Raw genomic sequence first — 57,671 nt, 5'->3', positions numbered from 1 at the left:
AACCTGGCCTTCTGGAGTACGCCAGTAGCCATGGCTGTGGTGGTTAGGCGTCAAATGTAAAAAGCCGTTATAAATCAGTTCACGAGACATGTTCTCTCCGTTGGCAATCAGGCTAATTCAGCCGCACCCAGACGGGGCAGCGAGGCAAGTAATTTCTGGGTATAGGGGTGGCGCGGGCGATAGAAGACATCATCTGCATTGCCCTGCTCCACCGCGATGCCGTTTTGCATCACTAAAACGCGATCGCTCATGTGGTGGATGACGCCCAGGTCGTGGGAGATAAACAGGTAACTGACTCCCAACTGCGCTTGTAAATCGCTTAGCAGATCGAGGATCTGGGCCTGAATAGTGACATCCAGGGCAGAGACGGCTTCATCGAGAACAATCACCTGAGGATGCGTAGCAATGGCACGGGCAATCGCCACGCGCTGACGCTGTCCACCCGACATGCGCGCAGGCCATTGATGCAAATGATCTGCGGTGAGCCCGACGGATTGCAGCAGACTGATGGCCCGCTCTCGCGGTGTTTGCCTGGCGGGATACGGATCCAGCGCGATGGCATCCAGTAAGATGTCGGAAACGCGCCAGCGTGGGTCAAATGAGGATAGGGGATCCTGATAAACCACCGCGATTTGGCGTCGAATCGCCCGCTGTTGCGAGGCGGTGGCGTGGCTCCAGGGTTTACCGCCATACAGCACCTCTCCGCTATCAGGTGATTCTAGCGCCAGAGCAATTCGCGAGAGTGTGGTTTTACCCGAACCCGATTCACCAACAATACCGAGTGTTTCACCGCGTTTTAGCTGAAATGACACATCGGCCACCGCTGAGTGACCGCGAAAATGCTTGATGATATGCCGTGCTTCCAACAGCACTTCATCTGCAAATTTTCTGGCTGCGAGAGTCGATGGAATCTCTACCGCCGCGACACCGGATAAACGATGCCCTTTGGTATGCTCACTGGGGATCGCTTTAATCAGTCCCTGGGTATAGGCGTGCTGAGGATGCTGCAATACTTGTTGTGCAGAACCTGACTCTACAATGCTGCCACCCTGCATAACCAAAATGTGATCGGCAATTTTTGCCACGACTGCGAGATCATGGCTGATGAGGATCACACTCGTCCCGCGATCCAGCATCTGACGCAGCACATCCAACACCTGCGCCTGAACCGTGACATCCAGCGCCGTCGTCGGTTCATCCGCGATGAGCACCTCCGGATGCAACGCAATGGCCGATGCGATTAACGCTCGCTGACGCAAACCGCCAGAAAGTTCACCTGGCCGCTGAGAAGCGCGAAGCTCTGCCTGTGGGACGCCCACCTCTTCCAAAAGAGCATGTACTTTCTGCTGTCGGCTGGATGCGGTGCCCCAACCATGCAATGCCAGTGCTTCAGCGATCTCTTTGCCGACCGGGCGAAGCGGATCGAGCGATACCAGCGCGTCTTGCAGAATGAAGCCGACCTTAGTGCCGCGCACCTGTTGCCACCATGCGTCGCTGCGCCCTAACAACGATTCACCCTGCAATGTCAATCTCTCGGCTTGCACCGCAAGTCGATCACCGGCTAAGCCAACCAGTGCTCGTGCGGTGACACTCTTACCCGAGCCGGATTCGCCAACCAGAGCAAGGCACTGCCCTCTTTTCAGGCTAAAGTTCACATTCTTCACAATATGCTTAGGTGCAGTTCTTTCAGTGTTGACCCAGACATTTAGCCCTTGCACGTCAATTACGTCGTGACTCATGCGCGATGTTCCCCTTCTGCTCGCTGCTGGATGTAACGCCCTAGCTGTGTGAAAGCGAGTGCAACCAGCACAATCGCGATACCCGGTAAGACTTCGAGCCACCAGGCCACCGTGACATTGATTTTTCCAGCTTCGAGTAATGCACCCCATTCCGGTGAGGGTGGCACTACCCCTAAACCCAGAAAAGACAGGCCTGAGGCCCAAACCACAGACTGACCAATCCCAAGTGCAACCAGGGAAACCAATGGCCGAAACACGTTTGGTACGATGTGTTGCAGGAATAATCGATGCCAGGGGTGCCCCAGCGCACGGGCAGCTTCAACATAACCTGACTGTTGTACCTGCATCGCTTGCGCACGCACCAGGCGCGCATAGCCGGGTGCGGTGCCGATGCCCACCGAGATCAGCAGACTACTGGCTGAAGGGCCTAACAGCGCCACGAACAGCAATGCCAGTAGCAAAGTGGGGAATGCCAGCAAAATTTCCAGCAGACGATTGATCGGTTCTGCCAGCCAGCGTGGGCCCAGGGCGGCGCTGAAGCCAAACACCACGGCACCAAAAAGGGCGATAGCCATAGCGCCAACACCAATTAGCAAGGATTGCCGCGTACCCCAGATAATTCGGCTGTACAAATCGCGGCCAATATCATCAGTGCCGAGCCAGTTCGTCAGCGAGGGAGCCTGCAGCGCACGTATCAAATCGGTCGTGTAAGGGTCATGGGTTGCCAGCAATGCTGGCGCAATGGCGGCGATAACAAAGAAAACAGCAACAAGAGCGGCCAGCACAACAGACCATGGCAATACGTCGGATAAACCTCTCAGGTGGCGCCAGACTGAACGCCGGCCCTTCACCCCTGCATAATCGGAAAGATGAGTCGTCATGCTTGACCTCGCAGACGGGGATCGACGATCAGGTAAATCAGATCGACCACCAGATTGATGATGATGTACAGGGAGCTAATCAAGATGACAATGCCGGACACCAGGGCAAAGTCCTTGTTGCTTACGGCGTTAACCAGCACATTGCCCAGACCCGGCCGGGCAAAGACTGCTTCGACCAGCACAGCTCCTGACAACAGATTGCCAATCGCCCATCCACTTAAGGTAATGGCAGGGATCAGAGCATGACGCAGCACATGGCGCAGGCGCACGCCAGAGAGACTCATGCCACGCGCACGAGCGGATAACACAAAAGGTTGCTGCATACTGCGTTCAAATTCACTGCGGATGGCATGACCGATAAAACCGGCCAGTGGAATGGCTAACGTGATGGCAGGCAAGACTGTGCCCCACAGCGTTGCACCCCCGACAACGGGGAACCAGCGCAGGCCGATGGCGAACACGATAAGCAACAGAATACCAATCCAGTACTGGGGCAATCCCGCCAGAATGGTTTCAACAGCGGAACCCAGTGCACCAAGCTTTTTGCTGCGTCCTGCGGTCAGCAACGTCCAGGGAATGGCTATCACCCATGCCAGTAACAACGCCGAAATCGCCAGGGTAAAGGTCGGTAACAGCTGTTCAGCGATGATATGCGTTACGGGCCGTTGCAACTCAAAGGAATAACCCAACTTGCCCTGCAGTAATTGCCAGAAGTAATTGAGGTACTGTTCCGCTATCGGTTTATCAAAACCGTACTGGGCATTGATTGGCGCAAGTTCTTCAGAGGTGCGTTCAATCACCTGCCCGGAAGTAATGTTAAGCAGAATGGTGGCGCGATCGCCGGGCAATACCGAGAGCACAAGAAAAGTCACGGTAATGGTGCCCCACAGCACAAATAGCGCGCCGGCAAGACGGACCGCGACCCGTCGAGTTAAGGAACGCGACGGATTCGCCACCAGCCTGCGTTGCGATGAGATGACGTCACTCATGGCTTCTCCTGTACAAAATAGGCGTCGTTAAAATTGAGTAATCCGTTGCCTTGATCCTGCCAAAGCCCGCGGATGTTGTTGGCGACCGCCACGTTATAGGTAAAGTTGTAGCCGCCAATGGCAATCGCCTGGTCGTCAAACCACTTTTGCAAAACAGCAAACTTCTGCAGGCGTTGCTCTGGATCCGGATCCCGCTGGGCATCGAGAATCTGTGCTTCGACCTCAGGATTGTTAAAGAAGGTGGTGTTATTGCCGTTGAAAGCGCCATTGAGAGAATGTTTGTAAACAATGTCGAGGATGTTGGGTGATGGCCACACCCAATAACCAAAACTGATTTCCTTGTCATCCGGGCGTGAGCGCGCACCGGCAAAGCCTTCGGTCTGCGTGAGCGGGATGAGATCCAGCTTGATACCCACCCGTTTCACCTGATCCTGCACCGCCTGCAGCATCAGCGCGCCTTCCTGGTCGATGATCGCCTGGATAAAGGGCAGCCGCGCATCCAGCGTTTTACCCTGTTTCGTGCGATATCCCTCTGCATCGTGTCCGGTCCAGCCTGCGGCATCCAGCAGCTTGTTGGCTTTAGCGATATTTAGTGAATAGCGATCATTAACATTGAGATAGAGCGGCGTACTTTTACTCAGTGAACCATTGCCTTCATAGGGCACCGCACCCTTGAATACGGTTTTAACGATTTGCTTGCGATCCAGCGCGTAGGCAAACGCCTGACGCACCCGCACATCATTGAAGGGGGCACGCTGAACATTGAACGAGAACGCCTGAGGTCGCCCTGTGGCGACATAGGAAAGAGTTTGATATTCACGTTTTAATGCCTGCCACTGTGCTGATGGCGGCTGATAAATAACGTCGGCGCCTCCACTGACTAAGGCTCCCCAGCGGGTGGTCGCATCGGGGACAAACTTCCACTCCAAATGCTTGATATACGCAGGGCCGTTATGATGTGCATTGGGCGGTGCCCATTGATAATCATCATTACGCACAAAACTGATACCCTCCCCCCTCACCCAGTGCGCCACTTTCCACGGCCCGGTTCCCACTGGACGCAGGCATTTTTCTTCACTGCTGTTGTGAGCCAGCGAGTCGGGGGATTGAAAACCATAATGACCGTTTGCCAGCACATTATATATTTCCGGATTGGGTTCGGATAAATGTAGTGCCACGGTATACTCGTCTACCTTGGTGAATCCGGTCATATAAGTGAAGCCGTGCCAGCCAATTCCCTTTTGCCATGCAGGATAGTTTTCAATAACCGCGTCGGCATTAAACACGTCACCATCAGTAAATTTCACATCATGACGCAAATGAAATGTAATGGTTTTACGATCGGGGGATTCACTCCAGCTTGTGGCTAGCCAGGGTCGTATTTTCCCATCATCGTAACTCACTAAATAATCGAAGACCTGCCGGGCCAGATAAGCCTGCTGCACCCAACCGCCCCACAGGCAGGGCGGTTCCTGTTCGTGCAGATAAACCAGCGTGCCGTCACTGTATTCAGGCGTTGCAGCCTGTGCAACCGTTTGTGACATCACGCCAGTTAATACGCTGAACAGGGGAATCATCAGGCGACGAGTAGATATTCGCATCATTTTTTAAGATTTCCCTTAAAAGTCCAGATATACCTATAAATGTGGCGAGACATCCACACATTTATCGTTAACTGGAAAATGAATTAATCGCTTTATTGGAATCGTTTCTGAATAGAACATAGATATCCCCAACAGCAAATATCATTACCGGGAATTAATATGAAAGAATGAATTCCTGTTCCAGATAATGGAAGTAAATATATTAACCGGCAGATTAATATCCTTTGCAGAAATAAACATTAAAAGACGGTAGGAAGAAAATGCATAGTGCCTCGACATGAACGTATTTTTTGAGTGGAGGCTAATGCCATGTCGCAGATTGAATCAGGATGGGGAGCGCCCTCTTCAGCAAGATATGAACAGCTCGCAGAGACGTTTCGACCGCTGTTTACCCGCATTCGCGCCGGAGCCATTGCTCGTGAACTCGAACGTCAACCGCCATTAGAAGAGATTGAATGGCTTAAAAAGAGCGGTTTCACCGCATTAAGACTGCCCAAAAGCGCTGGCGGGCTGGAGGCCACTTTACCAGAATTGTTTAATCTGCTGATCGAACTTGGCGAAGCAGACTCAAACCTGGTGCAATCCTTGCGCGGTCACTTCGGCTTCGTCGAAAATGTGCTCAGTAGCAGTGATACAGCCTTCAGGCAGCAATGGTTCACCCGCATTGCACAGGGTGAAATTGTCGGTCCAGCCTGGAGTGAAACCGGTGAGGCGCGCCAGACGGTGTTCTCGACACAAATCAAGCGCAGCGGCAATCGCTGGCGATTAGATGGCAAAAAATTTTATACCACTGGCTCACTCTACTCAGATTGGATCAATATCGGTTTGACCGATGAGAACCTCAAAGGCGTATCAGTGACGGTGTCTCGCACCGCGCCGGGCGTCACCGTACTGGATGACTGGAACGGCTTTGGGCAAACACTCACCGCCAGCGGTACCGCGATATTTGAAAACGTTGAGATTCCGCACGCCGATATTCGCGAAGATGCGCACTTTGGTTATGCCCCGGCGTTTTATCAACTCATTCATCTGGCTACGCTTGCCGGCATTGGCCGCGCGCAAAGTGGTGAAGTCGCCTCATTAGTCGCCGCGCGCACGCGCACTTACAGCAACGGTAACGCTCCACGCGCAGCGGATGATGCGCAAATACTTCAGGTTGTTGGCCGCTTGCGAAGTGCAGCTTATACCAGTGGCGCCATCGTGCAACATGCCGCTCAGTCATTACAACGCGCTTATGAAGCACAGCAACAGAATGATGAACAGCAGAAAACGCATAGCGTTGCGATTGCAGAGCTGGAAGTTTCTCAGTCACTCAATGTGGTTACCGACTTATTGCTTAATGCCAGTTCAACACTCTTTGATGCATTAGGAGCTTCAGCCACATTGAAACCACTGGCACTGGACCGTTTCTGGCGCAATGCCCGTACACTCTCATCACATAATCCCCGTATCTATAAAGATCGCATCGTAGGTGATTTCGCCGTAAACGGTACGTTACCGCCAGAACAATGGCGAATTGGGATAGCAGATAATCCGCAAGAAAAATAACGACTCCGGTTGTGTTCGAGTCATATTGATCGCTTTGGTCTGGCAAGTCGAAGCGGCTTTTTGTGATTAATGAGATGTGAGAATGGGGCCTTCAACTATGCGCCATTCTCACTCTGTTGGGGGTGACTTCCCCCGTCACCCCATCACCAACCCGCCATCCACATACAGCGTTTGTCCGGTGACAAACTCGCTCCACTCTGAGGCTAAAAACATCACCGGACCGGCCACATCCACGGGTTCGGCAATGCGGCGCAGCGGCGTTTGTGCGGTGATAAACTCGCGCACATCTTCTCGCGTGGCACTGCTGGCATCGGTGGGATACACCAGACCCGGCGCGACGCAGTTCACGCGAATCCCCAGCGGCCCCAGTTCTGCCGCGAGTGAACGGCTAAAACCAATCAACGCAGATTTCGCCGTGACGTAATCGTGGTAAGGAACAGAGGGACGGGCCACTAAATCGCTGGAAAGATTGATGATGCTGCCGCGCGTGCGCGAACGCATCAGCGGCAACGCGGCCTGGCAGACGTTGTAGGCCGCGCCGACGGCACCTTCAAACTGGCTTTGGTAGCCTTGCCACGACGTTTCCCAAAAGCGTTGTCGGTTATCGGTATCGAAAACATAGGGCGCGAAAGCATTGTTCACCACCGCGTCCAGACGACCGGTGGTGTTGTCGATCTGCTCCATCATCGCCGCCACCTGCTCCGCTGAGGTGACATCGGCGCGAATAGCGAGGGCAGAACCGCCCAGAGCTTCACAGCGCTTTACCACTTCCATCGCTGCGGCTTCACTGCGCAGGTAGTTCACCACCACCAGCGCGCCCTCTGCGGCGAAGGCCTGCGCGATAGCCGCGCCAATTCCCCGGCTTGCGCCGGTCACCAGAATTGTTTGATCAGCAAATTTCATCGGTTACCTCCTGTAAAATACGTGGGTTCAATCCGCATAGGGCGCAAAGCGCTCGGCGGCAGTTTCGGCAGAAGCCTCTATTTCCGTGATAGTGACCAGATCCAGCAGGCTAAAGCGGCCATCGTGGTGCCATCCTGCTGCGGGTGAGGTCATGCTGCCAAAGGCGGTAATGCGGGTAATACCTGCTTGCCCCAGACGTCCGGCGAGATCAAATAACTCTCGCGGAGTGGCCGCCACCGCCGCCGATTGCAGATAAATTTTCTGCTGCGTCATCAATGCAATTGCGTCTTCAATCTCATCCACGGCCACCACTTTGAGGGTGCGTCCGAGTGCCGACGGCATCAGAGCTTCGGGGCCATCCACCATGACCACCGCCCAGCTGTCCGTTGGCTCGCCAAAAAGAATGCGATCGTCTTGCAACGCGCGAATCTCTTCACGGCTGCGCCAGGCCGCCACGCTATTAACTTCAGCCGAAGACAGCACGCGACGCGGATACTTGCGCGCCAGCGCACGCAGTTCATGGGCAATATACTCCGCGAATTCCTGCGGCGAGATGCGTCCGCCGCGTTCAACAAACAGCATTTGCGGTGAGTAACATCCCGCCTGGTCATAGCGCATGACGTCATAAGCCACGCGCTGCGCCAGATCGACTCCCTGCCTTGTATCCAGTGCCGAACGCGCCACCAGCCCCACGCTGATTTTATGGCCGTGCGGCAGAAAACGCGTGGAGACCGGCAGTTGCTGTTTGATAGCGTCCAGTGCGGCGTTGCCACCATAAGCCATCACCACATCAGGCTGTGTTAACCAGTGTTTTTCTGCTTCTGCTTCTGCTTCGCCGCCTTTCCACCACACCACTGCCAGGCATTCGCCAAGTTGAGGATCGATCTCGGCCAGCAGTTGCGCGAACCAGCCCGCCATCAGTGGTTCAGCGCCGGGCAGTTTGCCCACGCTGCCCGCTTTTACCAGCAGTCCGCAAATCAGGCTCCACAGTGGCAAACCCGGCACGTTCCCTGCCCAGATATGCAGCAGCAGATCAGGGCCAAACGCCCGCGCAAATCCGCCATTAGGTCTTGGTTGGAAGTCATCCAGCAGTTGCGGATCGTTAAAGTCTTCGGCTAAAAAGCGCTTGAGCTGCGGCTGTCGGAAGGTTTTGAGGTATCCGGTAAGCCCAAGGCGAATCATCCCGGCGTCATAACCGGTGACAATCGGCAGCAGCGTTTCGGCCTTGCGGCGCAGCGGATGGCTTCGATCCAGCAAACGCGCAATGGCCTCATCAATAATCATCACGATCTTCGCCACGCTCAGCGTCTTGAGATAAGCGCGAGCATGATCGCGCAGATGTGCGCTCAGGAGTGTAATTTGTGCCGGATTCAGCTCGGGGACGTCGACATCCAGGTGCTGTCCGTGATGGCTAAAACTCAGCGTGCGCCACTGCACCTCTTTAGGCGATAAACATCCCGGTAAATAACCCGCGACCTCTTTCACACTGCACCTTGCGCAGCAGCCAGGAACTCTTCCATCGCCAGCGAACAGCCCTTCGCATCCGCTCCGGTGACCCGGCCCAGCAGATGGAAGCCGCCCGCCACTGCCCGGCCAGCATCCTCGGTCAGTAAGGCAGATACTGAATTGAAGTGGGCCAGATCATGGTGCACCAGCACACCCATCTCACCTTCCGCCACCTCTTCGCCCGTCAGCGGATTGACCACGCGCGTGCGGATCCAGTGCGGGCCGGATTTCACCGAGGGACAGGCCACGTTGCCGTCGTCATAAAACTGGCTGCTCAGTTCGGTCATGCCGTACATGTTGATGCAGTGCATACGCGGCACGCCTAATGCCGCACTCAGTTCGACATAAAACTGCTCGGCTCCAATTTCGCGTGATTGCCCCTTAAATCCGCCGGTATCCAGAATGCGGCTGCCAGCTGGCAGCGCAAAGCGGCGTTTCTGGCGCTGCAACTCGTCCAGCAGATGCACATAGCTGTAGCTCGCGCCCAGCAGCGCATAAGGTTCGCCCTGCGCTTCCGCCTGCTCAAGCGCAGCGAAAAGGCGATCCATCGCGATACCGCTGTCATCCAGCAGCACTTCACTCTCGGCGGTGCCAAATTTTTCCACCGCTAACGTCAGGTAATGCGCCAGCGAAGAGTTGGGCAGTGCCCGATTATCAGGGAACAAAATGCCCATGCGAATCCGCTCTTCACCCGCCATAAAGCGCTGGCGGAAATTCTGCGCCATCGAGCATTTCCAGACATCAAGCGTCGGATGATAGCTGCGCCCCTTCACTGTGCCGGTGGTTCCGCTGGTCATAAACACCGCTTCGACGTCATCGGTGGCATGGCAACTCAGCGTCAGATCCTTAAACGCAGTGATCGGAATCGCCGGAATGGCGCGCCAGTTTTTCACCATAAAAGGTGTGCGGCCGCGCTGCATAGCGAAGCGTCGATAAGGGGTATTGTGTTCGAATTGATACGCGAATATGGCGAGCGCCAGGCGGTTAAAATCGTCGTCGGTTGTGTCCTGACGCTGAAGAAAGGTTAGCAAAGCGTCGATCAAAGCAGCTTCAGTCATATGCGGGTCCACCTGTTGCGATTGCGCGAAATCTCTCAGGCCGGGCCTGATGAGTCGAGTCTGTCCGCTACAAAGCACAAAGATGGGATCAGGACGCAGTGTCGCCCTGTGTTCCGCTCCCTACGCCGGTATTAGCCGGATCAGGTTCGTAGGGTCACTACGTTGTCAGCGTGTATAACACTGACGGGTAGAATCTCAGCCCGCTAACCGGGCCCCCCCTGGAACAAGTCGCAGTCAATCAAAAGGTCACTCAATAAAAGTCCACTCAGTACACTGATTTTATTGGGGTTACTTCAAATTCACTGCTGACAGTATTTCAAGGTTAAACCATTTGCCGTTTTAACACACTGATCTTTTGATCTAACCAGAGGCACTACCCGCGGTTCCAGCTTCACGGTGATTCATTGATCAATGTGAACAGCGCTGCTGAATTAGCAGGCTGTGAGTTTTTATCAACTGGTACCTACTGACCTCAACTTCAGCAACGAAAAATTGTCATGAGTCTGCAACATTTTAGTCATTAACAAATCCTTAACCAGTTTATTTGTTGTACTTTGGCTTTAATGCCCGGTTTATTTGTTCGAGTTACGCTTCAATAAATCTCACAGGATTTTATTGTGGTACGTAATATTCAGATTTTATCCCGTCCATTATCAGATAATGACCAGGCGATATCTGCAATACACATCAATTCATTTCATCAAACCAACCACAAATACTCTTGATTTTCCATTAGTTAGACCAGAGACTGTTGGTGAAACATTCAAGGGAATTTAAAATGAAAACATCTGCTAAGGTTGGGGCACTTTGTGCCCTGGGGATCATTTTGTCTGCGTCGGGTTATGAGGTATATTCGCAAAGCATAGAAAATCAAAATGATGAAATAGCCTGTCTGACCGTTCACAGTCGTGATGCGGTTATTGCCGTAGAAAAAGACCTGCTTGAAAAAGCCCATACCGAAATGTTTGGGAAAAACAGAATCACCCTGGGTTCTCTTCTGTTGCACAATGAAGACGTAGCAAAAAATGGCACACGTATAATCGTTCCGTTTACTTTGGCTAGCCGTGGTGGGCAATCTGAGTTCCAGGCCGTAGTGAGATGTTCAAATTTACAAGATATAGAGTATGACAAACTTTAATGAGTCCATTGACTCACACAGCAAACGGATAAATAAAAATGTACAAGGCAACGAAGTATTACGTATGCGATCACGCCCGCAGGGGCTTGCTTTTGCATACCGCAGGATGTGAACAGTTACCCGGTATCGATTCACGGGCTTTTATTGGCAGTATGTATAACCACGGTCAGGCATTCACCGTCGCTGCAGCGCAATATGCGAATGTTCATTACTGCCCGTGCTGCATCACTGTTAACAAAACCATCGAGTTAGCGAAGGATAACGCGACCATGCCAGCGTTGTGCAGGGCGACAAAACCGAAGAGAAAGAAACCGATGAAGGTTGTTGAGCCCGTGCGACATTTTCCTCTGTGACTTGATGACAGCGAATGTCCTGGGACGTTTAAATCCAATCTTTTAGCCCGAAATCAACATGCATCGTCTAAAACACCGCCCGCAGCGCTGTCACCAGCGCGACGGGCGGCAACAGACTCAAGCCGTTCTGAATCGGCGGGTGAGCGGTTTCTCAACCTCAACAATCAGGAACATCACGAATCCGATGATGAAGGTGATCACCCAATAGCGGAATGGCAGTCCAGTGGTGCCGAACAGCAACTGCATAAACGGCGCGTAGATGATTAATAATTGCAGCACCAGCAGTACCGCACTGACGATCCAGATACCTTTGTTCATCAGCAGCCCTTTGCTCAGCGAGAAGCCATCTGACACACGGCAGTTGAGCATATAGAACCATTGCGCGGTAACCAGCGTCTGCAACAGAACGGTGCGGATAAACTCCGGAGAATAGCCACGCGGCTGCAGCCAGGCTTCCAGCACAAACGCGCTTATCGCAATCATTGAACCAACAAACACCACGCGCCAGATAGCGAATCCATCCATCACATGCAGTTTGGGATCGCGCGGTGGCCGACGCATAATGTTTTTTTCACCCTCCTCAAACGCCAGGCCAAACGACAGCGTGGCCGACGTCGCCATGTTCATCCACAGAATCAATACAGGCGTCAGCGGAATGAGATTACCCGCCAGCAGCGCGATGATGATCAGCAACCCCTGCGCCAGGTTGGTGGGCATGATAAACAGGATGGTTTTTTTCAAGTTGTCATAAACCCGGCGCCCTTCCCGCACCGCGCTGGCAATGGTGGCGAAGTTGTCATCCGTAAGCACCATATCGGCAGCTTCTTTGGTGACTTCGGTGCCTTTAATGCCCATCGCAATGCCGACATCGGCGCGCTTCAGGGCGGGCGCATCGTTCACGCCGTCCCCGGTCATGCCGACCACTTCCTGCCTGCTCTGCAATGCCTGAACCAGGCGGAATTTATCCTCCGGGCTGGTACGAGCGAAGATGTCGTAGGCCTGCGCGGCATCGCTTAATTGGTGATCGTCCATCACTTCCAGTTCGCGCCCGGTAATGGCTGAACCCGCATTGCCAATCCCCAGCATTTGACCAATGCTCATCGCGGTTTGCGGGTGGTCACCGGTGATCATTTTGACGCGTATGCCAGCCTGCAGGCAGTCACGAATGGCGGTGATGGCTTCAGGGCGCGGCGGATCCATCATTCCGGCAATCCCGAGCAGAATCACGCCCTGTTGCAGATCCTGATGGGTGAGTTCAGTTTGTCCGGGTAACGCCGGTTTCCATGCTGCCGCCACCATGCGCAGCCCTTCGCGCGCATACTCTTCAATCTTGCCTTCCCACCAGCTGATATTGATGGGTTGCAGGCCGTGTTCGGTTTGCTGCTGCTGACAAAGTCGGAACAGCACATCCGGCGCGCCGGTAATCAGCACACGCTCTTCATCGCCAATGCGGTACAGCGTCGACATGTATTTGTATTGAGAATCGAACGGGATTTTACTGCGTAACTCGGTCGTGACCACCGGCAACTGCCCTTTGGCGGCCAGCACCTTGAGCGCGCCCTCAGTCGGCCCACCGGTGATTTTCCAGTAGCCGCTCTCATCCTTAATCAGCTGACTGTCATTACACAGATCGATGGTGCGCAGATACTGTTCGAGCAAGGACCCGCCAGTGACTGTAACGGGCACGGCGTCATCCGCCTTATGAATGGCGCCGACCGGTTCATAGCTGTCTCCGTCTACCCGGTAAATATGATCCGCCGTGATCACCGCTTTGACCGTCATCTCATTCATGGTCAGGGTGCCGGTTTTATCCGAGCAGATCACCGTCATCGCGCCCAGCGTTTCCACCGTCGGCAGCTTACGAATGATCGCCTGCTGCTTCGCCATGGTCTGCACGCCGAGGGAGAGGATGATGGAGATAATGGCGGGCAAGCCTTCGGGCACGGATGCCACTGCCAGACTGATCAACGACAACATCAGTTCGGAGACCGGCATGTCGCGGAACAGCAGGCTGAAGACAAACAGCGCGGCCATCATCGCCAGAATAATCAGGAAGATGGCTTTACCTAGCTTGTCCATTTGTACCAGCAGCGGCGTACGATGTTTTTCGATATCGGACATCATCTGATTGATGTGCCCCAGTTCGGTATCTCCACCGGTAGCCACCACCAACCCTGTACCACCACCGGAACTGACCGTCGTTCCCGAAAACAGCAAGTTGGTGCGATCGCCTAACGGAAGTTCTCCCGTCAGTGCATCGGTGGTTTTCTCCACCACCGTGGATTCCCCGGTGAGTATCGCCTCTTCCACGCGCAGATTGTGGGCTTCGATCACGCGCAGGTCAGCGGGGATACGATCCCCGGCGCGGATCACCACCACATCCCCCGGCACCAGCGCGGTGGTCGGCAGGGTTTCGTGCTTGCCCGCGCGGATCACCACCGTTTCGCTGGAGAGCATATTGCGTATGCTTTGCAGGGATTTTTCCGCATTGCTCTCCTGGATATGGCCAATCAACGCGTTGACCACCGCCACACCCAGAATCACCAGCGTATCAACCCAATGGCCCATCACCGCCGTCAGCAGCGCGGCAGCGAGTAACACGTAAATCAGCACATCGTTAAAATGGGCGAGGAAGCGCAGCCATGCGGGCTTACCCGGTTTTTGCGGCAGGGCATTTTCACCGTATTTTTGTAAGCGGGCCGTGGCTTCACTACCCGAGATACCTTCAACTGAACTCTCTGTCTGGCTCAAGGTTTCATCGACAGAAAGCTGATAGTACGACCTTTCCGATTTAGCAGTATTCATCGCTTTCTCCTCAAATCCTGTTTCGGAAATCAAGGCGGTGACATCGCGTTATTAACAGATCCTCTTTAAATACAAAGACGAACATCCACGTACTGCCTGAGGTGAGTCCCGTTTATAACTGAAAGACATGTCATTAATGGCTGCCCAACGAAATTGAGCAGGGAAATAATCTATACGCCGAACTTTTGACAAGAGAAATGAACGTTATAAACGTAGCACAGGCCATTCAACTCACTCTGTTTTTATGAGGAAATTCACCCGCAATCAAAAATTAGTTTTCAGAGGAATTTTAAACCAAAGATAAATAAGCTATTTTTAACGAAAATAAATTAACCCACCCCTATGTTAATGAAATAGCGGGAAAAGCCACACTTTGTTTTTATGTTGTTAAGCTGGTTTATAGTTCTGATTAAAACAAATAAATCAGATTTAAATTCCATGAGTTGCGCCAAAGATATGGCATTTATCAAACTTTACATTTTTGGATATCCACAGCTATGCTCATGCTTAACAAATAAACCTTAACCGTCACTCCTATCCGACCGCAGTGAGATGACTCTAATTCGCCCACTGTTAATGGAGGTAACGATGCCGGACTATAGTCTGCTGCGCCTGAGTCTTTATGTACTTATCGCTATTGTAACCTGTTCTGCCGTGGGGTTATTTACCTACGCCGTCGTTTCTATGCTCGGCGAATAAGAACCTCGCTAATAATAACGCCAATAATTAATTTAATATTGCTGATTGAGGACGAACTCGTGACGCGTTATTTTCTGCTGATCGCCATTGTTATATTGATAACAACAGGTTGCGATCAAAAAAAAACGGAAGTCGCTCCCCTGCCACGCATGGTGAAAGTGGTTGAGGTGGTGGCTTCCGGTGAGGCTCAGCAACGCATCTTTCCCGCACGCATTGAATCGGGTGATTCCACAGATCTCTCCTTTAAACGGGGTGGACAGATCGATGCCCTGGAGATTCGTCAGGGCAACAACGTGACACAGGGGCAAGTGATTGCCAGGCTGGTGGCACGTGAGGCGCAGCAGCGCGTTAACGAACGCCAGACCGCCGCCACGCTGGCCCAACGACAGTTTGCACGCTTCCAGACGCTGGCCGGTCGTCAGGCGATTTCTCAGGCTGAAATGGACGTCCAGCGCGCCAACCGCGATGCCGCGAATGCCACCCTGCAAATCGCTCGTGAAGAGTTAAGTCAGATGACCTTAACCGCCCCATTTAGCGGCACCGCGGCGACGGTTAACGTGCGTAATCATCAGGTGATTGCGGCGGGCCAAACCATCGCCACGCTGACGCGCACCGATCTGCTTGATGTGGTGTTTAACGTGCCGGAAAACCTGTTCACCGCGCTGGATATCCGCAACATGACGTATCGGCCGGTGGTGAGGATTAACACCCTGCCGGATCGCGAATTTCAGGCTGAATACAAAGAGCACACCGGCAGCAGTAGCAGCAACACGCTGACCTGGCAGGTGATCTTAACCATGCCGCGCCCTGCCGATTTCCCTGCCGTGGGTGGCGTCAGTGGCACCGTTACGGTCAATCTTGCCAACCTTCCCGCCAATGTGAATCATGCGGCCCTGGTTGTGCCGGTCGAAGCGGTGTTTAACCCCGACAGCCACCAGCGCAATGAACCTCATGTCTGGGTGGTGCAAGGTAGCGGCGACCAGCTCAAGCTGGAAGATCGTAAGGTCACCGTCGGCGAAGTCACAAACCAGGGGGTGGTGATCACCGATGGACTGAAAGCCGGTGAACGCGTGGTCGCAGCAGGTGTGAATGAACTGCATGCGCAACAGCCGGTACGCATCTGGACGCGAGAGCGAGGGTTGTAATGGACATCTCCAAACAGTTTATTGATAACCCGGTTCGCGTCTGGCTGGCGATTTTGTTGTTGGGACTCGGGGGTATTTTTGCCCTGCTCAATATTGGTCGCCTGGAAGATCCTGCCTTCACCATCAAAACGGCGGTGATCGTTACACAATATCCCGGAGCTTCTGCGCAGCAGGTGGAAGAAGAGGTGACGTTGCCGTTAGAGAATGCGCTGCAGCAATTACCCTCTCTGGACAACGTTAGTTCCATCTCCTCCAACGGCCTGTCACAAATCACGGTGAATATTGCTTCGCGCTATCACTCTAATGAACTGCCGCAAATCTGGGATGAACTACGGCGGCGCGTGGGTGATGCGTCACGCTTCTTCCCGCCCGGCGTGGCGACACCTTTCGTTAACGACGATTTTGGTGACGTGTTCGGCTTTTTCTTTGCCATTTCCGGTGACAACTTCAGCAATCCGGAGCTGGTGCAGTACGCCGAACAATTGCGGCGAGAACTGGTGCTGGTGCCCGGCGTCGGCAAGGTGGCGATTGGCGGTGCCATCCCGCAACAGGTTAATGTCGATGTCTCACTGACGAAAATGGCGGCGCGCGGCATTACCCCGGCCCAACTCTCCGCCGCACTCAGCCGCCTGAATGTGGTCTCCAGCGCGGGCGAGATTAAATCCGGCTCCGAATCGATTCGACTGCATCCTACCGGGGAATTTGAAAATATCGATGAGCTGAGCGACCTGCTTATCAGCCCCGTTGGCGACACCGCCACCACTCGCTTACGCGATATCGCCACGCTGTCTCGCGGGTTGAGTGAATCCCCTTCCAGCATCTATCACGCCAACGGCCGCCCGGCGGTCACCATGGGCGTCTCCTTTATCCCCGGCGTCAACGTGATAGATGTGGGCCGTGCACTGGAAGCCAAACTGCAGCAGATGTCGGCGGAAAAACCGGCTGGCATTCAAATCAATACGTTTTACGATCAGGCGGCGGAAGTGGCGCACTCCGTCAACGGCTTTATCACCAACTTCCTGATGGCGCTGGCGATTGTGGTGGGTGTGCTGCTGATTTTTATGGGCGTGCGCAGCGGCATCATTATCGCGCTCTCGCTGGCGCTGAATGTGCTGGGCACACTGCTAATCATGTATTTGTGGGGCATTGAGTTGCAGCGCATTTCGCTGGGTGCACTGATTATCGCCCTCAGCATGCTGGTGGATAACGCCATCGTGATCGTCGAAGGGGTGCTAATTGCGCGTCAGCAAGGTTCATCGCGCACCTCGGCGATCAACTTTGTTATCCGGCGTTCGGCCTTCCCGCTGTTGGGTGCCACAATTATTGCGATACTGGCGTTTGCACCGATTGGCTTGTCGCAGGATTCCACCGGTGAATACTGCAAATCGCTGTTCCAGGTGCTGTTGATATCACTGATGTTGAGCTGGTTCTCAGCGTTGACCATCACGCCGGTGTTGATCAAATGGTGGCTGTTTAAAAAGGGCAACACGGAAACGCCCGCCGCTGAAGCCTCGCCCTACGATGGCGGTTTTTATCGACTCTACCAACGCACGCTCAACGCACTGTTGCAACAGAAAACCATCACGCTTGCGGTGATGGCTGCCCTGCTGGCGCTGGCTATCTGGGGCTTTGGTGGCGTGCGGCAGAACTTCTTCCCCTCGTCCAATACGCCGATCTTCTTTGTCGATCTGTGGCTGCCGTACGGCACGGATATCAAAGCCACCGAACAAATGGCCAGCGATATTGAGAAGTCGATCACCGGGCAGCAAGGCGTGGTGTCTACGGTCACCACCGTCGGCCAGGGCAGCATGCGCTTTATCCTCACCTATAACGGACAGCGCCAATACAGCAACTATGCGCAAATCATGGTGCGCATGGACGATCAGCGCAATATCGCCGCACTGTCACGCCGCGTGGATGACTATATCGCTCGCCAGTATCCACAGGTGAACGCCAGTACTAAACGGGTGATGTTTGGCCCTTCTGGCGGCAGCGCCATTGAGGTGCGTATCAAAGGCCCCGATCCCGATCGCATGCGCCTGATTGCCAGCGAAGTGGGCGACATCCTCGCGCAAGATCCTGCCACTGACAGTGTGCGCAATGACTGGCAAAACCGCAGCAAGGTGATTCGTCCGCAGTTCAATCCGGCGCTAGGGCGCGAACTGGGCGTGGATAAGCAGGAGATCGATAACGCGCTGCAAATGAATTTCACCGGCAGCCGCGTCGGTTTATATCGTGAAGGCGCAGATTTACTGCCAGTGGTGGTGCGACCGCCCGCCAGCGAACGGCAGGATGCCAACCATCTCAACAACGTGCTGGTGTGGAGTCAAAGCCAGCAGCACTACATTCCGCTCAGCAATGTGGTGAGTGGCTTCAATCTTGAATGGGAAGACCCTTTAATTCTGCGGCGCGACCGCAGCCGCGTGCTGACGGTGATGACCGATCCCAGCCCACTCAGCAGCGATACTTCCGGCGATATTCTGACGCGGGTAAGACCGCAAATTGATCAGATCTCACTGCCGCACGGCTACAGCATTGAATGGGGCGGCGATGCCGAAAACTCCAGCGAGGCGCAGCAAGGAGTATTCACCACTTTACCGTTGGGCTATCTGGTGATGTTTGTGATCACCGTGCTGATGTTTAGCTCACTGAAAAACGCGGTGGCGATCTGGCTGACGGTGCCGTTAGCGCTGATTGGCGTGACGCCTGGCTTCTTACTCACCGGCATTCCGTTTGGCTTTATGGCGTTGATAGGCTTACTGAGCCTGAGCGGCATGCTGATCCGTAACGGCATCGTGTTGGTGGAAGAGATTGAGCAACAGAAACAGGACAAAGCGCAGCATGACGCGATTCTGTATGCCGCCACATCGCGCTTGCGCCCGATTCTGCTGACCGCTTTCACCACGGTGTTAGGCCTGGCACCGCTGCTGCGCGATGTGTTTTTCCAGAGCATGGCGGTGGTGATTATGTTTGGATTGGGCTTCGCGACGATACTGACGCTGCTGGTTCTGCCGGTGATTTACGCCTGCTTCCACCGTAATGAGAAAGCGACGTCAGCATGAACGCCACCGGGCTGAATGTCATTAAGACACTCGGCTGCATGGCGGCCGTGACCTTTTTTACGCTGTATAACACCTGGGATCGCTACGATTATGATTACCACTGGATTCTGGCGTTCCTGACGTTTATCTCCACCATCGCCACCCCGCTGTTTTTTGTGGTGGCGGGCATTATGGATAGCCAGGCCGAGCAGGATATTCGCTGGCAGCTCAGCAAGATCCGCAATGTGGTGATCGTATTTCTGTTCTGGATGACGATTTACTATCTCTGGGAGCCTTACCAGCGCGGCTATCTGATTCAGCCGTGGTTTGTGTTTTCGTTTATCGTGATCTACAGCTTCAATCCGCTGCTTTCCTGGCTCAGCCTGCATCGCCTCGCATTTTGCGCGCTGGTTGTTGCTCTGTTGGCGTTTTCTTATGGCTACGATTTGCTGTCGGTGCTGTATCCCGACGTGCGGGTTTTCAGTCTCGCGCCGCAATACCGCATCTGGACCTGGTTGCTGTTTTATCTTACTGGCCAGCTATTGTGTGAACCGGTGATTGCCGACTGGCTGAATAAGAGAAAAGTCGCCCTCGTCGCCACCTGCGCCCTGCCCTTTATCTATCTTTTTACCTGGTTGTACGAGCAGCACTTCTTCTTCGCGCTGTTTAAAGCCGATCGCAATGCCTTCCTCCTCACCGGTTCACAAATTTACCTGCTAGTGGTGGCACTGGTATTAGCCGCCAGCGGCGTGCGCTTTCGCCGTCATGTCGCCCTTAAAGAGACGCTGCTGGCCACCGTGAGTAAAACCATGACCGGGGTGTACATCATGCATTACTCGGTGTTTCACATCGTCACCGCGCTCATCCCAATCACCTCGCTGGCCACCAAACTCACGTTGATTGTGGTTACCTTTGTGATCTCGGTGTTGCTGGCCCGGCTGATTCTTGCCAACGGGCTGCTGAAAAAAGTCATCACTCTTTAAGGCACTGTTGCAGATCCGGCTGCTGACCACAGGCAATCCGTCCATTTATTTGCGCCATCATATAAGCGAAAAACGGATTCGAGGTATTGCGCATCAGCGTGTCGAGCCCCACGGTGAGACTGGCGGTTTCTCCGCGCAGTGAGATTGTGCCGAGGCTGATGCCATAACGATTTTTCTCGGTGGGTTCGCGGCCATACAGCGAATCGGTGAGCGGGAAAGGGACGGCGATATGTGACAAGGAATACATATCCTGCGGCCACGCCAGATGCAGCGGACGCGTTACTTCGTTGGTTTGATCGGCAGGCGTGATGCGGGCGATCACGTCATAAGTGGTGGGCGACGCGTTAGTGATCACCGTTGTGGCGTAATGACGCGGCGCGGCAGGCAGTAAGTCATTGACCGCTGAGTACAGTGCAGGCCGGAACAGCGCGCGTAAGTTGGCCGCCTGGTTGATATCGAAAATCATTAACTGGCTGCCGTTGTCCGGCAGATAACGATACAGCGCATCGACCACCGCGCGGGTACTGACGGTGGAATCGAGAATCGACTGGAACGTCAGCACCGGTGGTAAACCACGTATTTGGCCATCGCGGGCGAGTTGTACGATCTGTTCCTGCAACGCCTGGGTTAGCAGCCAGGACTGACGCGCCGCTCGCACCGGGAACGAATTGTATTTAAACGGATTATATTCCGGCATGATATTGAGCCACGCGGCTTTGGCAAACACCGGGAACACCGCCGGCCAACCGGCTAATCCAGCAAATCGAGCGTAAGCCGTCACGCCAATCATCGGTGACAACAGCAACACCTGCTGCGGTTTGCGAAGATTTTGATTCTGCTGAGAATCGAGCACATATTTCATCGCCAGCGCGCCGCCGTTGGAGTAGCCCACCAGATGCAACGGGACTTGCGTTCCCGCTAAGCGCGTGGCCTCACGCACGGCCAGACGCGTCACGGCCAGCCACATTTTCCAGTCCACTTTGGTCAGTGAACCCGGCACGGTGCCATGACCAGGAAGCCTTGGCACTACCGCAACATAGCCTTGTTGCTGATAAGCCTGTGCCAGATAACGCATGCTGTAAGGCGAATCCGTTAATCCGTGCAGCAGCACCACCGCACCTTTGATTTCACCCGTCGGTTTCAGCACAAACGAGCGATTCCAGTCAGTGGCAAATCCTGCCGGATAGACCGGGCTTTGCGCGTAATAGCGGTTTAGCAAGGTTTTCTCTTCGTCACTCAGTTGGTCCGAGACGTTGTGTTTCATCTGCTGGAAGATCACATTTTCCTGCGCCAGATAATCGGCGAAGGTGGCGTGATCTATTTGATCCACCGTCATTTCGTCAGCCGCCCAGGTGTGCCAGCGATGCAGCGGTGGCCCCTGCTCAGACTGATATCCGCGAATCAGTAAAAACATGATCAGCAAAGAAACCACGCCCAGGGCGATTCTCTTCAGCCACTTAAGCACGGGAGAACGCTGCACCCTGTCAGAAGCCATAGCGGAACCAGGCAAACAGCACGTTGCCGTTGTTGTAGCTACCCGGAATATAGGTGAACTGCACGTTAAGATTTTTATAACCTGCGGAGAACAGCGGCAGGACAATCGGCAGTGGCACGTAGTTGGCGAAGTCATCACGCGCGGTTATACCCGCCGTCAGCCCCAGCCCTAGACGCACATCGCGCGCCTCATCGAGATACCAGCCTTTCTCCCAGCCGTAACCGATAATCGGTTGCCACATATTGTGGGAGTCCTTAAACGCCATCGCATACAGCGCGCTCCAGTCACCGTCCTCGTTGTAGCGCGACACACCAAAACCCCCGCCCCACGGCGATTCGTTGTAGTTGTCGGTTTTGTCTTTGTCGTAGGCGAAACGTGCATGCCAGCTGATAAACGGTAGGTAGATATCATAATACTGAGGCTGTTCCCAGGTTTGCGAGACATCCTGCTTCAGCCATTCCCAGCCATCACTGAGTGTGCCCGCCGCCAGCACCGGCAATGTCCAGACACTCAACGAGACGCACAACGCCACCAGAAAAGTACGCATGGGTTATCCTTCTGCAAAAGCACCGATGATAGTGAGCAAGAGAAACAGCCAGCATGATCTGTGTGCCCATACCGGGCAGACCGTCAGGGAATATTATAGTTGTTGAGTGAAGGTTAAGGGTCTGCGCAAAGCATACTGTTGCGTGGCACATTCCATAAGAACGAGGTCGATTTGACTGGCGATGAAGACTTGCGCAAACTATGTTCTTTTGTATTAACAGTTAATACACGGTGAGTTCAATGAGAAAAATAACGTCGGTTAGCGTGGGTGAACAACTCGATAACTTCATCTCGCGCATGGTTGATTCAGGGCGCTATGGATCAGCCAGTGAAGTGATGCGTTCGGCTTTACGGTTGCTGGAACAACAGGAATCACATGATCAAGTTGTCCGAAATGCCGTAGTTGAAGGGTTGGAAAGCGGCGAAAGCCCGCGTTCACTGCGTGAAATTGCTGCTGAAAGGAAGAAGCTCAATCGTGTATAAACTGTCAGAACTTGCCGACAGTGACTTTGCCAATATCTATGACTACACCCTGCTCAAATTTGGTGAAGCGCAAGCCGATCGCTACACCGATGCACTGGATGAGTTCCTTATTACATTGTCAAAGATGCCTGAGATGGGACAGGATTACCCGCGCGTGAAAGATGTAAAACGAATTGTTTTTCAGTCGCATACCATTTTTTATACTGCCTATCCTGACGGGATATTTATTGCCCGAATTTTACATCAACAGATGGACACGGCTCGTCACCTACCCGACTTTTAATTCCACTTTAAGCACCCTACCGCGCCCCTAATCTTCCTCCACAACGCTTTTTTTACCTTTTCCACTCTTCCCATCTTGATAACGATAACGATTTTCATTCAAATACAGCCTGCCACTCTTTCATGCATGTACCACTGTGCGGTTGTTGGGAATCCATCTTGTCAGCGTTTGAGCGTTACTACACGGAACTGTTCCGCTTTTTGAGCGGTAAACTGCGGGATAAACACCTCGCGGAGGAACTGACCCAGGAAACATTCAGCCGTGCGCTGGCTGCACCGGAACAGATTTCCTCGCACCGCGGATTGCTTTACCATATCGCCAGAAATCTTTTGGTCGACCGCTATCGCCTGCAGAAACAGTATGATCCCTCGCAAGATACTGACACCGACGAGTTACTGGCACCCGGTTACGAGCAACCGGACAATCGCCTTGAGAACCAACAATATATCGACCACATTGTGGCTGCCATTGAGACCCTGCCGCCGCGCTGCCGGGAGGCTTTTATCCGTCATCGCATTGAGGGGCAGTCGCAAAGCGAAGTGGCCGCGAGCATGGGAATTTCAACCAACATGGTGGAAAAACACATCATTCGCGCCATGCTGGCCTGTCGTGCCAGCCGCGACAGCTGGCGTGACGAACAATCGACAGGGAAGGTACGATGACGCGACATGATGAGCAGACAATTGCCGAACAGGCTATCCACTGGCTACTCCGTGAGCAAGAGGGCATGACGCGAGAGGAGCAGCAGGCTTTCGAACGCTGGCTGCAAACGCCCGCCCATCGGGCAGAATACGAGGATTTAGGCGGGCTGTGGCAACAGACGTCAGCTATTCCTGCTGCTGCCGTTGCGCATCTGCGCCCCGCGCCAACGCGCCGCAATGTTTGGCGCCCGGTTGCCGCGACCTGTGCGCTGCTGTTACTGGCAGCCGTGCTCTACATCCCGCTGCGTAACACCTTCGCCCCGCCGATTTACAGCGCAAGCTGGCACACCGGACGTGGCGAGATGCGCACCGTGCGACTTCCCGACGGCACCACACTGTCGCTGGATGCCGGTACCCAGCTCAACGTGCGCTACTTTGCCAATCGCCGGGAAGTGGAGATGCCGCAGGGGCAAGTCTTCTTCCAGGTCACGCACAACCCGAGCCAGCCGTTTGAGGTGCTCAGCGGCCCAACACGTGTGACGGTGGTAGGCACCGAATTCCGGGTCCGTTACCTGCCGCATACCATGAGTGGCGAAGGCAGTGATGTCGCCGTGAGCTCAGGCGCTGTGCGCGTCGGTCCACGCGGCAACTGGGAGAACCGCTGGTGGCGCGCAATGCAGCATCTACACATTCCACAAGCACAGCGGCATATCAGTGTGCTGCACGCCTCGGAACGATCGCTGACCGATGCCCAGGGACGATTGATTTCACGCTCGACGCTGCCCGCAGACAGCATCGCCGCCTGGCGTGACGACCGCATCGTGCTGGATGACACGCGGCTGGATATGGCACTGGCAGAGTTCGCTCGTTACGGCGATGTTTCGCTCAAACTCAATTCCCCAGCTGTTGCCGCACTGCGCATCAGCGGCAGTTTTGATACCGATCGGGTGGATAGCTTTGCTAACGCATTGCCTCGCGTCCTGCCGGTAAAAATAAAAAACATTAAAAATCAATCCACTGTGGTCACCACCGGCATGACGTTAAAAAATAATTAAAATCGACGTCAGGGTTTTACCCCGCGCTTCGTCTTCAGAAGAGAATGATTATTATTCATCTTAACTCTGGGGATCCTGAATGGCTGGTTTTTATGTTTCACGTGCGTTTCGACCTTCGCACATTGCCGTCGCGCTGGCGGTGGCATTTCCCGCCTCCGGCGTTTTCGCCGCGGCTACGCTGCCACTGTCACTGCCCTCGCAGCCACTGGCGACCTCACTCAACCAGTTAGCCAGACAGGCTAACGTGCAGCTGATTGCCGCACCGGCATCCCTCGCCAATAAAACCGCACCGGCGGTGAAAGGCTCGATGACGCTGGATAGTGCGCTGGGTCAACTGTTGGCGGGAAGCGGACTGGAGTGGACGCAGAACGGTGACACCGTCTCCGTCACGCCCTCGGCAGCTGGCGAAGAGACGCTGACGGTAACGAAAACCCTGAGTGGCGCTTCCACCGTGCCGCAACAAACCATCAGCGCCACCAAAACCGATACGCCGCTACTGGAAGTGCCACAGTCGGTCTCGGTGATCACGCGTCAGCAATTGGACCGCCAGAATGTCCAAAGCGTCACCGAAGCGTTGCGCTATGTGCCGGGAGTGAAGACTGAAACCTATGGCGTCGATCCTAAAGGTTATGACTGGATTTACATCCGTGGCTTTAACGCCCTGACCACCAACGATTACCGCGATGGTCTGCGCCAACTCAACAACAGCTATAGCTATTTCCGCACCGAGCCTTACGCGCTGGAGCGTATTGATATTGTGCGCGGTCCTTCCTCTACGCTTTTTGGTCTTGGCGATGCAGGCGGCATTGTGAACCGCGTCAGCAAAATGCCTGACGCGCGCGGTGTGCATGAAGTGGAAGTCCAGTTGGGGAATTTCAACCGCCGTCAGGCGCAGTTTGATATGAGCGATAAACTCGATGATGAAGGTCAGTGGCTGTATCGGGTGGTCGGTCTGGCACGTGATAGCGATACCCAATTCCAGTATCGCGATGGCCCGCATGTTGAAGATAATCGCCTCTACCTCGCCCCCACCTTAACCTGGTTGCCCTCCGCCGATACCAGCCTGACGCTGCGTGCTGATTATCTGCGTGACACCTCCGGCGGCACCGTGGCCGTGTTGACCAATCCAGGCAACAAAACCACCGACACCCTGCTGGGCGATTACAGTTACAACCGCTTCCGCCAGGAGCAATACAGCGTTGGCTATGAGTTCAGCCAGCAGCTCTCAGAAGGCATCAAATTCCGTCAGAACCTGCGCTATGGCCAGACTGATACCATTTTGAACAACCTGCTGCCGGGCGATCCGGACTTCACCACTAACACCGTGTCACGCAACGCCATTCGTTTTGATGAGCATATGAAAGCCTTCAACATCGATAACCAGTTGCAGATGGATTTCAACACGGCATCTGTTGCACATACACTACTGGCCGGGGTGGATTATAGCTGGCTGGATGCCAACGCTAAGCGCTTCAGCGCCGTTGCGCCTTCACTCAGCATCACCAATCCGGCTTACGGTCTGGATATTGCCGATCCCACCAACGCAGTAAATAACAACGATCAAACCACCGCCCAGTTGGGTGTGTACATGCAGGATCAAATTCATCTGACCGATCAATGGCTGGTGACGCTCGGCGGTCGTCATGACGATATCAGCATGCGCACGCAGAACAACCTCAGTGGCAGCAGCTCATGGGTGGACAAAGATGCCTGGACGGGGCGCGCGGGATTAACTTATCTGGCCGGCAACGGACTGGCGCCGTACATCAGCTACGCCGAGTCATTCGTGCCCAACAGCGGCACAGACAGTCAGAACCGCACCTTCGACCCAAGCAAGGCGCACCAGTATGAGATTGGATTGAAATATCAGCCGGACAGCAATCTGCTCATGACACTGGCCGCGTTTGATATCACCAAATCCAACGTGCTCACCAATGAAATCGTCGATGGCCTCGCCACCGGTTATCAGGTGGCATCAGGTGAAGTGCGCTCACGCGGCATCGAGTGGCAAACTCAGGCCCAGCTCAACGCCAACCTCGATGTACTGGCTTCCTACACCTACACCGATGCCGAGATCAGCAAAAGCAACAATGGCGATCAGGGTAAGCAGCAGGCTAACGTGCCGAAAAACATGGCATCGGCATGGCTGAACTATGGCTTCCATCAGGGCATGTTCGATGGGCTGATGCTGAGCACTGGCGTGCGCTATATCGGCAGCATGTATGGCGACAACGCCAACACCATTCCGGTTAAGAACTTCACCCTGGTCGATGCGGGCGTGAAATATCAGGTGAACAAAAACATTCAGGTCGGATTCAACGTACAAAACCTGTTTGACCATCACTATGTCGGCACCTGTGATGGTGATACCAGCTGCTATCCTGGCCAGGAACGCACCTTTATAGGCTCGCTGAAGCTGAACTTCTGATGTTCAACATCAGTCGTCGTACCTGCCTGAAAATGCTCGTCGTGCTGCCCATCGCAGCACGTGCGGGCCAGGTCATTCCCGATCGCCACCGTATTGTGGCGATCAACTGGGCGGCAGCGGAAACGCTGCTGAGCCTGGGCGTCACGCCGCTGGCGATTTCCGATAGCCACTATTTTCGCCAACGCATTCCGCGCCCGCTGTTGCCTGACAGCGTGCAGGATATTGGGCCTTTCTGGGAGCCTAATCTGGAAATGCTCGCGGCCCTGCGCCCCGCATTGATTATCAGCGATGCACTCCCCGCCGCCGTCATGACCAAAATGGCGACCATCGCCCCGGTGGAAACCGTCACAGCGTTTGCGACGTCTGGTGATTTATGGCAAACCCTGCATGACTGGGCCCAGCAACTGGGCGCGCGTCTGAAAGTTACCTCCCGCGCGACACAGTGGCTGCAACAGGTCGATACGGCAATGAACACTTATCGCCAGCGCCTGATTAACCCTCAACACAAGCGCGTGCTGGTAATGGTGCTGGATCAGGATGGCAAGTACGCAACGCTTTACGGCACCGGCAGTCTTGCCGATGCCGTTTTACGCCAGCTCGGTTTGATAAACGCCTGGCAAAAATCAGTGAATGCTGCGCACGTCGCGCGAGTGCGCATTGAGGAACTGGCCGATCTGCCGTGCGACTGGCTTTTCTATACCGAGTTACCGACAGCGATGACACGTTTGATGCGCGCCAGACAGCCGAATGGTCTATGGCAACACTTGCCGATGGTGGCGCAAGGGCGTGTCACCCGTCTGGATCATTTCTTCCCGTTTGGTAGCCTAGCGACGGCGCTTGGGCTGGCGGACGATATCACTCGCGTGCTGGAAACCGCATCATGAAACCGATAAGCGCCATGGTGCTGCTGTGCGCCGCTTTGATTGCGGCATTGACGCTGGTCACCGTCAATTACACCACGCTGCTGGCACGCTACCCCGTCTCACTATCATCGCTGCTGGTTGATCAAAGCTTTCTGCCGCGCATCGCTGTCAGCCTGCTGTGCGGTGCGGGCCTGGCGTTAGCCGGTTTGTTGTTTCAGCAGGTGCTGCAAAATCCACTGGCCGAACCGGGAACGCTCGGCGTGGCTGCCGGTGCTAATTTGGCGATGTCCGCCGCGTTGCTTTTCGCGCCGGGCCTGTTGGTCATCGGCTTGCCACTGTTGGGGCTGATCGGATCGATGGTCGCCATTTTGATCCTGATGACGCTCACCGCGGGTCGCCGATTCGCGCCACTGAGCGTGATTCTGGTTGGCATGGTTCTCAGCCTGTACGGCAACGCGCTGAACACGCTATTGGTGCTGTTCAACCACGATTACCTCAGCGATCTGTTTAGCTGGCAAGCCGGGACACTGACGCAGAGTGGCTGGAGCAGCAGTCTGGTGCTGGCGGTGACGCTGGCTTGCGCATTGATCGCCAGCCTGTTGCTGGTCAGGCCGCTGACGGTGCTGGGATTATCCGAGCAAAATGCCCGTGCGTTGGGCCTGGCCACCGTTCAGGTGCGCTTTATGGCGCTGGGCGTAGCGGTATTTCTGAGTGCGATGATCACCAGCCAGGTGGGGATTATCAGTTTCATCGGGCTGGCTGCCCCGGCGATGGTTAAAGCTTGCGGCCTGCGCCGCTTCCCAAAACAGCTGATCGCCAGCATGCTCACCGGTGCAACCTTACTGCTAATGGTCGATCAGCTCGCACTGCGATTCTCCCCAGCGGCGGGCGACATTCCATCAGGCGCCGTGACGGCACTGTTAAGCGCCCCGTTGTTATTAATGCTGCTGATGCGGCAACGCGCCACGCATCTGCCGACCGGGCAAACGCGGGTCAGCGCCACACCGCGTTTCAACACTCATCAACTGGGCATCCTGTTGCTGCTTTTGCTGCTGGTTCTGCCTGCGTCACTCTGGATCAACCGTGCGCCGCCAGGCGCGATTACCTCGCAGTTGCTGGTCTGGCGCTGGCCGAGAATCAGCGGTGCACTCTGTGCAGGGATGATGCTGGCGTGTGCGGGCGTATTGATTCAACGCTTAACCGGCAACGTGATGGCAAGCCCGGAGCTGACCGGCATCAGCAGCGGCGCGGCCCTGGCGGTGCTATTAACCGTCTTGTTCACCTCCTTACCTCTGACTTTTATGTTGCCCGCTGCGGTGGTCGGCAGCCTGCTCGCCATGCTGTTGCTGTTTTTGTTTGGCGCACGCAGTGGGTTTAACCCGCAGAAAATGGTGCTGATTGGTTTGAGCCTCACCAGCCTCGCCAGCGCGCTGAATATGATATTGATGATGAGTGGCGACCCGCGTGCCCTGATGCTGCTGAACTGGAGTACCGGCTCGACAGCCAACATTGATGCAAGCATGGCCATCGGGGCGATGGTTGCCGCGATGGTGTTGTGTCCGCTGGCGTTGATGATGCAACGCTGGTTAACGTTATTGGGATTAGGGCAGCAGACCGCACAGTCATTGGGCATCGCCTTGCGCCGCACGAATTTGTTAATCCTGCTGCTGACGGCCCTGCTCACCGCAGCCGGTACGCTGCTGGTCGGCCCGCTGAGTTTTATCGGATTGCTGGCACCGCAATGCGCCAGAGCATTGGGGGCCAATCTATTACGTCATCAGCTGTGTGCCGCCGCGTTGATGGGGGGATTGTTAATGGTGTTAGCCGACTGGTTAGGGCGTAATATCGCCTGGCCGTGGCCAATCTCCGCCGGGCTGTTAACCGCATTTATCGGTGCGCCATGGTTTTTATGGCAGCTGCGGAGAACCTCAGGCTGAACAAAACTCACCCCATCACCACTCGCTCATTGAACGCCTTGCGCCATTTTGTCGGCGTGGTGTTAAATCGCTGTCTGAAGTGATGGCGCAGCGCTTCAGGAGAACCAAAACCCGCTTGTTCGGCGACCTGATCAATACTGAGCCCGTTATTTTCCAGCATCGCGCAGGCCTTTTCCAGCCGAATGCCGAGCAACCATTCTCCGGGCGAAGTGCCGGTGGCATCATGAAAGCGACGAATAAAGGTACGTCGGCTCATGCCCACTTGCCGCGCCAACTGCTCGATCACCAACGGCGCGTTCAGATTGCTGCGCAAATCATCCAGCAAAGGTGCGAGGCTATTGCTGCGGCGCTGTGGAACAGGTTGTTGGATCAACTGCGCCTGGCTGCCCTCGCGTAGCGGCGGCGTCACCATTCTGCGCGCGGTGCGATTGGCGACATCGATGCCGTAATCGCGTCGAATCAGATGCAAACATAAATCGACACCAGCCGCACCGCCCGCTGAGGTGATGATGCTGCCCTCATCAACGTAGATCATGCCGTGTTCCACCTGCACCTGCGGAAATCTTTCGGCGAGGATCTCGGTGCTATTCCAGTGGGCGGTGGCACGTTTTCCGTTTAACAGCCCCGTTTCGCCGAGCACAAAGCTTCCGGCGCAGATCGAGACGATCCGCGCGCCATTTTCATGGGCTCTTTGTAACGCCGCGATTAACGCATCAGAGGCCGGTGCCGTCACGCTGCGCCAGCCCGGGATGACGATGGTTCCGGCATCTTCCAGTAACTCAAGTCCGCCATCCACCACCAACCGAACACCGCCCTGCGCACCAAACACGCCCTCTTCCACCGACGCCACGCTCAACTCATACAGTGGATGGCCAAGCACTTCATCTGCGCGACCAAAGGCCTCAACGGCAATACCGAACTCGAATGTACAGAGGCATTCATATGCCAGAAGCACCAGCCGCCGGTTTTTCGGCGCAGCAGAATGGGAACGGAGAGAAGAGGTAATTTGCATGTAAGCCTTGTCCATGATGTTGGCACGATCTTGACGATATCTGGCATCGGCATGGATTTCCACCGTTGCGTCAATCTTCCATGCTGGCACGCTCTTAACGTTACGCAGGAATTCAGGATGAAGAATATGTTGGCGCTGATGGCGGTATGCTTAGCCGCGTTGATGTCGGGGCTGGAAATCTCCAGCGTGCCGGTGATTTTGCCGGTACTGGAACAGGAGATGCAGGCGAATTTTCGCGATCTGCAATGGGTCATGAATGCCTATACACTTGCCTGCTCCGCCGTTTTGATGGCAACCGGTACGCTGGCAGATAACTACGGCCGCAAACGCATCTTTCTCATCAGCATTATTGGCTTTGGCCTGACGTCGATTATCTGCGGGTTGGCCGGGAGTGCGTTCTGGCTGATCGTCGGACGTTTCCTGCAGGGGCTGAGCGGCGGCGCGATGTTAACCTGCTTGATCGCCATCCTGTCGCACCAGTTCCCGCAGGGAAAACCCCGCAGCCAGGCCTTTGCCGCATGGGGGATAACCTTTGGCTTTGGCCTCGGTTTCGGTCCAATCATCGGCGGGTTGCTGGTGGCGGTTTTAAGCTGGCAATGGGTGTTTCTGGTGCACGGCTTTATCGCGCTACTGACATTCGTGCTGGCGCTGAAAAATGTGGATGAGTCCCACCATAGCCAGGGCAACAAACTCGATCTGGTTGGGTTGATCACACTCACCCTTTGCGTGGTCGGCGTGACCTATCTCATCACCCAGGGTGGCAGCATCGGTTGGCGCAGTCTTGAAGCCCGGCTAATCATGCTGGCGATCCTGATCAGCGCGGTGGTGTTTATCCGCACGGAGAAGCGCCATCCTCATCCGATGTTTGATTTTACGGCGTTCCGCATTCGCACCTTTTCGGGGGCTTTGATGGGTTCGATTGGCATGAACTTCAGCTTCTGGCCGCTGATGATCTACCTGCCGGTTTATTACCAGAGCGGGCTTGGATTCAGCAGTATGGAGACCGGCATCGCCCTCCTTGCCTATACCTTGCCCACCTTATTGATGCCGCCGATAGGGGAAAAACTGGTGCTGCGATTGGGTGCTGCTCGCGTCATTCCACTCGGATTATTTTCGATTGGATTGGGATTCGTGCTGATGAAGCTGGCCATTACATATCAATTAAGTTTGGTGCCCGGCGCCTTGTTGGCAGGAGCGGCGCTGGGACTCACCAATACGCCGGTCACCAACACCACCACCGGGTCCGTAGCCGCCAATCGGGTGGGCATGGCCTCCGGGATTGATATCAGTGCACGTTTAATCACGCTGGCGATCAACATCGCCTTGATGGGCAGCCTGCTGGTAGCCGGGATCGCCGCCAGTTTGCGGCAACGGCTCCCTGCCTCCAGCGATGTGGTTGCGATGGCAGAGCGGATAGCGGCTGGCGCTGAGGTTTCACTAAGCCGCGATATCGCCTCGCAAGTGCTGGCTGATAGTTTTTCCGCAGTACTGACCTATGGCGCGTTGGGCGTGGGCAGTCTGGCACTGGCGAGTTATCTGCTGTTTAAGCCTAAAAGGCGCAACGTGGCTGAGCGGACAGTCAATTCTTGTGGGCGAGATTGATGGTTATCGCGTTACGCAGCCGAAGCGGTCCTCCAGTAATGGATAACGCTGTGCATCCGGTAACTCAAAATGCCACCACTCGGTTGGCATGCCGACAAAACCACCTGCCAGCATGATGGCGTTGAGCGTCAAGCGATGGCGCTGCGCCTGCTGCGGCACATCGGGATGAAACGGATGTGACAGATCTTCCATCGCATCGAACGCAGTGCCCATATTCAGCACGTTACCCACGTCATCCAGTAACGTAAGGTCAATCGCCACGCCACGGCTGTGATTCGAGCCCGTGGCGGGCGGTACCACATAGTCGGCATCCGGACAGGCATCCCACAGATGCCACTGCGCCTGCTGCGGGCGATATGCATCAAAAATCAGTAAAGTGAAGCCGGCCAATCGGGCGACCTCAATACTTTTTTGCAGCGCGCGCGCCGCTGCTGGATGCAGCAGGGCCCGCGCTTCACGATAAATGGCGTAGCCGGTAATGTTATCGGCCGTGGCGTATTTAAGGTCAAAAGCCAACGTCGGAAAGGTAGCGGCTAAATCAGTGAGTAAAATGTCCTGCGTCATCCTTCATCCTGTTGATCAATGTTCCGGCAATGATAATAGCTGGCGCGGCAGCATTGTCAGCCGCTCTGCGCCCTGCGGCGTTACGCGTACGGTTTCGCTGAACGCCAGACTTTGCGCGGAAGTATACATATGGAACACCATATCCTCTTCCAGTAACCACTCCGCTTTAGCATGGAAGCTACAGGAAAAGTCACTCGGGCGCGGCGTGCGCGTATACAACCCCAGCGCATAGCCGGTGATGTTGGGGTAATCGGCGCGGAGTCCATGGCGCAATAACCCATCGCGTACAATCGCATCCACTTCCCGCGCGCTAACGCCAGGCTTCATGGCTTTGAATTGTTCATCCTGAATCGCGATTAACTGCTGCGCCAGTTCAGCGCGCTGGGCGGAGGTTTCGCCCACAATAAACGGACGCATCAGGCGCGCGCTGTAATGCTTTACTTTGGGGATCAGCTCAACGTGCAGCACATCGCCACGCTGTAAACGCTGCTCGTGGCCGCTGGCATGCAGAAAACCATTGTCGCCGTTGGCAATCACAATCGGCCCGGTTTCTCCAGTATCCGCGCCCAAGCGCAAAAACTCGCCCGCTGCCAGCGCAGCGACATCGCGCACGCGCCATCCGCCCAGCACGGCTTTGCCGATCTTTTCCAGCGTGCTATCCGCAATGGCGGAGGCCTGACGCAACGCCTCCAGCTCCGCCGGGAATTTCACGCTGCGCAGCCGATCGCTCACACCGGTTAAATCGCACCACTGCACGTCCGGCAAATGGCGCGACAGCTGCTGCCAACTGTGCACCGTCATGCCATAAGAGGTGTAATCCGCGCCCAACCGCGCCCGTTGAAAGCTGCGTCGAACCAGACTGTGCGCCACCGCAGACCACGGGTCCTGATCGTCGCGATAGCTTTCTACCGCCAGCACAGGCGATTGCGCACGGCACGGTGCTTCATCCAACTGGCGCAGCACCATCCAGGGATCGCCATTAAGCGGCACCAGACAAGCACGGTACAAGGTTTCTGACACGGTATAACCGGTCAGCCAGGCCAGCAGTTCACCATGATCGATGATCATCACATCAACATGAGCCTGCTGCATCTCGGCGCGCAGGCGGCTCAGCGCGGCAGCGTTCATTAAGCGCCCTCGACCGGCTGGCAGATCTCCAGAATCGCGAGCAGATAGATGCGCACCATATCGAGAAATTCGGTTATCTCGACGCGCTCATCCGGCATGGTGTTGTACTTGCCGCCAGGGCCGCAAACGATGCCTTCCATGCCCGCATGCTGATACAGATGCGCGGCATCGGTGCCAAAGAATGCCGGCGGCGTAATGACGCCAGTGGGCTGTTCGGTGCCGCGCACGGTTTTCCAGCCACGATTCACCGCTTTGACAATTGGCGACTCCGGAGACACTTCGAATGGCAGCATGGTTGGCTTATCGCGAATGCCGTCATCGAACAGTTCGGCTTTCAGGCCCGGGAAGCGCTGGCACAGCGTATCCAGCAGCGCCTGTATATCCGCCAACACGCCTTCAACGGTTTGACCCGGCGCAAAGCGGGCTGAACCCTTCAGGCGAACAAAGTCGGCAACCTGTGGCGGGCGCCACTCTTCCAGATCGCGTCCCAGCGCGCCGTGCACGGTGCCGATATGACCGCGGTTGATTTTGAGATGCTCTTCCGTTTTTGCACCGCTGAACACCATGCCATTAATCTGCGGAATCAGCTCGACGGCGGCGTTGATCGCGTCCACCGCCTCTTCGCGTTTCGACAGATGGCGCGTATCACCGGTGAGTTCAATAGTGAACATTAGCGATCCCGCATGCATAGTCAGCGCCTGCAGATCGGTCGGCTCTGCATTGATAAAGTAGTCAGCACGCACCCCCTGCTCAATCGCCGCCAGCGTGCCAATACCGCCCTGCAGTTCACCCACCACGTAAGTCAGAATCACATCGCCTTTCAGTTTCACCCCGGCATCAATCAGGGTTTTCAGCGCACAAAAATAGGCCGCATCACCCGCCTTCATGTTCGAGACGCCAATGCCATAAATGAACTGGTCATCTATTTTTCCCGCCCAGGGATCCACCGTCCAGCCTTCGGTCACCGGATTGGTGTCCAGATGACCATTGAACAGCAGGCTGTTGCCGCCGCCGCTGCCCGCCAGGCGGCCAATGGCATTAAGGCGATCGCCGGGCACCTTTTGCAGCTCGGTTTCCAGGCCCAGCTGCGTCATCTGTTCAGCCATATAACGGGCTAACTCTCGCTCGCCATCGGTGGAGCTATAGCTCTTGTGCTGCACCATTTTTGCCAGAAAGGAGAGGCAAAACTCGCGATCAATATGATGGATCAGTTGTTCAGGGTTCATGCGGTTCTCGTTATGCAACGGATTGGGATAAGTCGGGTACATGCACCGCCTCAAGCAGTGCACGGGTATAGGGATGCTGAGCTAACGCGCTCATGTTCTCGCCGGGCAACACTTCCACCACATCACCGCGATACATCACCGCCACGCGATGGGCGATTTGGCGTATCAGGTTGAGATCGTGGGTGATAAACAGATAGGCGGTGCCATAGCGCCGACGCAGCTCCAGCAGCAGTTCAATAATGGTGGCCTGCACCGACACATCCAGCGCGGCGGTGATCTCATCACAAATCACTAAATCCGGGGGATTCGCGAACGCTCGTGCAATGGCGACGCGCTGCTTCTGGCCGCCAGAGAGTGCGTGCGGATAGCGCGAGGCGAATTCAGCCGGAAGTCGCACTTCCTCTAATAAACGAGCGACCGCTTGCGCTTCGGTTTCCCCCGGCGGCAAACCGTATAAACGCAGCGGACGCGCGATGATTTCGCCGATGGTCATGCGCGGATTCAGTGATGCGTCCGGATGCTGAAAGATCATCTGCACCCGGCGACGATACTCTTTATCCATTTGCGCCCGGCCTTGCAGCGCATAGCCGCAGAAGTCGATTGCACCGCTAAACGGCACCAGTCCGGTGATCGCCTTGCCCAGTGAAGATTTTCCCGAGCCCGACTCACCGACCACACCGAGGATTTCACCCTGATGCACGGTGAGCGAAACCGCATTGGCCGCTCGCGTGGTATTGGCTTCACGCTTGAGCAAGCGATCGACAAAGCCTTGATGGCCGTAATCGATGGTGAGGTTGTCCAGCGTCAGCAAAGGCTGTGAACCCGCAGCATCCTGTACCAGACGCTGCTGTGGGTTTGGCACAGCGTTAATCAGCTTGCGGGTATAGTTGTTTTGCGGTGCGCTAAACAGGCTATGCGTATCGGCCTGCTCCACGATGCGCCCTTGCTCCAGCACGCAGACCCGGTCAGCGACTTTCGCCACTAGCGCCAGATCATGCGAAATATACAGCGAGGCCACCCCCGTCTCTTCTCGCAGACGTTCATAAAGATCGAGAATCTGCGCAGAGCTAATCACATCCAGCGCGGTGGTCGGTTCATCGAAGATCATGCAGTCCGGCTGACAGGCAAATGCGGTGGCAATCAAAATGCGCTGCTTCTCACCACCAGAAACCTGATGCGGATAGCGGCGCATCATGCGCGCCGGATGCTTAAGCTCGACGTCATGTAACAGCGACTCGCCCAGCTCTTGCGCTTCACGGGCATTCAAGCCGCGATGACGCCGCAGCACTTCTGTCACCTGCTCGCCCAGCGTGAGGGTAGGATTAAGTGAGGCGCTTGGATCCTGAAAAATCATCCCCAGCTTCGCGCCGCGCAAGGCCATCAGTTTCGGCGCAGGCAAGGTCAGCAGGCTGTCACCGTTGAGACGGATGTCGCCCCACTTCTCCTGCGCATTATTGGCCAGCCAGCGCATGATCGCCCAGCCGAGGGTGGTCTTACCGGAACCGGATTCCCCGACTAAACCCAGCACTTCACCGGGCATCACCTCTAAGGTGATATCGCGCAGTACTGGCAGTGATTCGCCGTTTTGTAACGCGTAATCAAGGCTGTAATTTTCCACCGACAGCACCGGTGCAAGGTTGTCACGCATCAGTGGCTCCTTGGGTTAAGCACGTCACGCAGACCGTCACCCAGCAAGTTAAAACCAATCGCCACCAGCGCTATCGCCAGACCAGGAATCATCATCATCCACGGCGCGGTGAAGAAATAGGTGCGCGCCTCGGAGACCATCAGCCCCCACTCAGGTTCGGGCGGTTGTGCGCCCAAACCGAGGAAGCTCAGGGTGGCAAACAGCATGATGGCAAAGGCCACGCGGATAGTGGCTTCAACGATGATCGGTGCCAGGATATTCGGCAGCATCTCGCGCAGTATGATGTAGTGTCCGGCTTCACCGCGTGCAATCGCTGCATTGATGTAATCCTGCTGCCGCGCTGCCAACGCCACGCTGCGAGAGATTCGCACCATGCCCGGCACAAACGCGATGGTGATTGCCAGCACCGCATTCATGCTGCTCTGACCCAGGGTGCTGACAATCAGCAAGGCAAACAGCAGGCTGGGGATCGCCATCACCGCATCCATGGTGCGCATCATAAATTCGTCTATCTTGCCGCCCAGATAGGCGCTTGCGGTGCCCAGCACTGAGCCCATCACCATGGCTAGCGCTGTTGCCAGCAGTGACAACATGATGGTGGATCGTGCACCGACCATCACCCGGCTGAAGATATCGCGCCCCATCTGATCGGTGCCAAACCAGTGCTCAGCACTCGGCGGTTTGTAACGTGTCAGAATCGAGATCGACTCGGGATCAAAGGGCGCGACATGCGCGCCACCCACCACCATCAGCAGCGACAACAGGATAATCAGCACCCCGACCGCGCCCTGCGGTGAACGCAGTAAACGTTTTAAAATATCAGGCATAAGAAATCCGCTTATCCAGAACCACATAGGCCAAATCGGCGAGGAAGTTCACCACCGAATAGGTCGCGGCGAGAATCATCACGCCAGCCTGAATGGTAGGCAGATCGCGCGCCTGAACGGCGACAATCAGTTCACGTCCAATGCCGGGAATGGCGAAAATCTCCTCGACCACCACAATACCGCCGAGCAAGTAGCCGACATCCAGCGCCACAATGGTGATGGTCGGCAGCAGGCCATTGCGCAGCGCGTGACGCCAGAGAATGCGGCGGCGCGATAGCCCTTTCAGCCAGGCGGCGCGGATGTAGTCGGTGTGCAGTACATCGACCATTTCCGAGCGCACCATGCGCGAGACATGTGCCACCAGAATCAGCGCCACGGTTATCGACGGCAGAATCAGGTGTTGCACACCGCTGATGAAGTTTTCACTCAGCGGCACATAACCGGTGGCGGGCAGAATCTGCCAGACATCGGCAAACAGCAGCAGCACCAGCGTGGCAGTGACAAACTCGGGGAAAGAGATGCCGATATAGGAGATGACGCTGACCAGCACATCGGCGGTTTTGCCGCGTCGTACCGCCGCCCAAATACCCAGCGGGATGGCAATCACCAACATCAGCAGTAGCGCACACACCGCCAGCAGCAACGAGCGCGACAGTGCCGTCAGCAGCGTGGGCCCCACTTCAAGACCGTTACGCATCGACACGCCAAAATTGCCCTGCAGTGCCTGACTTAACCAGTGCCAGTACTGCAACCATGCAGGCGCATCCAGTCCCAGCCGTTCACGCACCGCGGCAAGTGCCTCCGGCGTGGCGTTTTGGCCCAGCAAGGTGACAGCAGCATCCGCCGGTAACAGCTGGGTGATACCAAAGACCAGCAATGACACCACCAGCAGGGTGTAGATCATCAGCAGCAGGCGTTTAAGCAGATAACTCGCTGTCACAGTCGCTCCTTAAACCGCGCGCTTGGGCGCTTTTTCGCTCAGCCAGGTATGGTCGAGACGGAATACTGCGCCGCGCGGATGCAGGTGATAGCCGCCGACGTAATCGCGGCTGGCAGCCAGCAGATCGAAGAAGGTCGGGATCAGCGAGGGAACCTCATCATGCATCAGCTGCTGCGCTTTGCCGTACAGGGTGGTGCGCTGGGCATCATCGTTGGTTTCACGGGCAGCGTTGACCGCGCTATCAAAATCGGCGTTGTTCCAGCGGGTCTCGTTCCATGATGCGGTCGAGGTGTACAGCAGTGAGAACACCGCATCCGGCGTCGGTTGCATGTTGTAGAAGCCGACGTAGAAATTGCCTTTCTTCCACACCTGATCGAGATAGGTGCTGTGCGCCATGGTCTGCACGTTGATGCGGAAACCGCCCTGCTTCGCCATTTCACGCAGCGCGATCCCCAACTGGGTGCGGGTGGCGGGTTTGTCTGAAGCAATCAGCGTCAAATCGAGGCCGTTGGGATAACCTGCATCTGCCAGTAATGCTTTGGCTTTGCTGTAATCCAACGCTTTTTTTGCCAGATTGGCGAAGTACGGATAAGCAGCATTGATCGGCGTATCGTTGCCCGCTGAACCCAGGCCATCCGCCACAAAATCAACTGACGCCTGACGATCCACGCACAGCGCCAGCGCCTGCCGCACGCGCACATCGTTAAATGGCTTCTGATCGCAGCCCATGTTCACATTCAGGAACTGACCCGACGCCACGCGCAGCGGCAACACGCCAGACGATTTAGAAAGACGGGCAAACTCACTCGACTGCGCGCTGAGCATCAAGTCGGTATCGCCGGAGATCAGCGCCGAGCTTTCCGCGATGCCATCGGGATACACCACCACTTCCACGCCATCCAGATACGGACGCGCCGGATCGTAGTAGTGCGGGTTGCGCTTCACCACAATTTTGCGTTCGGGATCGTAAGAGACCAGCTGGAACGGACCGGCACCGAGCGAGGCTTTGGTGAGCTTGTCGTACTGACCTTGTGCAATGTTGGCGGGAATGATTTTAGCGTCTGGGTAGGCCAGCATCACCGGCAAATCAGCGTAAGGGGCATCGGTTTCAATCAGCACGGTGTTGGCATCTTTGGCGCTCACGGCTTTGATCGGCCCGATGTTATGCAGCGCAGGTGAGGCATTTTTCGGATCGAGCAGCGCCTGCAAACTGGCGACCACATCTGCCGAGGTCAATTTGCTGCCGTCACTGAACTTCAGGTTCGGGCGCAGGGTGAAAGTCCACTGCTTGAGATCGGCACTCGCCTGCCAGGATTGGGCTAAATCTGCTTCCGCTTTCATCTCCTGCGTCAGTCGCGTCAGCCCGCTGTACAGAAGCTCCGCCACCAGATATTCCGGGTTGACGCGCACCTGATGCGGATTCAGCACGCTGACGGCCTGATCGACACTGATACGTAATACGCCGCCTTTACGTGGCGTGCCGCCCGGCGTCGCGCTCGCCACCGCTGCGGCATGGGCCGAGAACGACCAGGGCAGCATCGCCGCGCCGGTCAGAGCGGTAGAGCTGGTGATAAACTGTCTGCGGTTTAACCCTTTCATCGCGCACATCTTCTCTTCCTCGTTAGTTTGTTAAATACCCTGGGTTGGCTGAAACTCATCGGCGAGATACGCCAGAATGGACTGCGAAAGTGCTATGACATCTGCCATCGTTGTGAACTCATCGGCGGCATGAATGCGGTTATCGGGGCGGGCTAAACCGCCCAGTAAAATTTCCTGAATCCCGGCTTGCTGAACCCAGCCCATATCTGAACTGGTTGACGATCCCCAGGGTTTGAATTCGTCACGGTGGAAGCCAAAGCCCTGGCTCAACGCGGCCTGCCAGCGTGGCCAGTGCGGACCATCAGGATTAGCCACCGGGGCCAGGTGACCAATCATTTGCACCGTGACATCAAGCGCAGGGCTGTTGTGCATGGCGTGGCTAATACAGTGGTTCAGTTCCTGCCACACGTCGTCAAACGCCTCTTCCGGGGCATAACGGCGATTGATCAGCAGCTCAAAGCGTTCGGGGATGGTCGAGCCTTTGCTACCACCGTTAGCGGCGGCCAGCGTCAACAGTGAAGTCAGCGGTTTATCCTGGTAATGCGGCGGTGCAGGCATCGCGGATTTGCGCTGTTCGACTTCGCCTTTGAGCTGATAGAGCGCGTTCATCAGCGGCAGCGCGGCTTCAATGGCGTTCATGCCGTGCAGCGGATCGCCGGAATGCGCAGAGCGCCCGGTGATAATGATTTTGAGATCGATACTGCCAAAGCAGCCCGCCCAGATGCGCGGCACTGCGCCACCGTTGAAGCTCAACAGATGCCCTGCGAAAAGCTGTTGCTCAGCCAGATAGCGAATACCGGGATAGAGCCCGCCCTCTTCATCGGTACACAGCAGGAAGACCGGATTGAAACGCAACGGCAGATTGCAGGCCTGCGCTGCGCGAATCGCGGCCATCGCCGCCACAATCGTCCCTTTCATATCCGCTGCGCCACGGCCAAACAGTTTGTCTTCCGCTACTGTCAACGCCAGCGGTGGAAAACGCCAGCCATCACCCGCTGGCACGGTATCGGTGTGGAAGTAGAGATTGCAGTTTTCTGCCGCACCGCTGTTTAGGGTCGCCAGCAGATTCACCCGCTCACCGTGCGCACTGCCATCTGGCGCTTGCCACAGATTTTCCGGCACCGAAACACGCTGGAAACTGAAATTCATTGGCGCCAACAGGTGCGTCATCAGGTCGGCAAACTGCGCATAGCCATTGCCCGGAGGGAAGCAGGTATCCACTGCCAGCATGCGCTGCATATCGTCAGTAATCTGTGCATTGTCATCCGCAATTTTCGCTAACGCGCTGTTAAGGCAAGAATTTTGCAACATAGGATTTTCGTCTGTTGTATTTCTATATAGTTTATAGATAATGCAATTCAAGGATGCAGGTCAATCGGAAATCAGAAACATGCAAAAAAACTATGACGCAGACGACACTCCCCAATTCTCTCGTTTAAGCGAGGGGGAAGGCGCGCCTTTGTATGAAGTGGTGAAACGCCATATCAGCGAGTCGATCCTGCAAGGTGAGCTGCCAGCAGGCACAATTTTGCCGAGTGAAAACAGCCTGGCGGCGAAGTTTGGCGTCTCGGTGGGAACGATACGTAAAGCGTTGGCGGCGTTAACCACCGAAGGGATGTTGATGCGCCGTCGCAAGACCGGCACGGTGGTGACCGGTTGGGCACCGCTGCATAACCTGAGTCACTTTTTTCAGTATTTTCGCTTGCACGATAAGAGCGGTGGCCTGCTTCATTCGGAAACAACACTGCTGGATTATCAGTTGGGTAAAGCCGACGAGTCGGAAGCAGAAAAACTGCAAATTGCCTTAGGTGATGACGTGATACGCCTGAAGCGTTCACGTCGGGTGAAAGGCATTGCGGCCATGCATGAAACCCTGACCTTGCCTGCTGCGCGCCTGCCTGATTTTCCTTCTGCGGAACGTTTGCCATCGTTGCTGTATCGCTTCCTATTTGAACAATACGATGTCCGCGTGGCTGCGGTGCGAGAGCAGATCACTGCTCAGCTGGCGAATGAAGAAGATGCGACGTTGCTGGAGCTGAAACTGCCGCAAGCAGTAATGGTGATTGATGAAGTGTCTTTTGATCAGAGTGCAATACCGGTCATCCTGGCGCACCATCGTTTTAGCACTGAGCACTTCATGTATGTGAATGAGGTGCGATGAGACAGTTTCACGCCCTGCGATACCACAGGGCGTAAACCGGATCAGACCGTCGATAAATCTGTCGAGGCTATTTCGCTGCTGCCGCCTCTTTCACCCAGCCATCAAAGGTGGCCTGATGGGCATGAATCCAGCCATCCACGTGGCGTTGAATGTCTTCGCTTGAAGACTCGCCCGCATGCATTCGCTGATTCTGCGCATTGACATCGTTCAGCGGCAATTTAACGATGGAGAACAGCTTAGCGGCAGCAGGATTCTTCTCTGCCCACGCCTTATTCGCCACCACATGTTCGTTATTCGCTTTGAAACCGTAGTTCTTGCCATTCGGTAGCGCGGTATCTTCATTTTTCTGCGAGCCTGGTGTCGCCGAGAATGGCACAGTCAGCCATACAACATCCCTGCCCGGTTTTAATTCATCACTGACCCAGTAAGGCGTCCAGGTGAAATAGAGCACGGGCTTCCCTGCTTTATAGCGTGTCAACGTATCAGCAATAATGGCAGAATAATTCCCCTGATTCTGCTGTACGGTATTACTCAATCCGTACGCGCTGATTTGCGCATTAATCACCTGTCCACACACCCAACCCGGATTACATCCAGCGAGATCGGCTTTACCATCATTATTGGCATCGAACAGCTTTGCCAGCTTGGGATCTTTCAGCTGAGAAATATCGGTGATGTGATATTTATCGGCGGTTTTTTTATCAATCAGATAACCCTGAGCAGCACCACTGATGTAGGTGCCCTTACGGTAGAATTTGCCGTCGCCCCCCGCTGCGTTATACATATCATTTTGCAGCGGTTCCCAGTTGACCGCCATGTAGGTGGCATCACCCGCAGCAATCGCGGTGTAAGCCACATTGTAATCCACTTCTTCCGTGGGTTTGACTTCATAACCGAGTTTTTCCAGCGCTCTGTTAATCAATTCTGTTTGAAACGACTCCTCCGGCAGGGTGCTTTGCACCGGCGAAACAGTCACGCCTTTGCCCGGTAGATCGGCAGCAAACGCAGCGGGAGAACTGATTAACGCAGTGAGGGAAATAGCGAGTACATTTTTCCTGGTCATATTCAAAACCTTATTATTTTAGCTGCCAGCGAATGGCATAAGAATATCTCTCTGCAATGAAGAGAGATGAAATGTGGCGATCAATGATGTGAAGCTTGAATTAACGCTTACTGATGCAAATAGTGACGTGCGTAACGAAGGCGGGTGTTATAGGTGGTGAAATAAGACAAATCAGAATTCATCATTATGATATCTGGTGACAGGCTGTTCTTCCTGATATTCAGCCCGCGACATTCACTCCGGTAAATTACAAGTGCAGTTACCATAACACATTATTTTCGAGCTGCAACCGTTAATAATTTATTGGTCATCAGCAGGAGGAAACACCTGTCAAATATAGACTTGCTGATGCGCTCAGTTTAAACAAAATATTGTCACTTGAACGCGCAGAGATGGATATCGGTAACCTCTGCCTGACGGTTACCGATGATAACGTTTCAGTGATGTATTCGGCTCATCGCCGCGCGCGCTCGGATATCAGATCGCCCAGTGGCGCTGCGCTCTCAAGCTGATTAGCTTGAGTCGCGGTGCGTTGCGGGTAGCGGAAAAACAGCGCAATTGAAATAAAGGAGACGATGGCCACGGCGGCAACGTAATACACCAGCGTAAACGCACTGCCAGACCAGCCAATCAATGCCGCGCCAATCAGCGGCGCAGTGCCACCAAACAACGCGGTGCCGGTGTTATAAGCCATCGCACCCGCCGAAGCGCGCATCTCGGCCGGGAACATATCGACGAGGCTAATGGTCATCCCGCTGGTGACCATCGGGAAGACCAACACCGGCACCACGGCTGCAATAATTGCACTGCCTAACGTGCCATGCTCAGCATAAGTGAAAGCAAAGAACATCGCAGGGATCACCAGCACACAGCCCAGCAGCAGCCAGCGTTTTCTGCCCACCACATCACTGAGATAGCCGTGTAGCAGCGTGCTGAAAATCAGTACAAACTGGGAAACTAATACCGCCATTGCCGCATCGGTTTTGGCTAATCCGACAAACGTGGTCAGGTAAGTGGCGAAGAAGCCCAGAATTAAATAATTAGGCAGCGTATGGCTCATCAGTATCGACATAAACACCAGGATGTTTTTCCACTGCGAGCGGATAACTTTTGTCACCGTTGGAGGGTTTAAACGCTGCTCGATACGTGCCCGTTCAACCGCGAGAAATTCCGGACTCTCATCAAGTTTACGGCGAATCAGCAACCCGACGAGCCCCAGCGGAAAGCCAATGGCAAACAGTACGCGCCAGCCCCACTCTTCCATTTGTGCCGCAGTGATCAACGAAGACAACAAGGTGTAAAGACCAATAGCGATCACCGTGCCGATATAGGCACCAATAGGAGAGAATGAAGCGCGAAAGGCGCGGCGTTTTTGGTTGCTGTTCTCGACGATGTAATCCGTGGCTGTCGCGTATTCACCGCCAGCAAAAAAGCCCTGAATCAGTCGACAAATGACCAGCAGTACGGTAGCGGTGGTGCCTGCCTGCGCATAAGTGGGAAGCAGTGCAGTCAAACCTGTGACCACACTCATTCCAGTGATAGTAATCATCAGTACCGAACGCCTGCCCCAACGATCACCCGCCAATCCCAGCACGATCCCGCCAATCGGACGTACCAAAAAACTTGATGCGTAGAGCAATAACACCGAGAGCAGTGCCGTTAAAGGCGCATCCTGCGGGAAAAATATCCGTGAAATCACACTGGCCAACAGGCCGTAGAGGGCAAAGTCGAGAAACTCGACCAGATTGCCGGCAACAGCACCGATCAGCGTCTTGCGCTACATTTCGGGCGTCACCTGAGGAAGCGTGGCAGAAGTTGACATGGTTAACCCCATCTTCACCGCATAACAGCACGGTCAGTTGAACGTGAGTCAGAATGATTTCAATCATTCCACATTACGGCATGGCATTCCGTTAATTACGTTAGCTGAGTGAAAATTGACCGTCAATATGTGGGTGAGAGGATTTCGCTATGGGTCACACTGGACGTTGAACATAGATTTAAAGGGGGAATGGAAATGTAAGTTTTTATTTATAACAATAGGTTAATGGTTATCAGCAACGCCGCAGCGTTGCCTTTGTATCATGCCTTCAGCCTCTGGCATTTCTCTGGAAGCCCACCGCCTGAGCGGCTTTTACCGTTAGCGCGCCCCACTCGGCGATGTTCTCTTCGTGGTAGCGAGAGTCCGGCATGGAGATGCAGATACTGGCCACCGGCTGGTGGGCCGCATCAAAAATCGGAGCACCAATGGCAAATATACCGGAGCGATAGTAGCCGCGGTTAATCGAGTATCCGCGCTCACGTACCTGCTCCAGTTCCGCGCGAAGTTTATCGGCATCGGTGATGGTGGCGGGATTAAACGCGCTCAGTTCTCCGGTGAGGATATTTTCAATCTGGGCTTCCGGTAAAAACGCCAAAATTGCCATGCCGTTTGCCGTGGAGTGAATCGGGGCGATATCCCCAATCGGGCTGACCGCGCGAACCGGATGCGGACTTTCCAGCCTGTCGATCACCACCACCGCGCCATTGCCGTCATACACCGACACATACACCGTTTCCTGCGTGATGTTGCGTAAATCCGCCATGGGATCCTGAATGGCAGCAGCCAACCCGCCACCGGCTAACTCGATCGGCCGCACGCTGAGTACGCGCGGACTGACGGTCCAGCGCGGCATATCGCCTTCAATCAATCGCAACCAGCCCGCCTCATGAAAGGTCCAGAGAATACGCTGCACGGTGGTTTTCGGCATCGACATCATCTTAGCCAACTCGCCCACGCTGATCGGCTGTTTCTCGGCCACCATCTCCAGCACCTTCAGGCTTTTAATCAGGCTCTGCATACTCCAACCTCCCTACTTTCTGACTTCATTGTCTCAACTTGCTGTGCCGTAATATGGCACAGCCTGCCATCTCCCGCTCGGCGTTTTGCCCGTGAGCCGATCACAATTTCATCCGAATGCTTAATTTTTGTTCTTGCAGGGCAGATAAAATCATGCCAGGTTATTTTTATGGAATGGCATTCCTTATTGTGGAACGGCTAAAGTTTCAGCCACTGAATACTACGTATGGGTTTGAGCGAGGCGGAGTGATGGCAGGTCATCAGTCGATATTTACCGAGGATTTTAAAGCATCACCCTATTGGTGGGAGCAGTGGCAACCCCAGGATGCATCGCCCAGTGATGTTCCACCCGAAGCGGAATACGTGATCGTTGGCGCGGGCTATGCCGGTCTGTGTTGTGCATTAACGCTGGCGCAAAACGGCAAACAGGTGGTGATTCTGGAAGCGGGCTTACCGGGCAGTGGTGCCAGCACGTTGAGTGGCGGTCAGGTCACCGGCGGTATCAACGTGGGCAAGACCATGTCGGCGAAAAAGGGTCTGCGACAGGGCGATGAGCAGTTAAAACGCGACCTGCTGCTGGAGGCGTCTGACGGTTATCGCTATCTGGAAACCCCGATCGCCCAGCACCACATCGCCTGCGATTATCGACAAACTGGTCGCCTCGCTGCCGCCTGGATCCCCCAGCATCTGGAGAGCTGGAAAAAGCGTTTGCCGCTGCTCAACAGCGTGAGCCAGGTGCAGGCACGCATGCTGACGCGCGATGAACTGCGCGGCGAACTGGATAGCCCGGCTTATCATGGCGGCGTGCTAATTGAGCGCGCGGGTCTGCTTAATCCAGCGCTCTATTACGCAGGTTTGCTGGATGCTGTGCGCAATGCTGGCGTGGTAGTTTGCAGTCATTCCGCAGTGATCCGCATTGAGAAAAAGGCGGCGCATTATCGGATCGATTCGCTGCGTGGCAGCATTAAGGCCCGTCAGGTGATCATCGCCACCAATGGCTATACCGGTCCCGAAATGGCGCATTTACGTGCGCGCGTGGTGCCGGTTACCAGTCATCAGATTGCCACCGAACCGCTTTCCGCTGAACTGCGACGCACACTGATCCCTCACCAACGTGGCATCGCTGAAACCCAACGCGTCACGCACTATTTCCGTTATTCGCCGGATGGCACCCGCCTGCTGTTTGGGGGCCGCGCGCGCTTTTATGCTCTTGACCGTCAGCAATCTGCGCGCGTGCTGCATGAGCATCTGACGCAACGTTTCCCCCAGTTACGCGACATCAAAATCAGCCACAGCTGGGGAGGGAAAGTCGCCGTCACGCTCGATTATCTGCCACATATCGGCCAGACGCCGCAAGGCTGTTTTTATGCCGTGGGCTGCAACGGCAGCGGTGTCACCATGATGAGTTGGCTCGGCCATCGGTTAGCTCGTCACCTGCTTGAAAACACACCGCTCAGTACAAGTCCTTACGGGGTGTCTCCGCTGCCTGGCCACCTGCTCTACACCGGCAACACCTGGTTTATGCCGCTGCTTGGCAGCTACTACCAAGTGCGCGACCGCCTGGATAAATCCGCTCATCCGCAAAGCAATTAGGGGGAAGTATGGGATTACGCATTGGTGTTGATATTGGCGGCTCGTTCACTGACTTCGCCGTTTTCAATGAAGCATCTGGCACGTTGCACAGCTTGAAAGTGTTTTCTCGTCCCGATGATCCGGGCCAGGAAGTGCTGCAAGGCATTCAGGAACTGGAGAAGCGCTACGGTATTGATCCCGCCGATATCCACTATTTCACTCACGGCACCACCGTGGGCGTGAATGCCGTGGTACAGAAAAAAGGGGCTAAGCTGGGGCTGATCACCAATCGCTATTTCGAGGATGTGCTGGCACTCGGCAGGCTTAAAACGCCGGATATGTACAGCCTGCACTCGCTGAGGCCCGAGCCACTGATAGCACGCGAAAATGTGTTTGGCATTGACGGTCGACTGGATGCCACCGGCAAAGCACTCGCGCCGATTGAAACACAGAATGTGCTGGCCGCCGTTGCAGGCCTGCGCGATGCAGGTTGCGAAGGGGTGGTGATTGCGCTGCTGCATGCCTATCGTAATCCCGCGCATGAAAAGCAGGTGCAGCAGCTGATTGAAGCGGCGATACCGGGCTTTTTTGTCTGCTGCTCCAGTGATGTCTGGCCGACCATCCGCGAATTTGAACGTACGCAAACCGCGGTGATTGGCGCCTATGTTCAGCCACGCGTCTCGCATTATCTCGGTGCTTTGCAACAGGCGCTGACTCAAGCGGGCGTCACTGCCGAGCTGAAAGTGACCAAATCCAATGGCGGCGTGATGAGCGCAGAGCGCGGTAAAGCTGAGTGCGTGCAGATGATCCTATCGGGAACCGCATCGGGCGTGATGGGCGCAGCCTGGGTGGCGCGTCAGTGCGGACGTGAGAACGTGATGAGCCTGGATATCGGCGGCACCACCGCCGATGTGGCATTGATCGTCAACGGAGAAGCGCAATATGACACTGGCGAATACATCGGTGACTACCAGATTCATATTCCGTCCGTGTCCGTCACATCGATTGGCGATGGCGGCGGATCCGTAGCGCGTGTCGATGAGTTTGGCGTGCTGAAAGTCGGGCCAGAAAGCGCAGGCTCGACGCCCGGTCCGGTATGTTACGGACGCGGTGGAATGCAACCCACCATCACCGATGCTTTCGTGTCACTGGGCATTCTGGGCCAGGCAAAGCTGGGCTACAACGCCGTGAATGTTGATGTCGCCGCAGCCAAAGCGGCGATAGGTTCGCTAGCCGATCGGCTGGGTCAATCGGTTGAAGCAACGGCTGAATCGATCATCAACGTTTCGGTATCCGGCATGTACGCGGGGATCAGTCGACTGGTTTCTCGTTTCGGCATCGACCCGCGCGCCTTTTCCCTGATGCCTTTTGGCGGTGCCGGTCCGATGATGGCCTGCTATCTGGCGCGCGCCATGCACATGCGGGAAGTGCTGGTGCCGCTGACCCCCGGCGTATTGAGTGCGTTAGGCGGTTTAGTGGCCGATGTGAAGAACGATTTTGTTCGCATCATCTACGGTGATTTAACTGCAGAGAGCCTGCCACGACTGGAAGCGGAATATCAGCAGCTCGAACAGCAAGCGCGTGAGTGGTTGAGCCACGAAGTGAGTGATACCCGCCACGGCGAGTTGAGTCTCTCGGCGGAGATGCGATACAAGGGGCAGTCGTTTGAGATCGCCACGCCATTGCAGCGGGATGATTTAGCCAACGGCAACCTCTCATCACTGTGTGAAGCCTTCCATGCGCAACACCACCATTTATATGCCTACAGCGATCGCGATGCGCAGATTCAGGTGGTATCACTGCGTCTGGTGGTCAGCATGCCTACGCCGAAGCCGCAACTTGAACCTTTGCCGCACTCTGACGCCGCCCCCATCCCCGCTGAGCACATTGATGTTTGGATGTCGGGCCGTTATCTCACCGTGCCGCTCTATCAACGTGAACAGTTAGCGGGCGGGCAGCAGTTCAGCGGCCCGGCGGTGATTACCCAGTCCGACACCACGGTGGCTGTATTACCCGATTTCCACGCCCGGGTTGATGCGCTCGGCAACCTGATCCTCACTGACCTCACCCACTCGGCTAAATAAAGGAGTCTTGATATGGCGTTTGATACTTCAGGTCTGCAGATTCTGGCCAATTACTGTGTGGCGGCGGCAGAGAGCATGGCCCACACCCTGGTGCGTACCGCGCACTCGACCTTTGTAAAAGAGACGGAAGACTTCTCCTGTGCCCTGCTCACGCCCGAAGGGCTGGCGTTTGCCTCACCCAAAACCTTGGGGGCCACTTGGTATATCGGTCTCGATTACGGTCCAGTTCTCGGCATGATTGAGGATTATCGTCCCGGTGATGTGGCGATGACCAACGATGCGTATAGCGGCAACGTTGCCACACACAGCCCGGATATGGTGATGTGGAAACCGGTGTTCTGGCAAGGCAAGCTGGTGTGTTTTGTTGGCGGTCATATTCATAACACCGATGTGGGAGGGGCGGTACCCGCCTCGCTCTCACGCACCCTGACCGAAATCCATCAGGAAGGCATCCGCATCCCGCCCACCAAAATCGTCCGCGAAGGTGTGTTGGATGAGGCGCTGCTCACGCTGATAAAGACCAACGTGCGCGCGCCGGAACAGAACATTGGCGATCTGCATGCGCAACTGGCGATGCTGGCCAATGGCGAAAAGCGCGTGCTGGAAATCATCGCGCATTTTGGCGTGGAGGATTTTCAGCAGGGCATGGTGGCGCTACTCGATTATGCAGCGCAGCAGGCGGAACGCATTCTGGAGGGCGTGCCGGATGGCGAGTATTTCTTCGCCGAATACGCCGATGAAGACAGCGTGAACGGCAAACCGATGCGCGTAGCGATGACGCTGAAAATCAATGGCGGCCGTGCCATCCTCGATTACACCGGCAGCGATCCGCAACTACTTTCGTCATTGAATATGCCGACCGGCGGCATGACGCGTCACGCGCTGGCGCTGGTGGGCTATCACTATGTGCTTTACACCCTCAATCCCGACATCTTGCTCAATGCAGGATTAGATCGCGTGGTCGAATGTGTTCTGCCTGAAGGCAGCGTGATGAATGCCGTTTACCCGGCCGCCGTGGGCATGCGCAGTCTGACCTGTAAGTTGACTCATGTACTGACCTTTGGCGCGTTTTCGCAGGCGATACCCGATCGTCTGCCCGCCTGTGCGGCCTGTGGCTTAGCAATATTAAACGTCAAAACCACCAACACCTCGGGCCGACCAGTAATAGCGTCCATTGGTCCGGTGGGCGGCGGCGCGGGCGGCATGCCGTTCGGTGACGGAGAAGAAGGATCGGGCGCTAACGTGGCGTTTCTGCGTAATACGCCGGTGGAGATTAATGAAGCGGAAGTGCCTATTCGCATCACGCGTTACTGCCTGGTGCCTGATTCCGGCGGCGCGGGCGAATATCGCGGCGGGTCCGGGTTGATGATGGAATTTCAGGTGTTTGCGCCGGATACCACCGTCACGGCGCGCAACCGCGATCGCACCCACTTCGCCTCCTGGGGCGTGCTTGGTGGGAAGGCGGGCAGCAATGCGATTTTCGTGAAAAACCCAGACAGCGCTGCGCCGGAAATGCTCGGCAATAGCGACGTGATCCGTTGCCAGGCGGGGGATGTGATTCGATTAACCGGAGCCGGTGGCGGAGGTTATGGTTCGCCACTGGATCGCGATCCCCAGTTGGTGCTGTCAGACGTCAAAAGCGGCTACGTTTCTTCAGCACGTGCCGAGCAGGATTACGGTGTGGTGGTCCGCTATGGTGAGTTGGACGTAGAAGCCACGCAGTCTAAACGCGATGAACTGGCAGCCGTCGCCGCGCCAATTACCCATTTTGATTTTGGTCCGTGGCGCACTCGTTTTGAGAGGAGCTGGACACCGGAACGCTATCTGGCGTTGACCGATATCTTATCTTGCGTGCCGGTGATATGGCGTTTCCACATTAAACATCGTCTGTTCGACGCGCTCGCCGCCGCTGAAGCACAAGGAGAAACGGCTCCCGGCGGTGAGTTGATTTATCAACTGTTTGACGCTTTCAGTGAGGAATATCGGGAGTTTCTGCAGGCTTGATTCTCAGCTGAATCGCCCATAAAAAAAGGGATGCTAACGCAGCATCCCTTTTCGTTTATTGGGGTTAGAACGGACCCCAGTTTATCGCCACACCAATCAGCAACGTGACCACGCAAATCGCAAACCAGATGGCGACCACCGGTGCCACGAATTTAAGCCATTTGCCGAACGAAATATTGGCGGTGGCCAGCGCGGCCATCAGCACGCCCGATGTCGGGCTGATGGAGTTAACAATCCCCTCGCCCAACAACACCGTTTGCACCGTGACCTGACGCGTCAGACCCAGATTGTCACCCAGCGGCGAGAAGATTGGAATCAGCAGCGCAGACTCACCCGAACCGGACGAAATGCCGAAGTGCATCAGCGCGGCACTGACAAACATGCCCACGGCAGCAATCGCAGGCGGCACCGGCGCCAGCAGATCCGACAGGAAGCCAACGATAGGATCGAGGATATTGCCCTGCTGCAGCACCACTGAAATCGCACCTGCCATCCCGACAATAAACCCGCCTTTGACCAGCTGAGAACAGCCGGACAGGAAGGTGTTAGCAATAGCAGAACCGGACAGGCGACCAATCAAACCGACCATAATCGACAGGATGATAAACATCGCCGACATCTCATTGGTGGCCCAATGCAGCTGCACGGTGCCGACCATAAACAGAATCAGCGTCACCGCGCAGGTCAGCAGGATCAGTTTGTGACGGCCAGTAATCTCCATCGGGGCTGCGGTTTCCACCGCAGTGTCCACGCGCACCTGACCATTTTTGCGCATGCGCTTCACGGTAATAATCAGGTAAATCGCCACCGTTAACACAAACAGCAGATTGGTAATGCCGCGCAGTAGCATGCCCGAGAACAGCGGCAACTGCGCCAGATGCTGTGTCAGACCGGTGGTGGCCGGGCCGAGGAACGCCACGTTAAATCCTGCTGCGCAGGTCAGATAGATCAGCGCCATACCGATAACCGGTGGTAAACCTAACGAACGCGCGACCAGCAGACCAATCGGCACAAAGGCGACCACCGAGTTTTGCACCACGCCGGTACTACCGAGGATGGCAAAGATCACTGCAAAGATCAGGATCAAACGGGTATCGCTGATTTTGGTACTGCGTGACAGTGAATTCAGCGCAGTGGCAATCGCGCCTGTGGCTTCAATCACCGCCAGCAATCCGCCGGTAAACAGAATCAGGAAAATGATCGGTGCCGCTTTGATCACGCCCTGCACGATGGCCATAAAAATCTCCCCGGGATAAACACCCGTGCGCGCCACTTCATGCAGACTGCCTTTGATGGCAAAGGTCACGCCATTGCGGGTTTCATGATCAAACTTGCCCGCCGGGATGATCCAGGTGGCTACGGCTGCCAGCACCAGAATGATAAACAGCAGCAGATAAGGACTTTGTTCGCTTTTGGCCGGCGCAGGTTGCATCGCCGCGTTTTTATCAACATTAACCTGGGACATGGGCGTCCCCCAGCATCAGACCCGCCACCAGCGCGGTGCGTGAGGCAATATCGGCAATGATGATGTGCTCATGGCGCGCATGAATGCCTGCGCCGGTTGCGCCCAGACCATCCAGGGTTGGAATGCCCAACGCCGCGGTGAAATTGCCGTCGCTGCCGCCGCCAACCGATTGCCCTTCAACGCTGAAGCCAATTTGTTGTGCCACAGCTTGCGCACGCTGCATGATCACCAGCGACTTGGCGCTCTGGCGCATCGGTGGCCGTGATTGTGCGCCGCTAATCTCCAGCTTAATGCCCGGTAAGTGAGGTTGAATCTGGGTAATCTCATCGTGAATGCGCTGCGCTTCTTCTTCGCTGGTGACGCGTGTATCGATGCCCAGTACGGCCTTATCCGCGACCACATTGATGCGATTACCGCCTTGCGCGATCCCGACGTTGACGGTGGTGCCGCGATCCGGTGCATTCAATCCATGCAGGAACAGCACCTGATGCGCCATCTCCTGCACTGCGCTGATCCCCTCTTCCGGATTATTACCGGCATGTGCAGCCTGACCGGTGATCGCGATCTGATATTGGCCCGTGCCCTTGCGCGCAACCTTCAGCGCACCGGTTCCGGCTACGGCGGGTTCCACCACCAGCACTTGCGATGATCCCAGCGCATGTTGAGACAACCAGTCGCTGGAGCTTGGGCTGCCGACTTCTTCGTCACTGCCACACAGGAAGACGATACGTTTCCCTGCCAGCAAGTCGTGTTCTTTTAATGCGCGTGCTGCCCAGATCGACTGCACCAGACCCGCTTTCATATCCAGAATGCCGGGGCCGTAGAACTTGCCGTCCTCCTCGCGCATCGGCAATTCGCCTTCATCCCAGACGGTATCGAAATGGCCCAGCACCACGGTTTGATCACTGCCTGAACCCAGCGTGAACTTGAGATGATTGCCGTAGTGTTCCTGCACATCGATTTCCGCATCAATACCCAGACGCTCAGCAAACAGTGCACGCAGCACGTCACCACAGCGATCCACCGCCGCTTTGTTCATTGACGGCGATTCGGCTGCCACCAGGGTTTTGATATCCGAGAGAATTTCGCCTGAATGCTGTTGCAAATAACTTATTATATTTTTCATTAAATCTGTCCTCACCAAGTGAATCCCGAGTATGAGGATAAAATAGGGCTTAAAAAATGGGTATAAAACGCTATTATTGTTGACCTGAGATCAACAGATAACTAAAACCTATGGCTATGCTGCTTTATCCCGACAAATCCATAAGATACTTATATGAAGTGGGTATTCACGGCGGCATTCGCCGTGCGGCGGAAGCGCTGGATGTGGATCCGGCAGCTATCAGCCGTCAACTCTCGCAACTGGCGCGTGAAATGCAGCTGCCGCTGTTAGAACGCCGCGGCCGCAATGTGGTACTGACCGAAGCGGGCAAGTTGCTGGCTGAGGACTACGCGCAGACGCATCAGCGCAGAAGTCATTTAGAACGACGGCTAAAAGACCTGCGCCATAAGCGCGGCGGTTCCATCACCATCCGCGTTGGGCAAGGTATGGTCGATGAGGTGGTCAGGTATGTGTTTCAGCCTTTTTCACAAACCTATCCTGAAGTCTTCATCGACATTCTGTCTGGTGACATGCAAACAACAGTTAGCCTGATTGCCAAAGGTGAAGTGGATATGGCCGTCGGTTTTGGACCGGTCGGCCCGCCGGGTCTTCGATGCCATAGTTATATGCGCGGCCCTATCTGCGCCATTGTGCGCCCTGAACATCCCATTGCTTTGTATGACCAGGTCGATGTCAGCGATATCGTCCACTATCCGCTGATCGGGATGGACAAAAACTTTGGGATTCAGAGTTACATGAATGCCATGTTCACACAGGAAGGATTGGTGTTTAGCCCGGCTTACAGCTGTAACCTGTTCACCAGTGCGATTGCGCTGAGCCAGGCGGGCATGGGGATTGCCTTTATGACCACCAAGGTGGTGGAGGACGCATTACACTCTCGCCAACTGGTGGCGGTGCCGATCAACCATCGCATCGCACGCGAAAGCCAATGTCATCTGTTACGCAGCGCCGATCACCGCTTCACCCCTGCAGCACAGCATCTGTGGCAGATGTTGTGTCAGTTTTTTGAGGGGAGTTCACATGAAGCATTATGAGAGATTTAACATGTGAAACGCCGCTCCAGGTTGCGTTGGCGACGAATAACGTAGCCAACGCACGAAGAGGCGAGCCGGATGTTGGGCGATCGATTAATGACCCGTGCGAGCACCTGCTCTAAATCCGTGTTCACTTGCTCGCCATGCGATAACAAATGCGACGATCAAGAGTGCGATCAGCACCGGAGGAAACGACTGCGCGCCCCAGTGATTCAACAGAATACCGCCAGTTATGCCGCCCGCAGCAATCGCGCCATTCCACGCCACCACGTTCATGGAAAGCGCGATATCAGCACCCTCTCCGGCGGTATCCGCCAGTGCCGTTTGCAACAAGGTTGCCGCCCCACCGAACGTTAGTCCCCATACCGCTACGCCGAGATACATCATCGCCGGAATGTGCGAGAAGCCCATAAACGCGAGTGATACCAGAGCAAATACCGCCAGGCTCACCAACACGCTGCGGCGTAAATGGTGATCGACCAGCCGTCCAGTCACTGCAATCGCCAGCAGCGCCGCAAGTCCGAACACCAGCAGCACGATATCCACTTGTGAACCCAGGCCTGCCAACTGCAGAAACGGGGCGATATAGGTATAGAGAATGTTGTGAGCCAGCATCCAGGCAATCACCACACTGAGCACCGCTCTCACGCCTGGTGTGGTGAGCACCTTTAATAGCGGCATGCGTTCATGGCGCGATTGTCCCGGATAATCAGGCACTTTGGCCAGCACCCACACCACCAGTACAAGGGTTAAGGCAGAGATAATCGCAAAGGCGCTGCGCCAGCCGATTATGCCACCCAGCCAGGTGCCGAGCGGCACGCCTAATGACAAGGCAATTGGCGTGCCCACCATGGCGATGGCCATCGCTTTGCCCTGCTGGTGAACCGCCACCATCCTGCGTGCATAGCCCGCCAGCAAACTCCATGACAATCCCGCCGCCACGCCGGCAAAAAAGCGTGCCGTTAACGTGAGCCAGTAATTTGCGGATAGCGCAGTGATGGAGTTGAAAATCAGGAACCCGACGATAGCCAGCAGCAGCACGTTTCTGCGCCGCCAGCCCTGTGTCGCGATGGTCAACGGAATCGCGGCGATCAGCGAGCCCAGCGCATAAGCCGTGACCGTCTGCCCTGCCAGCGCGTTGGAGATATTCAGACCCGCTGCCATTTGCGGCAAGAGCCCGGCGGGCAAGGTTTCGGTAATAATGCAAATAAAGCCCGTCATCGCCAGTGCCAGTAGAGCCGATATCGGCAGGCGTTCTGTCGCAGTATTTTGCCCGTTGAGTGCGAGTTCTTTTTCCATATTTCCTTCTGAAATCATTTATGTATCGATTGGTATGTATCTGGGCGTAAAGTCTTGCCTCCTGGAAGCAAAAGAGGGCAATCCCGATTAATGTAACGATCGATACACTAAGCAGGCAGGTTCACTTTGTCAACGAGATATGTATCGTTTAGTATAGTAATCCACTGCACGCGTTAAACAGGAGGAAGCGATGGCGACGATGGGACGCCCGAGGACATTTGATCGAGACCAGGCGATCGAACAGGCGATGTATCTGTTTTGGCAGCAGGGTTATGAATCGACCTCACTCAATCAGCTCAAGGGCAGCATCAATAACGGCATCTCCGCACCCAGCTTTTACGCCGCGTTCGGTTCG

Annotated in this window: 46 protein-coding genes and 1 riboswitch (2 of these 47 only partly in view); of the genes, 20 read left to right on the top strand and 26 right to left on the bottom strand. The window is 55.3% G+C overall.

Translation table 11 applies throughout. The features are described 5' to 3' along the window. The 5 genes from ACXI0A_RS24980 to ACXI0A_RS24960 all read right to left on the bottom strand — a co-directional run. A protein-coding gene (locus ACXI0A_RS24980; RefSeq protein ID WP_224932889.1) for an NtaA/DmoA family FMN-dependent monooxygenase crosses the window boundary here: on the bottom strand, window positions 1-90 show its 5' end (the start). It extends 1,290 nt beyond the left edge of the window; only the first 90 of its 1,380 coding nucleotides appear in the window; the start codon lies at window positions 88-90; its stop codon lies beyond the left edge, outside the window. 17 nt (window positions 91-107) lie between these two features. Further along, window positions 108-1,739 carry a dipeptide ABC transporter ATP-binding protein gene (locus ACXI0A_RS24975; RefSeq protein ID WP_476146317.1) on the bottom strand — a complete coding sequence of 544 codons (1,632 nt, stop codon included), beginning with the start codon at window positions 1,737-1,739 and terminating at the stop codon, window positions 108-110. Next, entirely contained in the window at window positions 1,736-2,539 is an 804-nt protein-coding gene (locus tag ACXI0A_RS24970; RefSeq protein WP_479485303.1) for an ABC transporter permease, read from the bottom strand. Before ACXI0A_RS24970 ends, ACXI0A_RS24975 begins: the two co-directional genes overlap by 4 nt. Window positions 2,540-2,616: 77 nt before the next feature. Beyond that, the gene (locus ACXI0A_RS24965; protein WP_476146321.1) at window positions 2,617-3,609 is read right to left on the bottom strand and encodes an ABC transporter permease subunit; all 993 of its coding nucleotides are present in this window, start codon (window positions 3,607-3,609) and stop codon (window positions 2,617-2,619) included. Continuing rightward, window positions 3,606-5,213 carry an ABC transporter substrate-binding protein gene (locus tag ACXI0A_RS24960; protein ID WP_476146323.1) on the bottom strand — a complete coding sequence of 536 codons (1,608 nt, stop codon included), beginning with the start codon at window positions 5,211-5,213 and terminating at the stop codon, window positions 3,606-3,608. The genes ACXI0A_RS24965 and ACXI0A_RS24960 overlap by 4 nt, the downstream gene beginning before the upstream one ends. A gap of 309 nt (window positions 5,214-5,522) precedes the next feature. Here ACXI0A_RS24960 and ACXI0A_RS24955 point away from each other — a divergent pair, with 309 nt between their 5' ends. Then, window positions 5,523-6,761 carry an acyl-CoA dehydrogenase family protein gene (locus tag ACXI0A_RS24955; protein WP_476146325.1) on the top strand — a complete coding sequence of 413 codons (1,239 nt, stop codon included), beginning with the start codon at window positions 5,523-5,525 and terminating at the stop codon, window positions 6,759-6,761. Window positions 6,762-6,896: 135 nt separating this feature from the next. Here ACXI0A_RS24955 and ACXI0A_RS24950 read toward each other — a convergent pair whose 3' ends face one another. The 3 genes from ACXI0A_RS24950 to ACXI0A_RS24940 are packed head-to-tail and all read right to left on the bottom strand — an operon-like array spanning window position 6,897 to window position 10,228. Then, window positions 6,897-7,664 (bottom strand): 3-oxoacyl-ACP reductase, encoded by a 768-nt coding sequence (locus tag ACXI0A_RS24950; protein ID WP_476146327.1) that lies wholly within the window; start codon window positions 7,662-7,664, stop codon window positions 6,897-6,899. Between the two features lie 27 nt (window positions 7,665-7,691). Then, window positions 7,692-9,149: an acyl-CoA reductase gene (locus tag ACXI0A_RS24945; protein WP_476146329.1), complete on the bottom strand. Its 1,458-nt coding sequence runs from the start codon at window positions 9,147-9,149 to the stop codon at window positions 7,692-7,694. Further along, window positions 9,146-10,228 carry a LuxE/PaaK family acyltransferase gene (locus ACXI0A_RS24940; RefSeq protein ID WP_476146331.1) on the bottom strand — a complete coding sequence of 361 codons (1,083 nt, stop codon included), beginning with the start codon at window positions 10,226-10,228 and terminating at the stop codon, window positions 9,146-9,148. The genes ACXI0A_RS24945 and ACXI0A_RS24940 overlap by 4 nt, the downstream gene beginning before the upstream one ends. Before the next feature lie 99 nt (window positions 10,229-10,327). After that, window positions 10,328-10,457: riboswitch (TPP riboswitch) on the bottom strand. A 549-nt stretch (window positions 10,458-11,006) separates the two neighbouring features. On the opposite strand from ACXI0A_RS24940, the gene ACXI0A_RS24935 reads away from it, so the two are divergent. Both ACXI0A_RS24935 and ACXI0A_RS24930 read left to right on the top strand, forming a co-directional pair. Further along, window positions 11,007-11,366, top strand: a complete 360-nt coding sequence (locus ACXI0A_RS24935) for a hypothetical protein (protein ID WP_476146333.1) — start codon at window positions 11,007-11,009, stop codon at window positions 11,364-11,366. A 38-nt stretch (window positions 11,367-11,404) separates the two neighbouring features. Then, complete coding sequence (locus ACXI0A_RS24930; RefSeq protein WP_224932879.1) at window positions 11,405-11,719, top strand: hypothetical protein; 315 nt, start codon at window positions 11,405-11,407, stop codon at window positions 11,717-11,719. A 117-nt stretch (window positions 11,720-11,836) separates the two neighbouring features. Here the strand turns inward: ACXI0A_RS24930 and ACXI0A_RS24925 are convergent, their stop codons facing one another. Continuing rightward, window positions 11,837-14,524, bottom strand: coding sequence for an HAD-IC family P-type ATPase (locus ACXI0A_RS24925; protein WP_476146335.1), 2,688 nt, complete (start codon window positions 14,522-14,524; stop codon window positions 11,837-11,839). Between the two features lie 758 nt (window positions 14,525-15,282). Between ACXI0A_RS24925 and ACXI0A_RS24920 the strand changes: the two genes are divergently transcribed. The 3 genes from ACXI0A_RS24920 to ACXI0A_RS24910 are packed head-to-tail and all read left to right on the top strand — an operon-like array spanning window position 15,283 to window position 20,392. After that, window positions 15,283-16,368 (top strand): efflux RND transporter periplasmic adaptor subunit, encoded by a 1,086-nt coding sequence (locus tag ACXI0A_RS24920; RefSeq protein ID WP_476146336.1) that lies wholly within the window; start codon window positions 15,283-15,285, stop codon window positions 16,366-16,368. After that, entirely contained in the window at window positions 16,368-19,430 is a 3,063-nt protein-coding gene (locus ACXI0A_RS24915; RefSeq protein ID WP_476146338.1) for an efflux RND transporter permease subunit, read from the top strand. The genes ACXI0A_RS24920 and ACXI0A_RS24915 overlap by 1 nt, the downstream gene beginning before the upstream one ends. Continuing rightward, entirely contained in the window at window positions 19,427-20,392 is a 966-nt protein-coding gene (locus ACXI0A_RS24910; protein ID WP_476146340.1) for an acyltransferase family protein, read from the top strand. The genes ACXI0A_RS24915 and ACXI0A_RS24910 overlap by 4 nt, the downstream gene beginning before the upstream one ends. Here ACXI0A_RS24910 and ACXI0A_RS24905 read toward each other — a convergent pair. Both ACXI0A_RS24905 and pagP read right to left on the bottom strand, forming a co-directional pair. Further along, complete coding sequence (locus ACXI0A_RS24905) at window positions 20,382-21,887, bottom strand: alpha/beta fold hydrolase (RefSeq protein ID WP_476146341.1); 1,506 nt, start codon at window positions 21,885-21,887, stop codon at window positions 20,382-20,384. The genes ACXI0A_RS24910 and ACXI0A_RS24905 overlap by 11 nt on opposite strands. Continuing rightward, complete coding sequence (gene pagP, locus ACXI0A_RS24900; RefSeq protein WP_476146343.1) at window positions 21,877-22,434, bottom strand: lipid IV(A) palmitoyltransferase PagP; 558 nt, start codon at window positions 22,432-22,434, stop codon at window positions 21,877-21,879. The genes ACXI0A_RS24905 and pagP overlap by 11 nt, the downstream gene beginning before the upstream one ends. A 239-nt stretch (window positions 22,435-22,673) precedes the next feature. Here pagP and ACXI0A_RS24895 point away from each other — a divergent pair, with 239 nt between their 5' ends. From ACXI0A_RS24895 to fhuB, 7 genes are all read left to right on the top strand, one after another. Then, window positions 22,674-22,916, top strand: a complete 243-nt coding sequence (locus ACXI0A_RS24895) for a type II toxin-antitoxin system ParD family antitoxin (protein WP_100700223.1) — start codon at window positions 22,674-22,676, stop codon at window positions 22,914-22,916. Further along, window positions 22,909-23,199 (top strand): type II toxin-antitoxin system RelE/ParE family toxin, encoded by a 291-nt coding sequence (locus tag ACXI0A_RS24890; protein ID WP_476146345.1) that lies wholly within the window; start codon window positions 22,909-22,911, stop codon window positions 23,197-23,199. The genes ACXI0A_RS24895 and ACXI0A_RS24890 overlap by 8 nt, the downstream gene beginning before the upstream one ends. A gap of 158 nt (window positions 23,200-23,357) precedes the next feature. Beyond that, window positions 23,358-23,861 (top strand): sigma-70 family RNA polymerase sigma factor, encoded by a 504-nt coding sequence (locus ACXI0A_RS24885; RefSeq protein WP_476146347.1) that lies wholly within the window; start codon window positions 23,358-23,360, stop codon window positions 23,859-23,861. Beyond that, entirely contained in the window at window positions 23,858-24,895 is a 1,038-nt protein-coding gene (locus ACXI0A_RS24880) for a FecR domain-containing protein (protein WP_476146349.1), read from the top strand. Before ACXI0A_RS24885 ends, ACXI0A_RS24880 begins: the two co-directional genes overlap by 4 nt. 79 nt (window positions 24,896-24,974) lie before the next feature. Beyond that, window positions 24,975-27,323, top strand: coding sequence for a TonB-dependent siderophore receptor (locus ACXI0A_RS24875; protein ID WP_476146351.1), 2,349 nt, complete (start codon window positions 24,975-24,977; stop codon window positions 27,321-27,323). Beyond that, the gene (locus ACXI0A_RS24870) at window positions 27,323-28,207 is read left to right on the top strand and encodes an ABC transporter substrate-binding protein (protein ID WP_476146353.1); all 885 of its coding nucleotides are present in this window, start codon (window positions 27,323-27,325) and stop codon (window positions 28,205-28,207) included. Before ACXI0A_RS24875 ends, ACXI0A_RS24870 begins: the two co-directional genes overlap by 1 nt. Then, window positions 28,204-30,123: a Fe(3+)-hydroxamate ABC transporter permease FhuB gene (gene fhuB, locus ACXI0A_RS24865; protein ID WP_476146355.1), complete on the top strand. Its 1,920-nt coding sequence runs from the start codon at window positions 28,204-28,206 to the stop codon at window positions 30,121-30,123. The genes ACXI0A_RS24870 and fhuB overlap by 4 nt, the downstream gene beginning before the upstream one ends. A 7-nt stretch (window positions 30,124-30,130) precedes the next feature. Here fhuB and ACXI0A_RS24860 read toward each other — a convergent pair whose 3' ends face one another. Then, window positions 30,131-31,135, bottom strand: coding sequence for a helix-turn-helix domain-containing protein (locus ACXI0A_RS24860; RefSeq protein WP_476147139.1), 1,005 nt, complete (start codon window positions 31,133-31,135; stop codon window positions 30,131-30,133). Between the two features lie 117 nt (window positions 31,136-31,252). Between ACXI0A_RS24860 and ACXI0A_RS24855 the strand changes: the two genes are divergently transcribed. Continuing rightward, the gene (locus tag ACXI0A_RS24855; protein ID WP_476146357.1) at window positions 31,253-32,737 is read left to right on the top strand and encodes an MFS transporter; all 1,485 of its coding nucleotides are present in this window, start codon (window positions 31,253-31,255) and stop codon (window positions 32,735-32,737) included. Between the two features lie 3 nt (window positions 32,738-32,740). Here ACXI0A_RS24855 and ddpX read toward each other — a convergent pair whose 3' ends face one another. The 8 genes from ddpX to ACXI0A_RS24815 are packed head-to-tail and all read right to left on the bottom strand — an operon-like array spanning window position 32,741 to window position 41,980. Next, window positions 32,741-33,301, bottom strand: a complete 561-nt coding sequence (ddpX, locus tag ACXI0A_RS24850) for a D-alanyl-D-alanine dipeptidase (protein ID WP_476146359.1) — start codon at window positions 33,299-33,301, stop codon at window positions 32,741-32,743. A 15-nt stretch (window positions 33,302-33,316) separates the two neighbouring features. Further along, window positions 33,317-34,429 (bottom strand): M24 family metallopeptidase, encoded by a 1,113-nt coding sequence (locus ACXI0A_RS24845; protein WP_476146361.1) that lies wholly within the window; start codon window positions 34,427-34,429, stop codon window positions 33,317-33,319. Beyond that, complete coding sequence (locus tag ACXI0A_RS24840; protein ID WP_476146362.1) at window positions 34,429-35,655, bottom strand: M20/M25/M40 family metallo-hydrolase; 1,227 nt, start codon at window positions 35,653-35,655, stop codon at window positions 34,429-34,431. The genes ACXI0A_RS24845 and ACXI0A_RS24840 overlap by 1 nt, the downstream gene beginning before the upstream one ends. A 10-nt stretch (window positions 35,656-35,665) precedes the next feature. Next, a complete protein-coding gene (gene nikE, locus ACXI0A_RS24835) occupies window positions 35,666-37,303 on the bottom strand; it encodes a nickel ABC transporter ATP-binding protein NikE (RefSeq protein ID WP_476146364.1) in 1,638 nt (545 codons plus the stop codon). Further along, the gene (locus ACXI0A_RS24830) at window positions 37,303-38,130 is read right to left on the bottom strand and encodes an ABC transporter permease subunit (RefSeq protein ID WP_476146366.1); all 828 of its coding nucleotides are present in this window, start codon (window positions 38,128-38,130) and stop codon (window positions 37,303-37,305) included. Before ACXI0A_RS24830 ends, nikE begins: the two co-directional genes overlap by 1 nt. Then, on the bottom strand, window positions 38,123-39,070 hold the full coding sequence (locus ACXI0A_RS24825; protein WP_084932348.1) for an ABC transporter permease: 948 nt from the start codon (window positions 39,068-39,070) through the stop codon (window positions 38,123-38,125). Before ACXI0A_RS24825 ends, ACXI0A_RS24830 begins: the two co-directional genes overlap by 8 nt. 9 nt (window positions 39,071-39,079) lie before the next feature. Further along, window positions 39,080-40,678, bottom strand: a complete 1,599-nt coding sequence (locus ACXI0A_RS24820) for an ABC transporter substrate-binding protein (protein WP_476146368.1) — start codon at window positions 40,676-40,678, stop codon at window positions 39,080-39,082. Window positions 40,679-40,699: 21 nt separating this feature from the next. After that, on the bottom strand, window positions 40,700-41,980 hold the full coding sequence (locus ACXI0A_RS24815; RefSeq protein ID WP_476146370.1) for a M20/M25/M40 family metallo-hydrolase: 1,281 nt from the start codon (window positions 41,978-41,980) through the stop codon (window positions 40,700-40,702). Window positions 41,981-42,059: 79 nt separating this feature from the next. Here ACXI0A_RS24815 and ACXI0A_RS24810 point away from each other — a divergent pair, with 79 nt between their 5' ends. Then, on the top strand, window positions 42,060-42,830 hold the full coding sequence (locus ACXI0A_RS24810; protein WP_476146371.1) for a UTRA domain-containing protein: 771 nt from the start codon (window positions 42,060-42,062) through the stop codon (window positions 42,828-42,830). A 67-nt stretch (window positions 42,831-42,897) separates the two neighbouring features. Here the strand turns inward: ACXI0A_RS24810 and proX are convergent, their stop codons facing one another. From proX to ACXI0A_RS24795, 3 genes are all read right to left on the bottom strand, one after another. Beyond that, entirely contained in the window at window positions 42,898-43,893 is a 996-nt protein-coding gene (gene proX / locus ACXI0A_RS24805; RefSeq protein WP_476146372.1) for a glycine betaine/L-proline ABC transporter substrate-binding protein ProX, read from the bottom strand. 454 nt (window positions 43,894-44,347) lie between these two features. Beyond that, complete coding sequence (locus ACXI0A_RS24800; protein ID WP_479485309.1) at window positions 44,348-45,658, bottom strand: MFS transporter; 1,311 nt, start codon at window positions 45,656-45,658, stop codon at window positions 44,348-44,350. 325 nt (window positions 45,659-45,983) lie between these two features. Next, a complete protein-coding gene (locus ACXI0A_RS24795) occupies window positions 45,984-46,733 on the bottom strand; it encodes an IclR family transcriptional regulator (protein WP_224932861.1) in 750 nt (249 codons plus the stop codon). 248 nt (window positions 46,734-46,981) lie between these two features. Here ACXI0A_RS24795 and ACXI0A_RS24790 point away from each other — a divergent pair, with 248 nt between their 5' ends. Genes ACXI0A_RS24790 through ACXI0A_RS24780 form a run of 3 tightly spaced genes read left to right on the top strand, consistent with a single transcriptional unit; the run spans window position 46,982 to window position 52,392 of the window. Further along, window positions 46,982-48,325, top strand: a complete 1,344-nt coding sequence (locus tag ACXI0A_RS24790; RefSeq protein ID WP_476146374.1) for an FAD-dependent oxidoreductase — start codon at window positions 46,982-46,984, stop codon at window positions 48,323-48,325. Between the two features lie 8 nt (window positions 48,326-48,333). After that, window positions 48,334-50,388, top strand: coding sequence for a hydantoinase/oxoprolinase family protein (locus ACXI0A_RS24785; RefSeq protein ID WP_476146376.1), 2,055 nt, complete (start codon window positions 48,334-48,336; stop codon window positions 50,386-50,388). A gap of 12 nt (window positions 50,389-50,400) precedes the next feature. Continuing rightward, window positions 50,401-52,392: a hydantoinase B/oxoprolinase family protein gene (locus ACXI0A_RS24780; protein ID WP_476146378.1), complete on the top strand. Its 1,992-nt coding sequence runs from the start codon at window positions 50,401-50,403 to the stop codon at window positions 52,390-52,392. 64 nt (window positions 52,393-52,456) lie between these two features. On the opposite strand, the gene ACXI0A_RS24775 is transcribed toward ACXI0A_RS24780, so the two are convergent. Further along, window positions 52,457-53,857: a YfcC family protein gene (locus ACXI0A_RS24775; protein ID WP_224932857.1), complete on the bottom strand. Its 1,401-nt coding sequence runs from the start codon at window positions 53,855-53,857 to the stop codon at window positions 52,457-52,459. Next, window positions 53,844-54,983: a M20/M25/M40 family metallo-hydrolase gene (locus tag ACXI0A_RS24770; RefSeq protein WP_476146381.1), complete on the bottom strand. Its 1,140-nt coding sequence runs from the start codon at window positions 54,981-54,983 to the stop codon at window positions 53,844-53,846. The genes ACXI0A_RS24775 and ACXI0A_RS24770 overlap by 14 nt, the downstream gene beginning before the upstream one ends. 110 nt (window positions 54,984-55,093) lie before the next feature. Between ACXI0A_RS24770 and ACXI0A_RS24765 the strand changes: the two genes are divergently transcribed. Next, window positions 55,094-56,017: a LysR substrate-binding domain-containing protein gene (locus ACXI0A_RS24765; protein ID WP_476146383.1), complete on the top strand. Its 924-nt coding sequence runs from the start codon at window positions 55,094-55,096 to the stop codon at window positions 56,015-56,017. A gap of 93 nt (window positions 56,018-56,110) precedes the next feature. Here the strand turns inward: ACXI0A_RS24765 and ACXI0A_RS24760 are convergent, their stop codons facing one another. Further along, window positions 56,111-57,316 (bottom strand): MFS transporter, encoded by a 1,206-nt coding sequence (locus ACXI0A_RS24760; RefSeq protein WP_476146384.1) that lies wholly within the window; start codon window positions 57,314-57,316, stop codon window positions 56,111-56,113. Between the two features lie 190 nt (window positions 57,317-57,506). Here ACXI0A_RS24760 and ACXI0A_RS24755 point away from each other — a divergent pair, with 190 nt between their 5' ends. Next, window positions 57,507-57,671, top strand: the beginning of a protein-coding gene (locus ACXI0A_RS24755) for a TetR family transcriptional regulator (RefSeq protein ID WP_476146386.1). It continues 444 nt past the right edge of the window; the window shows 165 of its 609 coding nt (coding positions 1-165); it begins with the start codon at window positions 57,507-57,509; its stop codon lies off the right edge, out of view.

The organism is Pantoea sp. C1E2 (assembly GCF_056491465.1).
Note: the sequence above shows the minus strand (reverse complement) of the source record. Positions and strands in the feature narration are given on the sequence as shown.

Bases quoted from the DNA above. Each gene is read 5' to 3' on its own strand.
- ACXI0A_RS24975 (WP_476146317.1), bottom strand. From the start codon at position 1,739: ATGAGTCACGACGTAATTGACGTGCAAGGGCTAAATGTCTGGGTCAAC.
- ACXI0A_RS24965 (WP_476146321.1), bottom strand. From the start codon at position 3,609: ATGAGTGACGTCATCTCATCGCAACGCAGGCTGGTGGCGAATCCGTCG.
- ACXI0A_RS24960 (WP_476146323.1), bottom strand. From the start codon at position 5,213: ATGATGCGAATATCTACTCGTCGCCTGATGATTCCCCTGTTCAGCGTA.
- ACXI0A_RS24955 (WP_476146325.1), top strand. From the start codon at position 5,523: ATGTCGCAGATTGAATCAGGATGGGGAGCGCCCTCTTCAGCAAGATAT.
- ACXI0A_RS24950 (WP_476146327.1), bottom strand. From the start codon at position 7,664: ATGAAATTTGCTGATCAAACAATTCTGGTGACCGGCGCAAGCCGGGGA.
- ACXI0A_RS24940 (WP_476146331.1), bottom strand. From the start codon at position 10,228: ATGACTGAAGCTGCTTTGATCGACGCTTTGCTAACCTTTCTTCAGCGT.
- ACXI0A_RS24935 (WP_476146333.1), top strand. From the start codon at position 11,007: ATGAAAACATCTGCTAAGGTTGGGGCACTTTGTGCCCTGGGGATCATT.
- ACXI0A_RS24930 (WP_224932879.1), top strand. From the start codon at position 11,405: ATGTACAAGGCAACGAAGTATTACGTATGCGATCACGCCCGCAGGGGC.
- ACXI0A_RS24925 (WP_476146335.1), bottom strand. From the start codon at position 14,524: ATGAATACTGCTAAATCGGAAAGGTCGTACTATCAGCTTTCTGTCGAT.
- ACXI0A_RS24915 (WP_476146338.1), top strand. From the start codon at position 16,368: ATGGACATCTCCAAACAGTTTATTGATAACCCGGTTCGCGTCTGGCTG.
- ACXI0A_RS24910 (WP_476146340.1), top strand. From the start codon at position 19,427: ATGAACGCCACCGGGCTGAATGTCATTAAGACACTCGGCTGCATGGCG.
- ACXI0A_RS24905 (WP_476146341.1), bottom strand. From the start codon at position 21,887: ATGGCTTCTGACAGGGTGCAGCGTTCTCCCGTGCTTAAGTGGCTGAAG.
- pagP (WP_476146343.1), bottom strand. From the start codon at position 22,434: ATGCGTACTTTTCTGGTGGCGTTGTGCGTCTCGTTGAGTGTCTGGACA.
- ACXI0A_RS24895 (WP_100700223.1), top strand. From the start codon at position 22,674: ATGAGAAAAATAACGTCGGTTAGCGTGGGTGAACAACTCGATAACTTC.
- ACXI0A_RS24880 (WP_476146349.1), top strand. From the start codon at position 23,858: ATGACGCGACATGATGAGCAGACAATTGCCGAACAGGCTATCCACTGG.
- ACXI0A_RS24875 (WP_476146351.1), top strand. From the start codon at position 24,975: ATGGCTGGTTTTTATGTTTCACGTGCGTTTCGACCTTCGCACATTGCC.
- ACXI0A_RS24870 (WP_476146353.1), top strand. From the start codon at position 27,323: ATGTTCAACATCAGTCGTCGTACCTGCCTGAAAATGCTCGTCGTGCTG.
- fhuB (WP_476146355.1), top strand. From the start codon at position 28,204: ATGAAACCGATAAGCGCCATGGTGCTGCTGTGCGCCGCTTTGATTGCG.
- ACXI0A_RS24860 (WP_476147139.1), bottom strand. From the start codon at position 31,135: ATGCAAATTACCTCTTCTCTCCGTTCCCATTCTGCTGCGCCGAAAAAC.
- ACXI0A_RS24855 (WP_476146357.1), top strand. From the start codon at position 31,253: ATGAAGAATATGTTGGCGCTGATGGCGGTATGCTTAGCCGCGTTGATG.
- ddpX (WP_476146359.1), bottom strand. From the start codon at position 33,301: ATGACGCAGGACATTTTACTCACTGATTTAGCCGCTACCTTTCCGACG.
- ACXI0A_RS24845 (WP_476146361.1), bottom strand. From the start codon at position 34,429: ATGAACGCTGCCGCGCTGAGCCGCCTGCGCGCCGAGATGCAGCAGGCT.
- ACXI0A_RS24840 (WP_476146362.1), bottom strand. From the start codon at position 35,655: ATGAACCCTGAACAACTGATCCATCATATTGATCGCGAGTTTTGCCTC.
- nikE (WP_476146364.1), bottom strand. From the start codon at position 37,303: ATGCGTGACAACCTTGCACCGGTGCTGTCGGTGGAAAATTACAGCCTT.
- ACXI0A_RS24830 (WP_476146366.1), bottom strand. From the start codon at position 38,130: ATGCCTGATATTTTAAAACGTTTACTGCGTTCACCGCAGGGCGCGGTC.
- ACXI0A_RS24820 (WP_476146368.1), bottom strand. From the start codon at position 40,678: ATGTGCGCGATGAAAGGGTTAAACCGCAGACAGTTTATCACCAGCTCT.
- ACXI0A_RS24815 (WP_476146370.1), bottom strand. From the start codon at position 41,980: ATGTTGCAAAATTCTTGCCTTAACAGCGCGTTAGCGAAAATTGCGGAT.
- ACXI0A_RS24810 (WP_476146371.1), top strand. From the start codon at position 42,060: ATGCAAAAAAACTATGACGCAGACGACACTCCCCAATTCTCTCGTTTA.
- proX (WP_476146372.1), bottom strand. From the start codon at position 43,893: ATGACCAGGAAAAATGTACTCGCTATTTCCCTCACTGCGTTAATCAGT.
- ACXI0A_RS24795 (WP_224932861.1), bottom strand. From the start codon at position 46,733: ATGCAGAGCCTGATTAAAAGCCTGAAGGTGCTGGAGATGGTGGCCGAG.
- ACXI0A_RS24790 (WP_476146374.1), top strand. From the start codon at position 46,982: ATGGCAGGTCATCAGTCGATATTTACCGAGGATTTTAAAGCATCACCC.
- ACXI0A_RS24785 (WP_476146376.1), top strand. From the start codon at position 48,334: ATGGGATTACGCATTGGTGTTGATATTGGCGGCTCGTTCACTGACTTC.
- ACXI0A_RS24780 (WP_476146378.1), top strand. From the start codon at position 50,401: ATGGCGTTTGATACTTCAGGTCTGCAGATTCTGGCCAATTACTGTGTG.
- ACXI0A_RS24775 (WP_224932857.1), bottom strand. From the start codon at position 53,857: ATGTCCCAGGTTAATGTTGATAAAAACGCGGCGATGCAACCTGCGCCG.
- ACXI0A_RS24770 (WP_476146381.1), bottom strand. From the start codon at position 54,983: ATGAAAAATATAATAAGTTATTTGCAACAGCATTCAGGCGAAATTCTC.
- ACXI0A_RS24765 (WP_476146383.1), top strand. From the start codon at position 55,094: ATGGCTATGCTGCTTTATCCCGACAAATCCATAAGATACTTATATGAA.
- ACXI0A_RS24760 (WP_476146384.1), bottom strand. From the start codon at position 57,316: ATGGAAAAAGAACTCGCACTCAACGGGCAAAATACTGCGACAGAACGC.